Raw genomic sequence first — 55531 nt, forward strand, 5'->3', positions numbered from 1 at the left:
AAGGCGCCGCCGCAAAGAAAAATGGCGCGCGGCAGGCATCGGCCTCCCGCGCCTTTTTTCATGCTTCGATCAGGGCAGCAGTTCCCGCACCACCTCGGCCGGACGGCACAGGCGCGCGCCGCGCTCGGTGACCACGAACGGACGGTTGATCAGGATGGGATGCTCGACCATCGCGTCCAGCAACGCGTCGTCGTCCACGCCCGCGGCGTCCAGGCCCAGTTCCTGGTACAGCGACTCCTTGGTCCGCACGGCCTCGCGCACGGTCAGGCCGGATTGCTGGATCAGGCCGGCCAACGTCTGGCGCGACGGCGGCGTCTTCAGGTATTCGATGACGGTGGGTTCGATGCCCGCGTCGCGCAGGGCCTGCAAGGCGTTGCGCGACGTGCCGCAACGGGGATTGTGATAGATGGTGGCGGACATGATGCAGCGTAGGATCGGTCAGGCATTGAAGGGCCACACGGGCGGGTGCGTGCCCGGCGGTACCGAGGGCCGGTCCCAGCGGGCCGGCGTCTCCGAGAACTGTGCGCTGTGGCGCACGGCCTCGAGCAGGCCGAAGCCCGAGGGCTCGGTATACACCAGATTATCGATCGGCGGCATCGGACACGCCAGCCCGTCCCGCACCCGTCCCAATTGACGCACCCACAGCGCCGTACGGGCCAGCGACACACGCACGTGCCAACTGCCGCCTTCGGTGGCCTGACGGGCCAGCGCGGCCATCGCGCCGAAAGCCATCAGATAGCCCGAGGCGTGGTCCAGCAGTTGCACCGGCAGCGGCTTGGGGCCTTGCTGGCCGGCCGCCTGGGCCTCGGCATGATTGAAGCCCGTGGCCGTCTGCACCAGCGAATCGAAGCCGCGCCGCCCCGCCCAGGGCCCCTGGTGCCCGTAGGCCGACAGCGACACATACACGATGCCGGGACGCAGCCGCGCGGCATCTTCCGGCCCGAAACCCAACGATTGCAGGCCGCCCGGCCGGTAACCCTGCACGAACACGTGCGCACGGCGCAGCAGGTTGGCCAGCGCGATCCGGCCCTCGGCCGTTTCCAGGTCGGCATGCACCGACAGCTTGCCGCGGCTGGTGTCGGCGATGTTCTCGATATTGGGCAGTCCGGGCGAGTTGATCAGCATCACATCCGCGCCATAGGCGGCCAGCGCCCGGCCGCACACGGGGCCGGCGATGATGCGCGTCAGGTCCAGGATGCGCAGGTCCTGCAACGGGCGGCGCAGATCGCCCTGGGCTGGCAAGGGCCGCGGGTCGGCCTCGCCGATGCGCTCGATGCCGATCACCGGCTGCGCCGCGATGGCGTGCGCCTGCGGATGCGCGTCCCAGGAGGCGAAGTCGCGCATGGCGGCCACCAAGATGCCGGCATCGGCGGCCGCCTGCTCGACCTCGAACGAGTTCCATCCGGCCAGGGCGCGCTCGACGTCTTCACGCGAGGTGCCCTCGCCCGTGGGACAGCCCAGCAAGGCCAGGGCCCCGTCGCGATGATGCGCGAAATTGGCGTGGATGCGTACCCAGTTGCCATCGCCGCAACGATACGTGCCGCTGATCTTGTCCCAGATGGAGGGCGTGACGCCGTCGAGCTTGAAATGGCTGCGGCATTCCTGCGCGGCGCGCACCAGGTCGACGCCGACACGCTGGCGGCCCTTGCCGCGCAGATGCCAGACCTCGGCCGCGGCCAGCGCGGCGGCTGCGATGCTGGCCTGCGCCGCGGTGCCCACCGCGAACGAGGAAGGCAACGCCGGTTCGCGCCCGGGCAGATCCACGTAGTCCAGGGCCTGCGCCGGCATCCCGGCCTCTTGCCACAGGCGGTGCAAGGGATGGCCGGCGCCCGCCTCCGGTCCGGAACTGGACGGGCGTCGATCGATGTCGGTCAGTGATCCCATGAGCGCCGTGTCTTCCTGTTCTGATCGCAGCGTGAGTGCTGTGCGTACGATTACAAGACCGCGGCGCGGACTCGTCAAGCCAGCCCGTGCGGGGGGTGTTTCATGGTTTGACGGCCGCCGCCGCGGCGGTGGCGCGCGGCTAAGCAATGTCACATCTGCACCGATGTGTTTACACCGCCGTCAACCCTGTCCGGTTTCGCGCTCCAGGCGCCGCAGGAACACCTGCAATTCCTTGACCACCTGCGCGTCGCCGCGCGCCTGCGCCGTTTGCAAGCCGTCCTGCCAGGCCTGGCGGGCCTCGTCGCGAAGGCCCAGGCCCAGCAGCGCTTTGCCCAGCCATTTCCAGGCCACGGAATAGTTCGCGTCGAGGGCCAGCGCGGCGCGCAGATGCGTCACGGCTTCTTCGTGATTCCCGGCCTCGGCGCAAGCCTTGCCCAGCGTATAGCGCAACATCGGGTTGTCCTGGCCTTTGGCCAACATGCCCCGCAGGCGCTCGATCATCGGATCCATGCGTGTACTCCTTGCAGCCCGCGGACAGACGGCCGCCTGTCCGCATCATATAAGCCTTGCGGGTGGCGTCCAACGGTTCCAGCACGTTTCAAGGGGGTGATTGCAATGGTTTTTTCAGGCAGTCTGAAGACTTGATCGATCCGCCGATCGCAAGGAGCCCTCGTGCAAGCCAAACTCCTGCGCCCCGTCGCGCTCGGATTTTTCTGTCTCGCCCAGGCCTGGGCGCATGCCAGCCTGGCCGCCGGTACGCCGCCCCTGTGGCGACAGGTCGACCGCATCACCTGGGGCGTGACGCCCGCGGAACTGCAGCGCGCGCAGCAGCAAGGCTGGAGTGCCTATCTCGATCGCCAGTTGCATCCCGCCCCGGATGCGGCGCTGCCGCCCGAGGTGCAGGCCCGTATCGACGCCCTCTCCATTTCCCAGGTCGGCGCGGTCGAGGCCCTGCGGGCGCAGACCGAGCGCCGCCGCGAGATACGCGAGTTGCCGCAGGCGCAGCGCGCCGACGCCAACCAGGCGGTGCGCAAGGTCTCCGCCCAGCGCGCCAACGAAGCCAACCAGCGCATGGCCTGGCGCGCGCTGTACTCGCCGAATCAACTGCAGGAGGTGATGACCTGGTTCTGGATGAACCACTTCAGCGTCTACGTCGGCAAGGGCGACGTGGGCGCGCTGCTGGGCGATTACGAAGAGCGCACCATCCGTCCGCATGCGCTGGGCAAATTCAGCGACCTGCTGCGCGCCACGGCCCGCGCGCCGGCCATGCTGCAGTTCCTGGACAACGCCCGCAACGTCAAGGGCAAGATCAACGAGAACTACGCCCGCGAACTGATGGAACTGCACACACTGGGCGTGGATGCCGGCTACACGCAGCAGGACGTCCAGGAACTGGCGCGCGTACTGACCGGGCTGGGCGTCGATCATGGCGAAAAACCCGGTGGCCGGCAGGCGCGCGGCAAGCGCATGCAGGCGACGCAGGACGGCCTGTTCCGTTTCTCTCCCGGCCGCCATGACGACGGCGCCAAGACCCTGCTGGGCCGCACGATACCGCCCGGCGGCATGAACGAGATCGACGGCGTGCTGGATCTGCTGGCCCGCCAGCCCGCCACCGCGCATTTCGTCAGCGGCAAGCTGGCGCGCTATTTCGTGTCGGACAAACCCAGCCGGGCGCTGGTCGAGCGCATGGCGCAGACCTTCCTGAAAAGCGACGGCGACATCGCGCAGGTACTGCGCACGATGTTCGACTCGCCGGAATTCGCGGCCTCGCTGACCGCCGGCAAATTCAAGGATCCCACCCAGTATGTGTACTCGTCGCTGCGCGCGGCCTATGCAGACCAGCCGCCCATCATCAACGTCCGCCCGGCGGTCGCCATGATCAACCGGCTGGGACAGGCGATGGGCCGCCGCATCACGCCGGATGGCTATCCCATGGCCCAATCCGACTGGTCGGGATCGGGCCAGATGACCACGCGTTTCGAGGTCGCGCGCCAGATCGCCACGGGCGGCGCCGGGCTGTACCGCGAATCGCCCGACGCCGCACCGCCCAAGCCCCCCACTCTGCCCAGCCTGCTCGATGCCTATGGCGCGGACGGCCCCTACGCCAGCCTGTCGTCCGCCACGCGAACCGCCATCGGGCAGGCGCCCAACGTGCGCGAAGCGAACACCCTGCTGCTGTCCTCGCCGGAGTTCATGCGCCGCTGACCGCAGCGCAGCTCCCGCCCAGATACGGAGCCCAGATCATGGACCGACGCCGCTTTCTTGCCCATGCCGCCGCCGCCCCCTTGCTGCTGCACGGCGCCAGCCTGTATGCCGCGCCAGCCGCCGATACGCGACTGCTGGTGGTCTTCATGCGAGGCGCCTATGACTGCGCCAACCTGCTGGTGCCCGCCACCAGCGAGTTCTATTACGAATCGCGTCCCAACATCGCCATTCCCAGAGACCAGGCGCTGCCGCTGGCCGATGGCTGGGCGCTGCATCCCGCGCTGGCGGACAGTCTTATGCCGATGTACCAGCGCGGCGAACTGGCCTTCGTGCCGTTCGCCGGCACCGACGACCTCAGCCGCAGCCATTTCGAGACACAGAACAGCATCGAGGTGGGCCGCGCCGCCAGCGCACGCGGCAACTACCGTTCCGGCTTCCTGAACCGCCTGTCCGAGGTGCTGTCGCGCGACAGCCGGCACCCCGCCTCGTTCACCCGCGACGTGCCGCAGATCTTTCGCGGCGAACTCGGCGTGCCCAACATCGACCTGGGCGGCGGCAACCGGAAATCCACGTTGAACGAAGACCGTGCCCGCACGTTGGCGCGGATGTACCAGGGCACCGACCTGGGCCAGTCGGTGGACGAAGGCCTGCAGATCGCCGCTCAGAGCGAGGCCATGCAGAAAGAGATGGCGCAAGCCAATGGCAAGGCGGTCTCCACGCAGACCCTGGCCGCGCAGGCCGAACGCATCGGCGGCTTCATGGCCGACCGCTACAACATCGGCTTCGTCGACGTGGGCGGCTGGGACACGCATGTGGCCCAGGGCGGCGTCAACGGCAACCTGGCCAACAACCTGGGCCGGCTGGGGCAGGCCCTGGCGGCCTATGCGAAGGCCATGGGGCCGGCCTGGAAGAACACCACGGTGGTGGTCATCAGCGAATTCGGACGCACCTTCCGCGAGAACGGCAACCGGGGCACCGACCACGGCCACGGCTCGGTATATTGGGTGCTGGGCGGCACGGTCCGCGGCGGCCGCATCGCGGGCCGGCAGGTCGAGGTCGGGCACGCCACGCTGTTCCAGGACCGCGACTACCCCGTGCTGAACGACTACCGCGCGGTGTTCGGCGGGCTGTTCGGCAAGCTCTACGGACTGAACGCCAGGCAGCTGGACACCGTGTTTCCCGGCACGCGGGCCCAGGACTTGCGGCTGGTCTGAACACGGGCCGCCGCCCTCGCGCGCATTTCAAGGTGGCGTTACACTTCTGGGCGCCAGGCGGCTAGCCGCGGCGTCTTGCCGCCCCAGCCGCCCAAACGGAGGCTGAATGACCACCCTGTTCGATTTCTCCGCGCGCGGCCTCGATGGCCAGGAGCGCCCCCTGTCCGACTTCGATGGCCAAGTCACCCTGGTCGTCAACGTGGCGTCGCAGTGCGGCTTCACGCCGCAGTATTCGGGCCTGGAAGATCTCTATCGCAGCTACCGCGACAAGGGCTTCGCCGTCCTGGGCTTCCCCTGCAATCAGTTCGGCCACCAGGAGCCGGGCGACGACGCCGAGATCCGCAGCTTCTGCGACATGCAGTACGGCGTCACCTTCCCGATGTTCGCCAAGATCGACGTCAACGGGGCGGACGCCCACCCGCTGTATCGCTGGCTGAAGGAACAGAAGCCCGGCCTGCTGGGCACGGAAGGCATCAAATGGAACTTCACGAAGTTCCTGGTGGGCCGCGACGGCCAAGTCATCAAGCGCTATGCGCCGACCGATGCGCCGGCCTCGATCGCCGACGATATCGCGGCCGCCTGCGCCGCCCAGCCCCCCGCCGCCTGAGCGGCTGGCGCGGCGGCGGCAGCACGCCGCGCGTCCGCCGCCGCGGCCTGGGCCGTCAAACCCGCGTGCCGGGCCGGGGCTTGAGCCCCCGCCCGGCGGCAAGCCGCTATCATGGGGACTTGCCGCCCGCACAACGGGCGACGCAACGAGCAAAGGACCATCATGATCGACTTGTACTACTGGACGACCCCCAACGGCCACAAGATCACCCTGTTTCTCGAAGAAGCCGGCGTGCCCTACAAGATCCATCCGGTCAACATCGGCAAGGGCGAGCAATTCCAGCCCGAATTCCTGGCCATCTCGCCCAACAACCGCATTCCCGCCATCGTCGACCAGGAGCCCGCCGGCGGCGGCGCGCCGGTCTCGGTGTTCGAATCCGGCGCCATCCTGCTGTACCTGGCCGAGAAAACCGGCCGGTTCATCCCGCAAGACCTGCGCGGCCGCACCGAGGCCCTGCAATGGCTGTTCTGGCAGATGGGCGGGCTGGGCCCCATGGCCGGCCAGAACCATCACTTCTCGTCGTACGCGCCCGAACCGATTCCCTACGCCATCGAACGCTACGTCAAGGAAACCAACCGGCTGTACGGCGTGCTGGACCACCGTCTGGCCGACCGCGAGTTCGTGGCGGGCGAATACTCCATCGCCGACATGGCGGCCTACCCCTGGATCGTGCCGCACGAGAAGCAAGGCCAGAAGCTGGAAGACTTCCCGCACCTGAAACGCTGGTTCGACGCCATCGCGGCTCGTCCGGCCACCGTGCGCGCCTACCAGAAGGCCAAGGAAATCAACGTCACGCCGTCGGTCAGCGACGAGGCCTCGCGCCGCGTGCTGTTCGGCCAGACCGCCGCCTCGCTGCGCCGCTGAACCGCATGGATCGAGCGGATCCCACTTTCCGGCGCGCCGTCGCCGACGATCTCCCCGCCATCATCGCCCTGCTGGCCGACGACCTGCTGGGCAGTACCCGCGAAGATGCGACCATGCCGCCGCGGCCCTGCTACGTGCAGGCCTTCGAGGCCATCGACCGCGATCCGCTGCACCAGCTCGCCGTGGCCGAGCGCGATGGCCATATCGTGGGCTGCCTGCAGCTCACGTTCATCCCGGGCCTGTCGCGGCAAGGCCTGTGGCGCGCGCAGATCGAAAGCGTGCGCATCGCCGCCAGCGCCCGCGGCACCGGCCTGGGCCGCGTCATGTTCGAATGGGCGATCGCGCAATGCCGCGAGCACGGCTGCGGCGTCGTGCAGCTCACCACCGACAAGCAGCGCACCGATGCGCGGCGCTTCTACGAATCCCTGGGTTTCGTGGCCAGCCACGAAGGCATGAAGCTCAACCTGGATTGAACGGCAAGGAGCCTTCCCCATGCACGGAGAGTACAAAGTCCCCGGCGGCAAGCTGGTCGTGGCCGACGTCGACGTCGTCGACGGCCGCCTGGCCCACGTGTGCATCAGCGGCGATTTCTTCCTCGAACCGCCCGACGCGCTCGAGACCATCAACCGCGGCCTGTCCGGCCTGTCCGCCGACACCGACGAAGCCGGCCTGGCCGAGGCGGTACGCCAGGCCCTGCCCACCGGGGCCGAACTGTTCGGTTTTTCGCCCGAAGCGGTGGCCGTGGTCATCCGCAGGGCCCTGTCATGACATCCATGGACGCTTCCAACACTCCCCCCGCCGCCCCCACCACGGTGCCCCCCCAGCCTGTCCAGGCGCCGCGCCGCACGGCCTGGTCGGACTACGAATGGCAATTGATCCATGAAGGCCCGCAGATGCCGGCCACGCACATGGCGCTGGATGCCGTCATCACCGACGAGGTGGGCGCGGGCCGCCGTCCGCCCACGTTGCGCATCTGGGAATGGTCGGCTCCCGCCGTGGTCATCGGCCGTTTCCAGTCGCTGCGCAACGAGGTCGACATGCAGGCCGCGCACGAGCACGGCATCGCGGTCGTGCGCCGCGTCAGCGGCGGCGGCGCGATGTTCGTCGAGCCTGGCAACACCATCACCTATTCGCTGAGCGTGCCGCAGGCGCTGGTGCATGGCATGAGTTTCCAGGAGTCCTACGAGTTCCTGGACGGCTGGGTGATCCGCGCGCTGCACGACCTGGGCATCAAGGCCTGGTACCAGCCGCTGAACGACATTGCCTCCGAAGCCGGCAAGATCGGCGGCGCCGCCCAGGCGCGCCGCGGCGGCGCGGTGCTGCACCACGTCACCATGTCCTATGACATCGATGCCGAAAAGATGGTGAAGGTGCTGCGCATCGGCCGCGAGAAACTGTCCGACAAGGGCACCACCAGCGCCAAGAAGCGCGTCGATCCGCTGCGCAGCCAGACCGGCCTGGCGCGCCAGACCATCATCGGCCGCATGCTCGACACCTTCTCGGGCATGTGCCTGCTGTCCCCCGGCACCTTGGGCGCGGCCACCCTGGAGGAAGCCGAGCGCCAGGCGCGCGAGAAATTCTCCACCGACGAATGGACCGGCACGGTCCCCTGAGACGCGAGTACGACAATGCTGGACCTACAACGACGCGCGGGCCGTATCGCCCTGATCGCCCTGGCCGCCGCGCTGGTCGCCGCCTGCGGCAGTTCGCCTTCGGACACCATCAGCCTGCCCGCCAAGGGCGCGGCGGCCAGCGAGGGCGACGTGCGCACGGAATCCATCAAGCGCGAACTGACCAAGCCCGGTTGCCGCGGCGAATGCCCACGGATCGTCATCGACAGCGTGGCGTTTCCCGGCATCGCCCCGCTGACCCAGGCGGTGGACCGCGGCCTGGCCGGCATGACGGGCGTGGATGCCAATCTGCAGGGCAATTACCGCACCATCGACGAATACGTGGCGTATTTCTGGCGCACCGCACAACCGCGCGACCGCACGGACCTGCACGCCAAGGTGAGGGATACCGTCGGCGACCTGATCGGGGTCGAACTGACCACCAGCCAATACCTGACGGGCGCCGCCCATCCGATTCCCGCCACGCATTTCCTGAACTGGCAACGCAGCACGGGCAGCGAGCTCACGCTGGCGCAGATGGTCATCCCCGGCCGGGGCGAGCAATATCTGCAGGCGCTGCGCGAAGCCCATGCCGCGTGGCTGAAGCAGAACGAGGACGCGCGCCGCGATCCGGCCGCTTACGACAAGAACTGGCCGTTCCAACCCACCGACAACGTCACGCTGACCCGCCAGGGCATGGTAGTGAAGTACGACGCCTACGCGATCGCGCCCTATTCGTCCGGTCAGCCGGAGCTGACGCTGCCGTACAAGGCGCTGCGCGGCATCCTGAAGCCGGAGTTCATGCCGCCGGGGTCTTGATCGGCTGCGTGGCAGCCCAGCCACCCGGCTTGCCTGTGGCGGGCTGCGGCAGGCACTGCCTGGCCGGCCCTGCCGTCCAGCCCGCGCATGGCCAGCCGCTCGTTGCAGGCCATCGGCCTAACGCCGGCCAGGATGCAAAATGGTCGCCGTCGGGCGACCATTTTTTGCTCGATTCCAGGCAGGCGCCGAAGCGCCCCGCCTGATGCGACCGTCAACCGGTCACGGATACAGGCCGCGCACCTGGCGCGCCTGCAGGATGCGCGTGCACGCCACGATGAACGCCGCCGTGCGCAGCGTGACCTTGTGCTCTTTCGCCATCTGCGACACGCCCGCGTAGGCCTCGCGCATCAGGCGTTCCAGGCGCTGGTTGATCTCTTCCTCGCTCCAGAAGAAGCTGGAGAAGTCCTGCACCCACTCGAAATAGCTGACCGTGACGCCGCCGGCGTTGGCCAGCACGTCGGGCACCACGTACACATTGTTGTCGCGCAGGATGTCGTCGGCCTCGGGCGTGGTCGGGCCGTTGGCGCCCTCGACCACCACCTTGGCGCGCACCTTCGCGGCGTTGCCGGCATTGATCTGGTTCTCCAGCGCGGCGGGGATCAGGAAATCGGTTTCCAGGCCCCAGAACTCGGCGTTGTCCAACGCCTGGCCGCCGCTGAAGCCGCCGACGCCGCCCGTGGCGGCCACATGGGCCAGCAGCTTGTGCACGTCCAGGCCAGCCGGGTTGTAGACCGTGCCGGTGTGGTCCTGCGCGGCCAGCACGGTAGCGCCGGCTTCGTGGAACAGGCGGGCAGCGGTGCCGCCCACGTTGCCGAAGCCCTGCACGATGACGCGGGCCTTGGAGACGTCGATGTTCAGGTCGCGCGCGGCTTCGCAGGCCACCACGAACACGCCGCGGCCGGTGGCCTCGACGCGGCCCAGGCTGCCGCCCAGCGCGATCGGCTTGCCGGTGACCACGCCGGTGGCGGTGGCGCCTTCGTTCATCGAATACGTGTCCATCATCCACGCCATGGTTTGCGCGTTGGTGTTCACGTCGGGGGCGGGAATGTCTTTCGACGGGCCGATGATCACGCCGATCTCGGACGTGTAGCGGCGCGTCATGCGCTCGAGCTCGGATTGCGACAGGTTGCGCGGGTCGACACGGATGCCGCCCTTGGCGCCGCCGTACGGCAGGTTGACGGCCGCGTTCTTGATCGACATCCAGGCCGACAGGGCCATCACTTCGGACAGCGTGACGTCCTGGTGGAAACGCACCCCACCCTTGCCCGGACCGCGCGACGTGTTGTGCTGCACGCGGTAGCCCTCGAAGTGGGCAATGGTCCCGTTGTCCAGCTCGATCGGCACGTCCACGACCAGCGCACGCTTCGGGCGCTTGAGCGTCTCGACCCAACGGCCCAGCGAGCCCAGGTAGGGCGTGACGCGGTCTACCTGTTGCAGGTAGATGCCCCACGGGCCGAGATGGTCGGGATCCAGATACGACGGCAATGCATGGGTGGGAGTTTGAGACATGAGGCTGCTCTCCTGGAGGAATGACGCCATTTTATCCACGAACCCAAATACGTCCCCAATTAATTCATATTTATTTAATTAGGGACGTATTAAATATTGCTGGTCAGACTGAATTCACGCAGTGTCAGGCTATTTTCACTCAATCATAGGACTGCTGGCGTACGCCCGTCACGCCTCGAATCGTCGGCGCGGGCGGCGTTGCGGTGGCGGGCGCGGGCTGCATGGCCGCCGGCGCGGGCGGCGCCTCAGGCAGGGGGGCGGATTGCATCGGGGGCAGGCTGGGCGCCGGCGCAATCGGTTCGCCCTGCCCTTGCGTGGCCCGCAGGTCGCGCTTGCGCTGTTCCGCCCGCGCCACCACCTCTTTGAGATTCTTCGCCAACGCCGGCTCCTTGCGCGCGTCGACCCAGTCGGCGGCATTCTTGCCCTCGAGGTCGCGGGTGGTCACATCCGCGCCGGCGTCCATCAACAGTTGCACCATGGCCTGGTTGCCCGACAGCGCCGCCATCATCAGCGGCGTGGCGCCCTGGGGCGACGGCGCATTGGGCATGGCCTGGTTCTGCAGCATGAGCTTGGCGGCGGCGACCTGGCCCTTCGACGCGGCGTAGTGCAGCGGCGTCCAGCCCAGGCGATTCACATGAGCGCCACGGGCGATCAACGTCCTGGCCCGCTCGGTCTCGCCCAGCAGCGCCAGATACATCAAGGGCGTTTCGCCGGCCGGATTCTCGGCGTTGACGTCGGTGCGGGGATCCGCCGCCAGCAGGTCGAAGACCTTCCACGCCTTGTCGATGACCGCGCGCATGATGGCCGGCTGGCCGTTCTGATAACGTAGATTCGGATCGGCGCCCTGGGCCAGCATGGCGCGCATCTCGTCCACGCGATCGTTGGCAATGGCCGGCCACCAGTTGGCGGAGACCTGCGCGGCCGACACGGGCGCCCCCCCGGCCAGCGCCAGGGCCATGACCAGGGCGGCCGGCGCGATGCGGCTGCCTGAACGTTGAATGAAATTCTTACGCTTGAACATAGCCATATCGCACAATCCTAAAGTAATGCTTTAACTTTATAAGATGAGATATTTTAGATTAGATTATCTCTTTATCTTATTGAAAAGTTTGAAGAAATTTTCCGTAGATGCCTGAGCCACGTCTTCCACCGGAATACCCTTCAACTGGGCGATGCGTTCGGCCACGTGCACCACCTTGGCCGGGTCGTTCAGCTTGCCACGATGCGGCACGGGCGCCAGATAGGGCGAATCCGTCTCGATCAGCAGGCGGTCCAGCGGCATGCGGGTCGCCACGTCATGCACGACCTGGGCATTCTTGAACGTGACGATGCCCGACAGCGAGATATGGAAATTCTGATCCATGGCCTGGCGCGCGATCTCCCAGGTCTCGGTAAAACAGTGCATGACGCCGCCGACTTCCGCCGCCCCCTCTTCCCGCAGCATCCGCACCGTATCGGCGGCCGACGAGCGCGTATGCACGATCAGCGGCAGGCCCGTGGTGCGCGCGGCGCGGATATGGCGGCGGAAACGGTCGCGCTGCCAGTCCAGCGGCTCGGACAGGCGGTAATAGTCCAGGCCCGTCTCGCCGATGGCCACCACTTTGGGGTGCCGGGCCAGGCGCACCAGCTCTTCGGGCTCGGGATCGGGCGTGTCCTCGTAGTCGGGATGCACCCCCACCGACGCCCACAGGTTGCCATGCGGCTCGACCAGTTCCATCAGGCCGGGCCATTCCGGCATGTTCACGCTGACGACCAGGGCGTGGCTGACCCGGTTGGCCTGCATGCGGTCCAGGATGCCGGGCAGGTCCTTCGCCAGTTCGGGAAAATTCAGATGGCAATGCGAATCGACGTACATGGTGGATGGGATGATGGCCGCGGGCGGCGCCTGCGCGCGCCGCGGCATGGACTGAGACAGGCGTATCCGCCAGGAAAGCCGCCGCGAGGGCGGGCTTGTTCGATCAATGCGGCCCCGGGGAACCGGGACATCATGCCTGGCAGGATAGCACCACCCGCTGCAGCGCCGCATGGGCGAACAGCTTGGCATTCAAGGGGTGATTGGCCACCGCGCGCTGGGTGGACAGCCAGTGGGCCGTGTCGGCCACCCGCGCGGGATGCGCCCGTGCGGCCGCTTTGCCCACGGCATCGGCCAGCGAGGGAAAATAACGCGCGGGGGCGCCGCAGCCGGCCAGCATCAGGTCGGCATGCAGACGCTGCAACGCATCGATCCATTCGGGCGTCGGGATTTTTTCCAGCCATTCGGTCAGTGTCCCCACATCCGGCGCCTTGCCCACGGACAAGGGAACGATCAATTGGCCCAGCCAGGCGGGACACGGCAGGTCCTGCTGCTGCGACAGGCGCTGGGCCGCCAGGGGCGCGCCGCCCGCCGCGGCCAGCCACTCGGCCGCCGGCTCCACGCCCTGGTCGCGCAGCCATTGCAGGGCCAGCTCGGGCGCCGGCGCCGGCAACGGCAGGCGCCGGCAGCGAGACACCAGCGTGGGCAGCAGGCGATCGGGCGCATCGGCCACCAGCAGGAACACCGTATTGGGCGGTGGTTCTTCCAGCACCTTCAGCAGCGCATTGGCGGAAATCACGTTCAGCGCCTCGGCCGGATACAACAGCGCCACGCGCCAGCCGCCACGGTGCGTGGCGGTGTTGAACCAGGATTCCAGGCCGCGGATCTGGTCGATGCGGATGTCCTTCGACGGCGCGCGCTTGGCCCCGCCCGTGGCAGGCGTCTCGGTTTCGTCGGATTCGGGCGCGGCATCCGCGCCCTCTTCCAGCGCCACGGCCTCGGGGCGGATGCGTCGCAGGTCTGGGTGATTGCCGGCGGACACCCACGCGCAGGCGTTGCAGCGCCCGCAGGCCAGGCCGTTGTCGGGCGACTCGCACAGCAGGCTGGCCGCGGCAGCCGCCGCGAATTGCAGCTTGCCGATACCGGCCACGCCGTGGATCAGCCAGGCATGGGCGAAACGCTCGCGCTGGCCGAGCCAGCCGTGCGCCTTTTCCATGTGCCAGGGAAGAAATGCCGCCAGACTCATCGAACCCCCCGCATCCGCATGACCATCATTGCGCCGACGCCAGCAACGCCTGCAACTCGGCCGCGAGCTGGGCCCGGACCTCGTCCACGGAACGGCTGCCGTCGATGATGTGCAAACGTTGCGGCTGCGCCTGCGCGCGCGCATGGTAGGCCGCGCGCACGCGCTCGAAGAAGGCGCCGGCCTCGCGCTCGAAGCGGTCGGGGTCGCGGCTGGCCGACAGGCGCTGGCGCGCCACCTCGGGCGGCACGTCGAACAGCCAGGTGCGGTCGGGCTGCAGGCCGGGCTGCATCCATTGTTCGAGCGCGGCGATGCGTTCGGTGCCCAGCTCGCGGCCACCGCCCTGGTAGGCGTAGGTGGCGTCGCTATAGCGGTCGCAGACCACCCACGTGCCGCTGGCCAGCGCGGGCTCGATGACGGTGCGCACGTGTTCGCAACGGCCGGCGAACATCAGCAGCGTCTCGGTTTCCAGGTGCATGGGTTCGTGCAGCACCAGCTCGCGCAGGCGTTCGCCCAGCGGCGTGCCGCCCGGTTCGCGGGTGGCCAGCACGGTGCGGCCCGAGGCGCGGATCGCGTCGACCAGCCAGCCGGCGTGGGTGCTCTTGCCGGCGCCATCGACGCCTTCCAGCGTGATGAAAAGACCGCGGGCCGTCATTCGGCCCTCACGGATTGCGTACGGATGATCGTGCGCGGGAAAATCATTTCTGCCCTTGTCCCAGGATGTAGCGCGAGACGTTGCGGTTGTGCTCGTTCAGGTTGCGCGAGAACTCGCTGGTGCCGTTGCCGCGCGAAACGAAATAGTAGTAGTCATGCGCCTCGGGATGCGTGGCCGCATGCAAGGCGGCGCGGCCCGAGGCGGCGATGGGCGTGGGCGGCAGGCCGGGCCGGGTGTAGGTGTTCCACGGCGTATCGGTCTGCAGGTCGCGCTTGCGGATGCGGCCGTCGTAGGCGGCGCCCATGCCGTAGATGACGGTGGGATCGGTCTGCAGCAGCATGCCGCGGCGCAGGCGGTTGACGAACACGCCGCCGATGCGCGCGCGGTCGGCGCCGTCGCCGGTTTCCTTCTCGATGATCGAGGCCAGGATCAGCGCCTCGTAGGGCGTGGCCAGCGGCAGGTCGGGCGAGCGGTCGGCCCAGAACTTCTGCAGCACCTGCTCGCCCGCCTGGTAGGCGCGGCGCAGGATGTCGAAATCGCTGCTGCCGGGGGTGAACACATAGGTGTCCGGGAAGAACATGCCTTCCGGATGCTCGATTTCGGAGCCCAGGCGCTTCATCAGCGCCTCGTCGCTGACGCCGTCCAGCGTCTGCTTGACGTCGGGATGGTTGCGCAGCGCGTCGCGCATCTGGCGGAAGGTCCAGCCTTCGACGAACGTGATCTGCCGTTGCGACATGTCGCCGCGCGCCATGCGTTCCAGCAGCTTCCAGGGGCTGTCGCCCTGCACGGCCTCGTAGCCGCCGGCCTTGATCAGCTTGTCCTGTTCGGTCAGGCGCGCCATCCAGATGAAGCCGTCTTCCCAGACGGGAATGCCCGCCTGCGCCAGCGTGCGCGCGACCGCGCGCGGGTTGCTGCCGGGCTGCACCACGAAATCGACGCGCTCGGCGGCCAGCGGTACGGGTTCATGCGCCCAGCGCCAGGCCAGGCCCACGACGGCGGCAGCCGCCACGAGCGCCAGCAGCACGAACATCAGAAAGAGGGTGCGGAAACGGATTCTCATGAGTGGGGTGAAGTGTAATGGATAGGCGCGGCGCCCGGCCGCGTTCCGCCCCTGACAAGCGCAAGGACTTGAACCGGCTGGCGGCCGGCACGGCGTATCATGGGAGTTTGCCTGCCAGCCGCGGGCGGCGCTGCCGTCCGCCTACCGCCACCATGCATGCTTTCTACGATTCGATTCCGCTGGGCGCCGAAGGTTCGCCGCTGTGCGCGCCGCTGCCCGGCTTCCGCGTCCTGGCCGCCGCCGGCGACGATGCCCTGCCCTTTCTGCACGGCCAACTGACGCAGGACGTCACCGGCCTGCCCGCCGACGCCGCGCGCCTGGCCGGCTATTGCACCGCCAAAGGCCGCCTGCTGGCCACGCTGGTGATGTGGCGTGCCGCCGAAGGCGCCGAGAACGATGCCCGCCTGTACGCCCTGGTGCGCGCCGATCTGGCCGAGGCCTTGCAGAAGCGCCTGTCCATGTTCGTGCTGCGGGCCAAGGCCAAGCTGTCGTTCGCGGCCCTGCACCCCGCCGGCGTGCAATGCGACGCCGATCAGTTGCCTGCCCTGCAGGCCGCCGCGGGCGGCGAACTGCCGCGCACGGCCTGGCAACGCGTGGAACGGGTCACCGGCACCTGGATCGCCGCGCCCGCGGCCAGCGGCGCCAGCCTGCGCTGGTGGTGGATCGCCAGCGATGCCCAACTGCAACAGGCCGGCGCCCTGGGCCAGTTGCTGGCCCGTGCCGTGCCCGCGCTGTGGCAAGCCGCCGACCTGGCCGCCGGGCTGCCCTGGATCGGCAGCGCCACGCAGGATCTGTTCATTCCGCAAACGGTCAACCTGGAACTGGCCGGCGGCGTCAGCTTCACCAAGGGCTGCTATCCCGGACAGGAAGTGGTGGCGCGCAGCCACTACCGCGGCACGGTCAAGCGGCGCATGGCCTATGGCCAGTTGCAGGGCAGCGCCGGCACGGATCAGTTGGCCGGCCTGGACGTCTACGACGCCACGCAACCTGGCGAACCCTGCGGCCGCGTGGTCGACGCCACCGGGCATGCGGGCGTCTCGCTGCTGTTCGAGACCACCCTGTCGTCGCTGCCGGAGGGCGATCTGCGGCTGGGCGCGCCGGACGGCCCGCGCATCGAGGTGATGCCGCTGCCGTATGCGTTGACGGCAAACGCTTGACCGCGTGATGCACGCGCAGGGCGCGCCGCGTCATCGACACGGTTTCGCCCTGCTTGCCGATCTACACCGCCACCCCGAACAACGCGCCCACCCCGGCGGTCAGTCCAATCGCCAAAGCCCCCAGCACCATGACCCGGATGCTGGCGCGCCCCATCGGCGCGCCGCCGGCCCGTGCCGAAACGGCTCCCAACAGCCCAAGGCAAACCACCGACGCCACGCTGACCGTCCCGATCACGCCCGGCAGCGGCGCCAGTGCGGACACCGCCAGCGGCAACGCCGCCCCCACCGCGAACGACCCCGCCGAAGCCACCGCCGCCTGCACGGGCCGAGCGCGGTTGTGCAAGGAAATGCCCAATTCGTCGCGCGCATGCGCGTCCAGGGCGTCATGCTGCGTCAACTGGCGCGCCACCTGCCCGGCCAGGTCGGGGCTCAGCCCGCGCGCCACGTAGATGCCGATCAATTCGTCCAGTTCCTGCGCCGCATTGCCACGCAACGAGCGCATTTCCATCTGCAGGTCGGCGGCCTCGGTATCGGCCTGGCTGCGCACCGAGACGTACTCGCCGGCCGCCATCGACAGCGATCCGGCCACCAAGGCCGCCAGTCCGGCCGCAAGAATGGCTTCGTGACTAGTCTGCGCGGCCGCCACGCCGGCGATCAGACTGGCGGTGGAGACGATGCCGTCATTGGCGCCCAGCACGGCGGCGCGCAGCCAGCCGATACGGAAGATGCGATGGTGTTCTGCGGTAGGCATCATGGAACGCGCCCGGCAACCCTGCCGATCGGCGCGTGCCGAGTATAAGCCCGCGCTGTCCGTGGTCACACCGCCCGATGCCGCCGCACGTGCCGGCCGGCGGCGCGCATCAACGCCGCGTGACGCGCACCGTGGTCATCAAGCCCACCACGCACAGCGTGGGCTGGCCGTCGCGCCAGGCATGCACCTCGGCCTGGCAGACGGTCAGGCGGCGCCCCGGCTTGAGCACGGTGCCGGTCGCCACGTAATACTCGCCCGAGGCCGGCGCCAGGAAGTTCATCTTGAACTCGGAGGTCAGCACGTCCTCGCCCGGCTCGAACAGGCTGAAGGCGGCATAGCCGCCCGCGCTGTCGGCGATGGTGGTGGAGATGCCCGCGTGCAGGAAGCCGTTCTGCTGCGACAGGTCGGCGCGATGCGCCAGGCGGATCTCGACCTTGCCGGGCGCCGTCACGCGAAGTTCCGCGCCCATCATCGCCATCACGCCCTGGCGGGCGAAGCTGGCCTGCACGCGCGCGGCCAGTTCTTCCGATACCGCCGCGCCGCCGCTCATCCGGGCTTGCGGGTATACAGGCGCACGATGCTGGAGAAGTCCAGCCCGCCGCTGCCGCCCTGGCTGTGCAGCGCATACAGGTTGCGCGCCAGCTCGCCCAGCGGCGTGGCCGCGCGCGCCGACAACGCCGCCTCGGCCGCCAGCCCCAGATCCTTGAGCATCAGGTCCGTGCCGAAGCCGCCCGCATAGTCCTTCGAGGCCGGCGCGTTGGGCATCACCTCGGGCCAGGGGTTGTACAGCTCGGTAGCCCAGTTGCGGCCCGAACTCTTGGCGATGATGTCGGACAGCACCTTGGGATCCAGCCCGTTGGCCACGCCCAGCGCCAGGGCCTCGGAAGTGCCGGCCATCAGGATGCCCAGCAGCATGTTGTTGCAGATCTTGGCCACCTGGCCGGCGCCCGACGGTCCGGCATGGAAGATGTTCTTGCCCATCTGCTCCAGCACGGGCCGGGCCCGCGCCAGCGCCTGGTCGGCGCCGCCCACGATGAAGGTCAGCGTGCCCGCCACCGCGCCGCCCGTGCCGCCGGACACCGGCGCATCCACCATGTCCAGGCCGCGCGCCTGCGCGGCCGCGCCCACCTTGCGCGCCGAATCCGGCGCGATGGTGCTGCAGTCGATGACCAGGGTAGGCGGCTGGATGCGGGCCAGCAGGTCTTCGCCCAGGTACAGGCCCTCGACGTGCTTGCTGGCCGGCAGCATGGTGATGACGATCTCGGCGCCCGCCACCGCCTCGGCGGCCGAGCCCGCGGCGCGCGCGCCGGCGTCGGTCAGCGTGCGCACCGCCGCGGGCACCAGATCGAATACGGTCAGCGCGTGGCCGGCCTTGATCAGGTTCTGCGCCATCGGCGCGCCCATGTTGCCCAGCCCGATGAAAGCGATACTGCTCATGTTGCGTGTCTCCTCGCATTGTCTGGCCCCGTGTCCGCGCCCGGGTCGGGACGGGCGGCCATCAGGGCGCTCGTCCCGCCGAGACGTCGGCGCGGGGTCTTGGGGGTGAATCGTCGCGTGCCGCGGCGGGTCAGGCGCGGCCCAGGTCCTCCAGCGGATGGGGCATGTCCTCCGGCCAGGGTTCCTGGAAGAACTGCTGCACCCAGGCCGCACTGGCCTCGGCCAGCGTGGCCGGGTTCCACTTCGGGGTCTTGTCCTTGTCGATCAGCAACGCGCGGATGCCCTCTTGCAGGTCGCCGTGCGCCGTGCAGACCAGCGCCGCCACGTACTCGATGCGGAACACGTCTTCCAGCGAACGCAGCCGCGTGTGCTGTTGCAGCGCGTAGGCCAGCCGCGCCGAGCCCGGCGAACCGGCCAGCATGGTCTTGGCGGCGCGCGCCAGCCACGGATCGTCGTGGTTCTTCAGTTCGGCCAGCTCTTCGTAGATGGTTTCCAGCTTCATCTCGCCGCAGATGCTGTTGATCAGGAACGAGTGCTGGCGCAACGGGCCGGGTTCGAGCGGCTCGGTGGGCTCGTGCGCCAGCAGCACCTGGCGCAGCAGGCCGTCGTTGATGGAGCGCGGCGCCAGGCCGCCCTGGTTGGGGCCGCCCGCCCAGGGCTGGTGCAGGAGCGCCTCGCAGAACCGCGGCCAGTCGGCCGGATCGAGCCGGAAATCGGCCATGCCCGCGAAGAAGGCGTCCGAGGTGTTCAACTGCGCGCCCGTCAGCGCCAGGAACAGGCCCACGCGGCCGGGCATGCGGTTCAGCATCCAGCTGGCGCCCACGTCGGGAAACAGTCCGATGGAGATCTCGGGCATGGCCACGCGCGCGTCGGAACTGACCACGCGGTGGCTGGCGCCCATCATCAGGCCCACGCCGCCGCCCATGACGATGCCGCGGCCCCAGCACAGCAGGGGCTTGGGATAGCAATGGATCAGGAAGTCCAGCCGGTACTCGTGCTCGAAGAACGTGCGCGCATGGGTATTGGCCCACGCGCCCTGCCCCGCATGCTCGCGCATGCTGCGATACAGGCCGTGCAGGTCGCCGCCCGCGCAGAACGCCTTTTCGCCGGCCCCTTGCAGGATGACCAGCGCCACCGAACTGTCGGCCGCCCAGGCGCGCAACTGCACGTCCAGCATGTCGACCATTTCCAGGGACAACCCGTTGAGGGTCTGCGGCGAATTCAGCGTGGCCACGCCCAGGCGCATGCCGGTATCGGTAAAGCGTTCCTCGAACAGCACGGGTACGTTCATCTTATGTCGACTCCTTTATCCAGCAGTTGTCGGGCCACGATCACACGCATGATCTCGTTGGTGCCCTCAAGTATTTGGTGTACCCGAGTATCGCGCACCAGACGCTCCAGCGGATAGTCACGCAGGTAACCATATCCGCCATGCAGTTGCTGCGCGTCCAGGCAGATCTGGAAGCCCATGTCCGTGGCGAAGCGCTTGGCCATCGCGCAATAGGTGGTGGCATCCGGCGAGCCGCCGTCCAGCTTGCAGGCGGCCAGCCGCACCATCTGGCGCGCCGCCACCAGGTGCGTGGCCATGTCGGCCAGCTTGAACTGCAGCGCCTGGAACTCGGCCAGGCGGCGGCCGAACTGTTTGCGCTCGTCCATGTAGCGGCGCGCCGCGTCCAGCGCACCCTGCGCCGCGCCCACCGAGCAGGTGCCGATGTTGATGCGCCCGCCATCCAGGCCCTTCATGGCGATCTTGAAGCCCTCGCCCTCGGCGCCCAGCAGGTGGCCCGCGGGCACCCGCACGTTCTCGAAGGTGATGGGCCGCGTGGACTGGCTGTTCCAGCCCATCTTCTGTTCCTTGCGGCCGTAGCCGATGCCCGCCGCATCGGCCGGCACGGCGAAGGCGCTGACGCCGCCCGCGCCCGCGCCACCCGTGCGCGCCATGACCACCAGCAGATCGGTATCGCCCCCGCCCGAGATGAAGGCCTTGGCGCCGTTGATGACATAGTCGCCGCCCTCGCGCTCGGCGCGGGTCGACAGCGACCCGGCATCCGACCCCGCGCCGGGTTCGGTCAGGCAGTACGACGCCAGCTTCTGGCCGCTGGCCAGCGCGGGGCCCCATTCGGCGCGCAGCGCCGGCTGGCCCCACTGGCCCACCATCCACGTGGCCATGTTGTGGATGGTGAGAAAGGCGGTGGTGGACGGATCGACGGCGGCCATCTCCTCGAAGACCAGCGTGGCGTCCAGGCGCGGCAGGCCCAGGCCGCCGATCTCTTCGCTGGCATAGATGGCGCAGAAGCCCATCTCGCCGGCGCGCGCAAAGGCCTCGCGCGGGAAGATGCCTTCCGCATCCCAATGCGCGGCGTTGGGCGCAAGCTCGCCCTGGGCATAATCGCGCGCCGCCTGGGCGAAGGCGCGCTGCTCGTCGGTCAGTTCCAGGTCCACGAAGCGTCTCCAGAGATCGTTATGGTCTTATGGGGATGCGACCGTCTCATGAAGGATGCCGGCCGCTGGATATTACGTTAACGTAAACGTCATACCCAGTTCAATCTTACGCCGGAACGTGGCCTGGATTTTGTCCCGCGGGCGACAATTCCCGCCGGGGACCGTCCTACAGCAGTCCGGGCGGACGCTGGCGGGCCTGGCTCGTGCGCCGGTGTTCGACACGGCGGCGGCGCGATTCCTTGGGATCGAAGCGCAGCTCGCGGTAGATCTCGACGCGGTCGCCGTCGGACAGCGGCGCATCGGGCACACAGGCGTGTCCGTAGATGCCCACCCCGTGCCGCCAGGGGTCGATGCCGGGAAATGCCTGGGCGAATCCGCTGGCGGCCAGGGCATCGGCCACCGTGGCGCCGGCGGGCAGGGTCAGGTCGCGCTGCCAGGCGCTGGCCGCCGCGGCATGGCAGACCTGCACGCGCAAGGCGCCGGCATGGGCATCACTCGCCATACTGGGTCTGGGCCCGCTTGGTGAAGGAATCGATGAAGCTGGTGGCGATGCGATTGAATACCGGTCCCACCACCATCTCGAGCGCACGGTTGGAAAACGCGTATTCCAGGGTGAACAACACCTTGCAGGCATCGTCGGCCAGCGGCTGGAACTGCCAATTACCGACCAGGCGCGAGAACGGCCCATCGACCAGTTCCAGGTTGATGCGGTTGGGATAATCGTGGGTGTTGCGCGTGGTGAAACGCTGCTTCAGCCCCGCCAGGCTGATCATGATGGAGGCCTGCATGCCGTGGTCGTCACGCGACTGCACCTCGGCGCCGCCGCACCAGGGCATGAACTCCGGATACTTTTCCACGTCGGCCACCAGGTCGAACATCTGGGCGGCCGAGTAAGGCACGAGGACGGAACGCTGGACTGTGTGCATCGACTATCGCAAATGGCTAGAATGATCGGATTTTACCGGTACAGCGGATCCTGCCCGCCGGAACGATCTCGACACCGGCCCCGGAGCAGGTATCCTCCCCCAATGAGCATCATCGACAATCGCAAGGCCTCGCACGATTACTTCATCGAAGACCGCTACGAGGCCGGCATCGCCCTGCAAGGCTGGGAGGTCAAGGCCATCCGGTCGGGCCGCGTGCAACTGAAGGAAAGCTACGTCATCGTACGCGAAGGCGAAATCTACCTGATGGGCATGCACGTCAGCCCCCTGCCCACCGCCTCCACGCACATCCATCCCGACGCGATGCGCACGCGCAAACTGCTGCTGCACGCGGAAGAAATCAGCAAGCTGATCGGCAAGGTCGAGCAGCGCGGCTACACCCTGGTTCCCCTGAACCTGCACTACAAGAACGGCCGGATCAAGCTCGATTTCGCGCTGGGCCGAGGCAAGAAACTGTACGACAAGCGCGACACCGCCCGCGAGAAAGACTGGCAGCGCGAGAAAGACCGCGTGATGAAGCACGACACGCGCAACAGCCGCCGCGACGACTGACCTCATGGCGGGCCCAGCCCGCCTGCGCCATCCAGGCCAACCCATTCAGGTCTTGTACCCTTCCGGCGGCGCCATCACCAGGCAGTTGCGCCCGGCCGCCTTGGCCGCATACAGCGCCTGATCGGCGCGCAGGCTGGCCGACTCCAGCGGCTCCCCGGGTTCGCATTGCGCCAGCCCCCCGCTTACCGTGCACCTCAGCGTGCGGCCATCGTAGAAGCACGGCGTGTCCCGTATTGCCTGCATCAGCCGCTGGGCCACGTGCTGGGCCTGCCACAGCGGCGTGTCGGGCAGCGCCACCGAGAATTCCTCGCCCCCCAGGCGGCCCACCACGTCCCCTGCGCGCATCACCTCGCCCACCACCCGCGCGAAATGCTGCAGCACCGCGTCGCCCGCGGCGTGGCCGTGCTGGTCGTTGATCTGCTTGAAGTAATCGATGTCCAGCGTCAGCACCGTCAACGTCCGTTCGCCGCGTCCCGCCTGCGCGTGCAGCCGGCCGGTCTCGCGCCACCAGGCCTTGCGCGTCAACAGGCCGGTCAGGAAGTCGGTGTTGGCCTCGCGCTCGCGTTCGCCCAGCATGCGGTCGTGGATCATCATGATCACACCCAGTGTCACGCTGGGGCTCAGCAGCACGCCCAGCGTCAGGAAGGCCACGTTCCAGAACGCCGGCGACATCAGCGTGTCCACGCTTTCCATGCCCAGCACGTATACCGCCGCGCGCACCAGATAGCCGACGGCGGCGATCAGGGTGATCGCGAGCGTGAACAGATAACTGTAGCGCGAGCGCACCGCGGGCAATGCGCGCCAGAGGGCCAACGCGATGCCGCCACTGATGAAGCCATGCAGCAGCGACGCCGCGACGATGCGAACATCGGTAGAGGGCCAGACGTATAGATACAGCCACAGCACGCCCATCAGGGCGGCCACGCCCGTGGCCAGCAGCCGCACCGGCGCGCGCTGGCCCAGGAAGCGGCAGATGCCGTAATAATAGATGCTGTAGCCGGCCGAGATCAGCAGATTGGGCAGCAGGATCGTCAGCCAGCGGATGCTGCCGGGCGCCTGCTGCGCGAAGATGACCAGCGAGCAGATGGTCAGGACGTTGGCCCACACGGCTTCGCGGATGCCCGGCATGCCGCTGCGCGCCAGCGACCCCAGCACCGCCAGGCAGATCAGGCTGGACAGCGCGGTGAGGACAAGCAGGTTGACGGGGGCCAGCATCCAGGCAAGGCAGTCAGGCGGCGGCCCCCAGCAGCGATCAGGCGCCGCGCGTGGACTTGACGATGGTCATGGCCGACGCCACCAGGCCGCCCACGTCCGACAGGTTCGACGGCAGAATCAGCGTATTGCCTTCCTTGGCCACTTCGCCGAAAGCCTCGACGTAGCGCTCGGCCACGCGCAGGTTCAGGGCCTCCATGCCACCGGGCTGGCTCACCGCGTTGCCCACCTGGACGATGGCCTGGGCGGTGGCCTCGGCGATGGCCAGCACCGCGGCGGCCTCGCCCTGGGCCTGGTTGATCTGGGCCTGCTTCTCGCCCTCGGAACGGGCGATGGCCGCCTCGCGCTCGCCGGTGGCGATGTTGATTTGCTCCTGGCGGCGGCCTTCGGACGCCGCGATCAGCGCGCGCTTCTCGCGCTCGGCGGTGATCTGGGCCTGCATGGCCCGCAGGATCTCGTTGGGCGGCGTCAGGTCCTTGATTTCATAGCGCAGCACCTTCACGCCCCAGTTCAGGGCGGCCTCGTCCAGCGAGGCCACGATGGTGCTGTTGATGAACTCGCGCTCTTCGAAGGTGCGGTCCAGTTCGAGCTTGCCGATGACCGAACGCAGCGTGGTCTGCGACAACTGCGTGATGGCCGTGATGTAGTTGGACGAACCGTACGACGCGCGCATCGGATCGGTGACCTGGAAATACAGCACGCCGTCGACCTGCAATTGGGTGTTGTCGCGCGTGATGCAGACCTGGCTGGGCACGTCCAGCGGGATTTCCTTCAGCGAATGCTTGTACGAGATGCGTTCGATGAAGGGGATGACGAAACCGGCGCCCGGCGACAGCACGCGGTCGAACTTGCCCAGCCGCTCGACCACCCACGCATGCTGCTGCGGCACGATCGCGATGGCGCGGATCAGGACCAGCAGCACCAGGAAGACGACGATGATCAGGAAGATGGTGGATGGGTCGAGCGTCATGTAAACCCCTTCTGGAAAGAAAATCAGCGGATTGCGGCCGCCGGAAGACTGCCGGTTGGCCTCAACGCTTGCCCGACAGCACCAGGCGCGTGCCGCGCACTTCGGTGATCACGTGCGTGCCGGGCGCGGCGACCTCACCGGCGGCGAGCTCGGCCTGCCAGTGCGCGCCGCGATACCAGACGCGCGCCGAGCCGGTGGCGGACCATTCCTCGACCTGGACCGCCTGGCCGATGTCGAGATTGACGTTGGCGTTGCGCGAGGCATCGATCTCGCGCTTCTTGAGCACGCCCGTGCCGCGCAGCACGGCCAGGCCCGCCAGCGCGACCACGCCGCAGGTCACCAGTTGCCATTGCAGCGCCATGTCCAGCGCGGCCACGATGCCGGCTGCCGCCAGCCCCAGGGCCACCAGCAACAGATAGAACGTACCGGTCATGACTTCGCCGATGAGCGCGATCGCCGCCAATCCGAACCAAACCCACATCGCAAGGTACTCCGCGCGTGAAAACATAGCGGATTGTACGGATTTCCCACAGAATGCGCCGTTGATATGCGCATTGTCCCCCGAGGTTGCGCATGCGCCCCGGCGCGGGCGCCATGTCGCCTTCCTCTTTCCTGAACCGCTTTTTCAGCCTGTAGCAGCCATGACCGCATCCCTGACCGCCAGCGCCCTGCCCGTCCTCATCCTGCACACCGGAGACCCGAACGACACGCTGCGGGCGCGTCACGGCGGATATGGCGAGCAGTTGCGCGCCGCCGCCGGCCTGGCCCCGGAGCAGGCGGAAATCGTGCCGGTGTTCCGGGACGGGCGGCCGCGAGATCCCTCGGCCTACCGCGCCGCGCTGATCACGGGTTCGCCGGCCATGGTCACCGACCACGAGCCCTGGAGCGAAGAGACCGCGCAGTGGCTGCGCGGCGCGGCGGCCGCCGGCCTGCCCATGTTCGGCGTCTGCTACGGCCACCAGTTGCTGGCCTACGCGCTGGGCGGCGAGGTCGGCGACAACCCCGCCGGCCGCGAAGTGGGCACGCAAGCCATCACGCTGACCGAAGCCGGCCTGAACGACGCCTTGCTGCAGGGCATGCCCGAGAGTTTCCCGGCGCAGACGGTGCACATGCAGACGCTGCTGCGGCTGACCGACGACGCCCAGGTGCTGGCCCGCTCGGCCATGGATCCCCACCAGTTGGTCCGCTGGACGCCCACCTGCTACAGCGCCCAGTTCCATCCCGAATTCGGGCCCGCCTTCATACGCGAACACCTGGCGTACTACGCCGAACCGTATGGCCGGGAAGGCATCGACGCCCAGGCGCGCGCCCAGGCGGTCGGCGACACGCCGCAGGCCGGCACGCTGCTGCGCCGGTTCCTGCAGACGTGCGCGGCCGCCTGAACGCAACGATCGAATCGCAGAACCGGCGCGGCGCGCCTCAGCGCTGCCCGTCGTTCACGCTGACGGCTTCCTTCAGCAGCCCGCCCAGGCGCGAGCAAAGCCTGGCGCGGTCGCGTTTCGACCGGCCCACCGCGCACGTGCAGCGCTTCGTACGCCTGTTGAAGCAATCGGTGCACGAATCCGGGCGCGCGGCCTGACGAGGCGCTCGCCTGGGCGCCCGCTTCAATGTCGCCCAAAGAAAAACCCCGCCGATGACGGCGGGGTTGTCGAAGCCAGGCAAGGCGGCGGATCGGATCCGCCCCCTGCCCTGCTTGCCGGGCGGCTTACTTCGCCGCCAGCTTCTGCCAGGTGTCGACCACGGTGTCGGGGTTCAGCGACATCGACAGGATGCCCTCGTCCTTCAGCCACTGGGCGAAGTCCGGGTGGTCGCTGGGGCCCTGGCCGCAGATGCCGACGTACTTGCCGGCCTTCAGGCACGCCTGGATGGCACGCTGCAGCATGAACTTGACGGCCTCGTCGCGCTCGTCGAAGTCGGCGGCCAGCAGTTCCATGCCCGAGTCGCGGTCCAGGCCCAGGGTGAGCTGGGTCATGTCGTTCGAGCCGATCGAGAAGCCGTCGAAGTACTCCAGGAACTGCTCGGCCAGGATGGCGTTGGACGGCACTTCGCACATCATGATGAGCTTCAGTTCGTTCTCGCCGCGCTTGAGGCCGCGAGCGGCCAGCAGGTCGACCACGCGGGCCGCCTGGCCCAGCGTGCGCACGAACGGCACCATGATCTCGACGTTGGTCAGGCCCATTTCGTCGCGGACCTTCTTCAGCGCTTCGCACTCCATGCGGAAGCACTCGGCGAAGTCTTCGGCGATGTAGCGCGACGCGCCGCGGAAGCCCAGCATGGGGTTCTCTTCCTCGGGCTCGTAGCGCGAACCGCCCACCAGCTTGCGGTACTCGTTCGACTTGAAGTCGGACATTCGCACGATGACCGACTTGGGCCAGAACGCCGAGGCGATCGTGGCGATGCCTTCGGCCAGCTTGTCGACGAAGAAGGCGCGCGGGCTGGCGTAGCCACGGGCAGCCGACTCGACGGCCTTCTTCAGTTCGCTGTCCACGTTCGGGTAGTCCAGGACTGCCTTCGGGTGGATGCCGATGTTGTTGTTGATGATGAATTCCAGGCGGGCCAGGCCCACGCCCGAGTTCGGGATCTGGGCGAAGTCGAACGCCAGTTGCGGGTTCCCCACGTTCATCATGATCTTGATGTCGATGGGCGGCATCTCGCCGCGGCGCACTTCTTCCACTTCGGTCTCGATCAGGCCATCGTAGATGCGGCCTTCGTCGCCTTCGGCGCACGACACGGTGACGTTCTGGCCTTCCTTCAGGACGTCGGTGGCCTCGCCGCAGCCGACCACGGCCGGGATGCCCAATTCACGCGCGATGATGGCCGCGTGGCAGGTACGGCCGCCGCGGTTGGTGACGATGGCGGCGGCGCGCTTCATCACCGGCTCCCAGTTGGGGTCGGTCATGTCGGTGACCAGCACGTCGCCGGGCTGCACCTTGTCCATTTCGGACACGTCGCCCACGATGCGCACGCGGCCGGCGCCGATCTTCTGACCGATGGCGCGGCCGGTGATCAGCACGTCGCCGGTGGCCTTCAGGCGGTAGCGCTGCTGCACGTCGGCGGTGCCTTGCTGCGACTTCACCGTTTCGGGGCGGGCCTGCAGGATGTAGATCTTGCCGTCGACGCCGTCGCGGCCCCACTCGATGTCCATCGGGCGCTTGTAGTGCTGCTCGATGATGACAGCGTAGCGGGCCAGTTCGGTGACTTCCTCGTCGGTCAGCGAGTAGCGGTTGCGCTCGGACACGGGCACGTCGACGGTGCGCACGGCACGGCCTTCGGTGCGCTCGGGGTCGAACTCCATCTTGATCAGCTTCGAGCCGATACGGCGGCTGACGATGGGATAGTTGCCCTTTTCCAGCGCGGGCTTGAAGACGTAGAACTCGTCGGGGTTGACGGCGCCCTGCACCACGGTTTCGCCCAGGCCGTACGACGAAGTGATGAACACCACGTCCTGGAAGCCCGATTCGGTGTCGATGGTGAACATGACGCCGGCGCTGCCCTTGTCGGAGCGCACCATGCGCTGCACGCCGGCCGACAGGGCGACCTCGGCGTGGGCATAGCCCTTGTGCACGCGATACGAGATGGCGCGGTCGTTGTACAGCGACGCGAAGACGTGGCGGATCTTGTCCAGCACGTCGTCGATGCCGACGACGTTCAGGAAGGTTTCCTGCTGGCCGGCGAACGAGGCGTCGGGCAGGTCTTCGGCGGTGGCCGACGAACGCACGGCGAACGAACCCTTGCCGTCGGCATCCAGCGCGGCGAAGGAATCACGGACGGCCTTCTCGAACTCGGGAGAAAGCGGAGCCTCGACGATCCATTGGCGGATCTCGGCGCCGGCCAGGGCCAGTTCGCGGACGTCTTCGGGATTCAGCGTGGACAGGCGCTCGGCGATGCGGGCATCCAGGCCCGACGCCTTGAGGAAGTCGCGGAAAGCCTCGGCGGTGGTGGCGAAGCCGCCCGGCACGCGCACTCCCGCGCCTGCCAGTTGACTGATCATTTCACCAAGCGATGCGTTCTTGCCTCCTACCGAGTCCACATCCGTCATGCGGAGCTGCTCGAACGAAACGACGTACGACATTGAAGTCACCTTTTACAATGGAATGAAAGCGAGTTTGGTCAGGGCAGGATTCACTGCGCTGACCAAACTGGCCTGGACGCCCTTGGGGTGACTTTTAAGGGGCAGATTGTACCCGGTTGCGGCCTACAACTCCCTTGCCTGGTTGGAATCTCTTACACATGAATGACACGACCCCACTTCGCACCGTCTACATCGTTTCGGACAGCACGGGCATCACCGCCGAGACCTTCAGCAATTCGGTGCTGGCGCAGTTCGACCAGGTGCGTTTCCGCCCCGTGCGCGTGCCGTTCATCGACACCCTGGACAAGGCCGACGACGTCGCCGTGCGCATCAACAAGAATGCGCTGGAAACCGGCGTGCCGCCCATCGTCTTCAGCACCCTGGTCAACCCCGACATCCAGGCCCGCGTGCGCCAGGCCAACGGCATCTTCCTCGACCTGTTCGGCACCTTCGTGTCGCACATCGAGCAGGCGCTGAACCTGAAGTCCAGCCACTCGATCGGGCGCTCGCACATGGCCGCCGATTCCGAACGCTATACGCAGCGCATCGACGCCATCAATTTCAGCCTGGCCCACGACGACGGCCAGTTCATCCGCCAGCTCGACGAGGCGGACGTCATCCTGGTGGGCGTGTCGCGCTGCGGCAAGACCCCGACCAGCCTGTACCTGGCCATGCAGTACGCGGTGAAGGCGGCCAATTTCCCGCTGACGCCCGACGACTTCGAGCGCGGCCAGTTGCCCAAGACCATCGCGCCCTACCGCAAGAAGATGTTCGGGCTGACCATCCAGCCCGAGCGCCTGTCGAAGGTGCGCAACGAACGCCGCCCCAACAGCAAGTACGCCGAGCTGGAACAGTGCCGCTACGAAGTGGCCGAGGCCGAACGCATGATGCGCCGCGAAGGCATTTCCTGGCTGTCCACCACCACCAAGTCGATCGAAGAGATCGCCACCACGGTGTTGCAGGAAGTCGGCCTGGATCGTTGAACCTCGGCGACCCCGGGGCAGGCGCCCTGGCATGGGCAGGAGCCCGGCGGCGGATGCCGCACGCCGCCCGCGCGGCCTGGCCCGCCGTCGGCTTCAGAACCCCGTCTGCAGCGGGGCGCGCACCGGTTTGCCCAGGGACAGGTACCCCCTTTCGCCGGGCAGGTAGAAGCCGATGAGCTGGCCTGCCTGGATGACCGGCAAGGCCTCGCCCCGGTAGCCGCCTTCCAGGCTGAACATCTCGTCAACACGCCGGTAGACGTCGCCGCGGGGAATGGCGCCGATCTTCTGCCAGCGCGAACCGGCGGGCAGGTTGACCGTGCCCTTCGGTAACTGCACCTGCACGGGATCCACGAGGCTGACGGGCCGGCGTAGTTCGCTGGCCGGCACGGAGACGTAATGGGCTCCGGCACGGGTGTCGAGTCCACCGCAGCCAACCAGCAGCGCCGAGAGTCCGATGGCGAAAACAAGGGTGCGGGCGTGCGCGGCGTGCAGGGTCATGGAAGCGTTTCCAACTGGCTTGCGAATCATGCCAGTATAGGGGGCAAGGACCGGGCCGGGCGCGAAAAGGCCGCTCTCGGCAACGCCGGCCGCCGCCCCTGTGCGGGGAGCAGGCAGGCCAAGGACAGACCACCGCCCGGCGCAACGAAAGTCCCCGGAAGCTTGCCTAGCCGGCGCGCCTGAAGCGCCGCCGCTGCTCGAACAGGCAGATGGCCGCCGCGGCGCCCACGTTCAGCGACTCGACCGCGCCGGCCTCGTGCGCAATGCGCACCCGCAATGCCGCCGCCGCCAACAGCTCGCCGGCCACTCCCTGGCCCTCATGGCCGAACACCCAGGCGCAGCGCTCGGGCAGGTCCGCGTCGTACAGATCCTGCGAACCGTCCAGGGCCGTGGCGATCAGCGGCACGGACAGCCGCGGCAAAAGGGCCAGGAGATCCACGTGTTCGTGGATCTGCATCGCGAAATGCGCCCCCTGCCCGCTGCGCAGCACCTTCGACGACCAGGCGGCCGCGGTGCCGGTGGCCAGCAGCACACGCGTCACGCCGGCCGCCGCGCAGGTGCGCAGCAGCGTGCCGACGTTGCCCGGGTCCTGGATGCGGTCGAACAGCACGCAGCGCTCGTCGATGCGCTCGGGCAACTGCGGCTCGGGCGGCCGCACCGCGAAGATCACGCCCTGCCCGCTTTCCACGCTGGCGATGTCGCGCAGCACGCGGCTGTCCAGGGCATGGCACCGGGACGCCGGCACCCTGGCGGCCAGCGCGCGCAATTCGGGGCGATCCAGGCGTTCGGCGTCGAAGATCGCCTGCTCGGGCTCCCCGTGATGGTCCAGCCAGGCCTGGCACAGGTGCACGCCGTCCAGCAGCACCCATTCACCGCGCCGGCCCGTCCCCGCGGCCAGCTTGCGCAGCGCCTTGACGACGGGATTGTCGCGCGACGTCAGATGGCGCATGGCTGGAGGTCGAATGCCTTGATGGGCGCAAAGCTGCGGCGATGTTCGGGACATGGGCCGAAGCGGCGCAGCACGTCCATGTGCTGCTTCGTGCCATAGCCCTTGTGGCGGTCGAATCCGTACTCGGGATACAACGCGTGCAGGCGCATCAGGTCGGCGTCGCGCGCCGTCTTGGCCAGGATGGACGCGGCCGAGATGGCCGGCACCGAGGCATCGCCCTTGATGACCGTCTGCACCGCGCATGACAGCCTGGGCGCCTGGTTGCCGTCGATCAGCGCCAGTTGCGGCGCCGTCGCCAGCCCCTGTACCGCCCGCTGCATGGCCAGCAGCGTGGCGCGCAGGATGTTCATCGTGTCGATTTCCTGCACCGTGGCGAAGGCGACGCACCAGGCCAGCGAACCGGCCTTGATCTCTTCGGCCAGGGTTTCGCGGCGCTCCGCGGCCAACACCTTCGAATCGGCCAGGCCGTCGATCAGCCGCGCCGGGTTCAGGATGACCGCCGCGGCATAGACCGCGCCGGCCAGGGGGCCTCGGCCCGCCTCGTCGACGCCGGCGATGACGGTGGGCAGCGGCGCCAGGTCGGCGAAAAGATCAACCTGCGCCATGCGCCACCTCGAGTATGGCCTGCGCCGCCAGAGCCGGCGTATCGCGCAGCAGTTCCTGGTGCAAGGCGGTGAAACGGGCTTCGATGCGCGCGGCCTGGGCGTCGTCCGTCAGGGCCGTCCAGGTGGCGGCCTCGAGCCCCTCCGGCGTCGCGTCGTCCTGCAGCAATTCGGGCACCGCGAAGTCGCGCAACAGCACGTTGGGCAGACCCACCCAGGGCAGATAAGGACGCTGCTGGCCGGACTTCCAGGTCATGATGCGCCGCATCCAGGGCGACAGCACGTAGGAAATGACCATGGGCCGCTTGTACAGCGCCGTCTCCAGCGTGGCAGTGCCGCTGGTCACCAGCACCGCATTGGCCGCCTCCATGGCCGACCACGCGATGGGCTGCGCGGCCTGGCCTTCGGCGAGCGCCTCGGCCATCACGCAACGCAGTCCCGGCACGGGATACTGCGCCAGCAAGGCCTCGAACTCGGCACGGCGCTGTTCATTGACCATGGGCACGATGCATTGCAGCGCCGGATCACGCCGCAGCAGACCCTGCGCCGCCTGCAGGAAGCGCGGTCCCATCAGGCGGATCTCGGACCCTCGGCTGCCCGGCAGGATGGCCAGCACGCGGGCCTGGGGATCGATGCCCAGGCGCTGGCGCGCGGCCAGGCGGTCCGGCTGCATGGGAATGGCGCCCGCCAACGGATGGCCGACGTACGTGACCGGCACGCGCTCCTTGCGGTAGATCTCTTCCTCGAACGGAAACAGCACCAGCATGTGCGAGACCGATTCGCGGATCTTGTGGATACGCTCATAGCGCCAGGCCCAGATGGACGGGCCGACGAAATGCACCGTGGGCGTGCCCGCCTGCTTCAATTGCCGCTCCAGGCGCAGGTTGAAGTCGGGTGCGTCGATGCCGACGAACACCGACGGCGGCTCGGCCAGCCAGCGCTCGCGCACGTTGCGGTACGTGGACAGCAGGCTGGGCAGCCGCTTGAGCGCATCGACGTAGCCGAACACCGTCAGGGCATGCATGGGATGCCAGGTGGCCAGCCCCTGCTGCGCCATGTGCGGACCGCCGATGCCCTGGAAGGCGGCGCCGGGCTCGCGCTGGCGCAGGCCCGCGATGATGCGGCCAGCCAGCAGATCGCCGGAAGGCTCGCCGGCGACCATGCCGATCACCGGTGCGCCCGTGTCGTTGCGTTGCGGGGTCATGCAGTCCCTTCTGCGCCCGCCTTGGGAGCGCCGATGAAGCAAAAGCCGCCATCGCGGCGGCTGGAGAGGTCGAGTCGTGCGCGGCGCGCACGGGGCACCGTCCCCCCGAGGGGAAACGCGCCCCTGGGGAGGATCGTGCCCGTCATGGCCGGATCAGGCCCCGTGTGGAGGCGTCGATGAAGTCGAGCATGACCTGCAGTTGATCGGCCACCTCGGGCTCGCTCTGCTGGCGGGCGCGCAATTCGGCGCAGGCCTGCTCCAGCGTCAAGCCACGGCGGTAGATCGACTTGTAGGCGTCGCGCAGCGCCGAGATGGCAGCCGGCGTGAAACCGCGTCGCTTCAGGCCTTCGACGTTGATGCCCACCGGCCGGCAAGGATTGCCCGCGCTCAGCACGTAGGGGGGCGTGTCCTGCATCAGCGAGCTGTTGCCGCCCGTCATGCTGTGCGCACCGATCTTGCTGAACTGGTGCACGCCCGTCAGGCCGCCCACGATGGCCCAGTCGCCCACGTGCACGTGGCCGCCCAGTTGCACCGAGTTGGCCAGGATGGTGTTGTTGCCGATATGGCAATCGTGCGCGATGTGCACGTACGCCATGATCCAGTTGTCGTTGCCGATGGAGGTCACGCCGCCGTCCTGCACCGTGCCGGTGTTGAACGTGGTGAATTCGCGCACCGTATTGCGGTCGCCGATGACCAGCCGCGTGGGCTCGGCGGCGTATTTCTTGTCCTGCGGCATGCCGCCGATGGAGCAGAAGCGGTAGAAGCGGTTCTCGCGGCCCACCGTGGTCACGCCGTCGAACACGCAATGCGGGCCCAGCTCGGTGTCCGCGCCGATGGTGACGTCGGGCCCGACCACGCAATACGGGCCGATGCGAGCCGTCGGATCGATCCGCGCGGCGGGATCGACCACTGCGGTGGGATGGATGTTTCCGCTCATTTAGTCTTCCAGGCTACGAATGGCGCACATCAGCTTGGCCTCGGCCACAAGTTGACCATCGACCAGTGCGCGTCCCTGATATTTGCAGATGCTGCGGCTCAGGCGTTCGGCCTCGACTTCCAGGCGAAGCTGGTCACCCGGCACCACCGGACGGCGGAAACGCGCCCCATCGACGCCCACCAGGTAGTACGCTGTCTTGGTGCCGTCGCATTTCAGGCCGCCCTCTTCGTCCGAGAACGAGAAGATGGCCGACGCCTGCGCCATCGCCTCGATGATCAGCACGCCCGGCATCACGGGATGGTGCGGGAAATGGCCGGTGAAGAACGGCTCGTTGATCGTGACGTTCTTGATGGCCACGATGGACTTACCCGGCACCATTTCCAGTACCCGGTCGACCAGCAGCATCGGGTAGCGATGCGGCAATCGGTTCATAATCCCCGCGATGTCGAGTTCCATGTCTTTCTCGTTCCTGCTCAGTCAATGAGGGTGACGGCGCATGCACGGCGCGCCCGCGAAACGGCTTCGCGAGACGGCCGGCTACGCCGACGAATCTTTTTCCAACGCGCGGATCCGCTGGCGCAACTGGCCCAGCTGGGAAATCACCGCGGCATTGCGTTGCCATTGGCCATGTTCGGCGTAAGGATACACGCCCGTGTACTGGCCCGGTTTGGCGATGTTCGAGGTGACGGCGGTGCCCCCCGAAATATGTACGTCGTCGGCCAGCGTCAGGTGGCCCGACACCATAGAGGCGCCGCCGATGGTGCAGCGCTGGCCGATGACGGTGGAGCCCGCCACGCCCACGCAGGCCGCGATGGCCGTATGCGCGCCGATGCGCACGTTGTGCGCCACCATGATCTGGTTGTCCAGCTTGACGCCATCGCCGAGCGTGGTGTCTTCCAGCGCGCCGCGGTCGACCGTGGTGTTGGCGCCGATCTCGACGTCGTCGCCGACCCAGACGCCGCCGAGTTGCGATATCTTGGTCCAGGCGCCCTTGTCCAGCGAGGGATCGGGCGCGAAGCCGAAACCGTCGGCCCCCAGCACGGCGCCGCTATGGATGATGGCGCGGGCGCCGACACGCACGCCGTGGTAGAGCGTGACGCGGGCATGCAGCCGGCAATCCGGCCCGAGCTGCGAGCCACGGCCGATGACACATCCCGGTCCGAGCACGGTGCCTCGGCCGATGCGCGCTCCGGACTCGACGACGCATTGCGGGCCGACGCTGACGCCGGCCTCGAGGATCGCATCGGGCGCGACCACGGCGGTGGGATGCACGCCGGCGGCTTCGTCCGGACGGCCAGCGGCCTCGAACCATTGCGCCAGGCGGGCGTACAGCAGGTAGGGGTTGGCGCACACCACCAGCACGTAGGGCAATACGGCGTCTTGCGCGCGCAGCACTTCTACGGCGACGGGCGGGACGATGACCGCCGCGGCCCGGGTGCCTGCCAACTGCGCCTGATAGCGCTTGTTGGACAGGAAACTGATTTCTTCGGGACCGGCGCCCGACAGGGTACCGATGCCACGAATACGGGGAAGATCATTCCCCGCGGCATTGCCTTCTAACTGCCAGTCCAGGCCCTGGGTATCGGCGCGGGCCAACAGGACATCGAGGGTCGGCGCATGAGCGAGGTCCAGCAGAACCGGCATGGCGATGGATCAGCGGCCCAGGCTCTGGATCACCTTGTCGGTGATGTCGACGCGCGGATTGACCGTGACGGCGTCCTGGACGATCAGGTCGTAGTTCTCTTGCTCGGCGATGCGCTTGATGGCGTCGTTGGCCTTGGTCACGATGGACGAGAACTCTTCGTTGCGGCGGCGGTTGAAGTCTTCCTGGAATTCGCGGCGCTTGCGCTGCAGATCCATGTCCAGGTTGGACAGCTCGCGTTGGCGCGACACGCGGTCGGAATCGGACAGGACGGGAGAGTCCTTGTCGAACTTCTCCGCCTGGGCGCGCAGGTTCGTGCTCATGCGCTGGAGCTCGTCGTCGCGGCGCTTGAACTCGCCTTCGATCTTGGTCTGGGCAGCCTTGGCCGGGCCCGACTCGCGCAGGATGCGTTCCGTATTCACGAAGCCGATCTTGGTGCCTTGGGCTTGAGCCTGTGCGGCACCGGCGGCCACGGGTCCCAGCAGCAGCGCACCCGCCAGGGCAACCGCCATGCCAAGTTTGCCGCCGCGAACGGGAGCCAGGGTTTTGAGTGCAAAATCAGACATCATGAAAATCTCACCTTCGAATGAGGTAAAGCAAAGCGAACAAGACGATATTGTGCCATTAAACAACAGCAGCGCCGGGCTGCTGCTGTTTTTCCCGTGTTTTCATGCGTAACCGCGCAATCAGAACCCCGTACCGATCTGGAACTGGAAGCTCTGCTTGTCGTCGCCCGGCTTGGCATTGAGCGGACGCGCATAGGACAGTTGCAGCGGACCCAGCGGCGACTGCCACGACAGGCCCACGCCTGTCGAGTAACGCCAGCCGCAAGGATCCTCGACCATGTCGCCCGCCCTGCCACCCGAGCACCCCACGCCGCTGTTGGACGAGACCTGGCCCGCATCGGCGAACAGGAACCAGCGCAGCGTACGGTCGCGCGAGGCGCCCGGGAACGGCAGGTAAAGCTGCACGTTGCCCACCAGGCGGCGCGAACCGCCCAGGTAGTCGCTGGTCTCGGGATCGCGCGGGCCCAGCGAGGCGCCGTCGTAGCCGCGTACGGTGCCGATGCCGCCGGCGTAGACGTTCTTGATGACCGGATAGTCGTTGCCGCCGTAGGCGCGGCCGTAGTCGGCCATGCCGTTGAACGCCAGCGTGTACGACCGGCCCAGCGGCAGGTAGTACTGCTGCTGCGCGGTCAGCATGTAGTACTTCAGGTCGACCGTGCCGAAATCTCCCTTCAGGCGGGTATAGGAGCCCTTGGTCGGCGCCAGCGCGCTGTCGCGCGTGTCTTTCGACCAGCCCACGTTGAAGATGACGGAGTTGGTCTTCTCGCCGTACTGGTCGACGAAATTCTTGTAGGCCAGCGGCGAGTTGTCGTACAGGCCGATCTGGTTGCGTTCGAGGTTGGCGCCCACGAACACGCGGTCGTATTCCGAGATCGGCACGCCGAAGTTCATGCCCAGGCCCATGGACTTGACGCGGTAGTCGCCGTCGTTGTTGTCCCAGGGCTCGGTGGTGCGGTAGTAGATCGACGTGGTGCGGCTGATGCCGTCCTTCGTGAAGTACGGATCGGTGTGCGACAGCACGGCGGCACGGTTGATCGAGCTGGTGTTCACCTGGAAGGTCAGGTTGGTGCCGCTGCCGAACACGTTGTCTTCGCTGATGCCGGCCGACAGGATCGCCTTTTCGGTCGAGCCGTAGCCCACGCCCAGATTGATCATGCCGGTGGGCTTTTCCTTCACGTCGACGTTGACGTCTACCTGGTCGGGCGAGCCCGGCACCGGGTCGGTCTTGACGTTGACTTCGTTGAAGTAGCCCAGGCGGTCGACACGGTCGCGGGAGACACGGATGTCGCCCGCGTCGTACCAGGCCGACTCCTGCTGGCGCATTTCCCGGCGGATGACCTCGTCGCGGGTGCGCGTGTTGCCGCCGACCTGGATGCGGCGCACGTACACGCGGCGGCTGGGGTCGACGTAGAACGTGACGTCGGCCTCGTGCTTGGCGCGGTCCAGCTGCGGGTTCGGGTTGACGTTGGCGAAGGCGTAGCCCAGGTCGCCCAGATAGTCGGTGATGGCCTTGGCCGAGGCATTGGCCTCGGCGGCCGAGAAGACCGCGCCCGGCTTGACCTGCACCAGGTTGTTGATTTCCTTGTCCAGGCCCAGCAGGTTGCCCGCCAGCTTGACGTTGCGGACCTTGTAGGGCTCGCCCTCGTGCACGGTGATGGTGACGAAGATATCCTTGCGGTCCGGCGAAATGGTGACCTGCGGCGGCTCGACCGAGAATTCCAGGTAGCCCTGGTCGAGGTAGAACGAGCGCAGGCGCTCGACGTCGCCCTCGAGCTTCTCGCGGGAGTACTTGTCGGTGTTCGTGTACCAGGTGAGCCAGCCGGGCGTGGTCAGGTCGAACAGGTCGGTCAGGTCGCTTTCCGAGAAGGCCTTGTTGCCCACCACGCGGATCTCGCGGATGCGGGCCACGTCGCCTTCGAACACGTCGAAGCTGACGCCGACGCGGTTGCGCGGCAGCGGCGTGACGGTGGAGGTGACCTCGACACCGTACTTGCCCTTGCCCAGGTACTGTTCCTTCAGTTCGTACTCGGCGCGTTCGAGCATCGACTGGTCGAAGATGCGGCCTTCGCCGAAACCGACCTGGTTCAGCGAGGTGGTGATCGCCTTGCTGTCGAACTCGCGCATGCCCGAGAAGGTGATCGAGGCGATCGTCGGGCGCTCCTGGACCGCGATCACGACGACGTTGTTGTCGGTGCGGATCTGCACGTCGCTGAAGAAGCCGGTGCCGTACAGGCGCCGCACGGCTTCGGTGGCCTCTTCCTCGGTGAAGCGCTCGCCTACCTTGACGGGCAGGTAGCCGAAGACGGTGCCGGCATCGATACGCTGGATGCCTTCGACGCGGATGTCACGGACCACGAAGGGGTTGAACGCCTGGGCAATCGACGGAACCAGCAACGCGGCGGCAAGCAGGGTCGGAGCGAACACCTTGCTTATCGGCCGCAGGCCACCCGCCGTCAAACCCCGTTTCGTCCAGCCCTGTTCAAACTGAATCTTCCGGCGAAAAGACATCCTTGCGTATCCTTGGTAGAGCAAATAAGGCCCCCACGCGCCACCTGCGGCTCAGGCGCCCGGAAAGCATTTCCAGTCGCCGTTCGCCGATAAGCGGCCCCGCGGCAAAGCCGTGGATTTTATTCGATTCGCGACTAGGTGAACAGGCGCGAGAAATCGTTGAACAAAGCCAGCCCCATCAGGCAGGCCAGCAATCCTATGCCGGCTCGTTGCCCCAGATCGATCCAGCGATCGGAGAGCGGACGGCCCCGCACGAATTCGACGAGATAGTACAGCAGATGGCCACCATCCAGCATAGGAATGGGCAAGAGGTTCAGCACGCCCAGACTGATGCTGATCAGGGCCATGTAGGCGATATAGGCAGCCAGGCCGATACGGGCCGTCTGCCCGGCGTAGTCGGCGATGGTGACCGGGCCGCTGACGTTGCGCCACGAGACCTCGCCCATGACCATGCGGCCCATCATGCGCAGCGACAGCAAGGCGGTGTCCCAGGTGCGCTGCGCGCCGCGCCAGACGCTTTCCAGCACGCCATAGCGCACCGTGACCATGGGCAGGTCGCCGCCCACCTGCACGCCGATGCGGCCGATGGTGCGGCCCTCGACGGCCTCGGCCTTGGGGGTCAGGGTCAGCGACAGCGGCGCGCCGTCGCGCACCACGGCCAGCGCCAGCGGCTGGTCGGGATGCTGCTGGATCTGTTCGATCAACTGCCCGGCGTCCGGATCGCGCAGATCGCCGGCGCCGACGATGCGGTCGCCCGCACGCAGGCCGGCGGCCTCGCCGGCGCTGCCGGCGAACACCTCGACCACCACCGGCTTGGGCCGGGCCAGGCCCAGGCCCGTCTTGGCCAGCGGATCATGGGCGGGGTCCATGTCGCCGCCGGCGATCTGCAACGTGTGCTGTTGCGCGGCGCCGGCGGCGGTGCGCACGTCCAGCACGGCCTGGCCGCCCGAGGACAGCACGTCCAGCAGGTGCCAGCGCGCGTCGTTCCAGGACTCGACATGCTTGCCATCGACCGCCTGGATGCGGTCGCCGGCCTGCACGCCCGCCTGGGCGGCGGCGGTGCCGGCGGCGGGCTGCGCCAGGATCGGCGCGGGCTCTTGGGTGCCGACGATGTTCAGGCAGGCATACAGGAAGACCGCCAACGCGAGGTTGAAGACCGGGCCGGCCGCCACGATGGCGAACCGCCGGCCGACAGGCTGGGCATTGAAGGTCTGCTTCACTTCGGCGGCCGGCGCGCCCACCGGGGCGTCGTCCTGCATCTTGACGTAGCCGCCCAGCGGAATGGCGGAAACGGCCCATTCGGTGCCATTGCGGTCGATGCGGCGCAACAGTACCTTGCCGAAGCCGATGGAGAAGCGCAGGACCCGCACGCCGCACAGCCGCGCCACCCAGTAGTGGCCCAATTCGTGGAAGGTGATGAGAACGCCCAGCGCGATGGCGAAGGCAAGCAGCGTGAAAAGCATGGTCGGGCTTCCGAAGAGGTGTCCGAGACCGAGGATTCGAAACCGGCGGGCCGGGTACCTGTTATAGGCTCCTTACACCACGCCCAGGTTCCCCGCGTAGGCGCGGATGTCGGCATCCAGGGCGAGCACGTCGCCCAAGCTGGCGAGGGTAACAGATGATCGACCCGCCTGCCACTCGAGGGCCGCCTGGATCACCCTGGGGATCCAGGTGTACCGCAAACGTCCCTCCAGGAAGGCCTGCACCGCCACCTCGTTGGCCGCGTTCAGCGCGACGCTGGCCGCCTGGCCGGCGCGCAGCGCCTCGAAGGACAGGCGCAGGCACGGGAAACGGTCGAAATCGGGCGCCTCGAAGTCCAGCCGGCCCAGCCGGGCCAGGTCCAGCCCCCCTACTCCGCTGGCAATGCGCTCGGGAAAGCCCAGCGCGTAGGCAATAGGGGTACGCATATCGGGCTGGCCCAATTGCGCCAGCACCGAACCGTCTTCGTACTCGACCATCGAGTGGATGACGCTTTGCGGATGCACCACCACTTCGATGCGTTCGGGCGGCATGGCGAACAGCCAGTGCGCCTCGATGACTTCGAGACCTTTGTTCAGCATGGTGGCCGAATCGACCGAGATCTTGCGGCCCATGCTCCAGTTGGGATGGGCGCAGGCCTGTTCAGGCGTGACGGATTCCAGGTCGGCCGGATCGGCGCGGCGGAACGGACCGCCGGAGGCCGTCAGCAGCAGGCGCCGCACACCGGCCGCGGGCTCGGTCGGCGCGCTGGCGCGGGCGCCGTGCGGCAGGCATTGGAAAATCGCGTTGTGCTCGCTGTCGATGGGCAGCAATTCGGCGCCGCTGGCGCGCACCGCGTTCATGAACAACGGGCCGGCAGCCACCAGGGCCTCTTTGTTGGCCAGCAGCACGCGTTTGCCGGCCTGGGCCGCGGCCAGCGCGGACGGCAGGCCGGCGGCGCCCACGATGGCCGCCATCACGGTATCGCACCGGCTGTCGGCCGCGGTATCGGCCAGCGCCTGGGCGCCCACCCGGACCTCGGGCCGCTGCCCTGCCGATCCGTTCCAGGCCGCCAGGAAGCGCGCGCGCGCGGCATCGTCGGGCACCACCACCACGGCGGCGCGGCTGGCGGCGGCCTGCTCGGCCAACTGCTCCATGCGGCTGTGCGCCGACAGCGCGTAGACCGACATCCGCTCGGGATGACGGGCGATCACATCCAGGGTACTGACCCCGATCGAACCGGTCGAGCCGAGCACGACCACGCGTTGCATTGCGTTCACTGATACCTCTTCGGCCCGCGACGGAGCGGGTCTCAAGACATGACACCGGACAGCAGCAGCGCGACCGGCATGACGGGAATGATCGCGTCGATGCGGTCGTAGACGCCGCCGTGGCCCGGCAATAGCGAGCTGGAATCCTTGCGGCCGGCCCGGCGCTTGAGCAGGGACTCGAACAGATCGCCCAGGATGGCGATCACGCCCAGCAACGCGGCCAGCGGAATGGCGCCCCAGACGGTCCAGCGTTCGACCAGCAAGGCGCCGAAGGTGCCCTGCCACAACGCGGACAGCAGGATCCAGATGATGGCGCCCGCAACGCCGGCGACGGCGCCCTCGATGGTCTTGCCAGGACTGACGCGCGGCGCCAATTTGTGCCTGCCCAGCGCTCGGCCCGCAAAATAGGCGGCGATGTCGGCCACCCAGACCAGCGCCAGCAGCGAGACGACGAACAGGCCGCCGTAGGCCAGGTACATCAGCGCCAGCACGGCCCAGCCGGTGAGCAGCGCCACGGGCGCGAACAGCGACCAGCCCATGTTGCCCGCTGGCGCGTCGGCGCGCCCCTTGATGACGGCGCTGGAAGCGAACACCAGCCACACCAGCGCCGATGCCGGGGCAAGAACAGCCGAGACGAAGCGCTGCAAGGGCAAGGCGAGATCGCCGCCCTGCACCCACAGGCCCGCGGTGCCCAGCATGATGACGAACAGCATGATGCCGGTGGCCGGCCCCGTGGCGCGCGGCAGTTCCGGGGGTAGCGTCAGGCGCAGCCACTCCCAGGCCGCGCACGCCGTGGCCAGGGCCAGCAGCGACAGGAACCACATGGGCTGATCGGAAGCGAGCGCGCCGGCCAGGATGGCCAGCAGCACGATGGCGGTCAGGATGCGCTGGCCTAGCATGGGCGGGCTCCTTTCAGCGCGGGGCGTCGCCGCGCACCTGGGCGCTGGTGCGGCCGAAACGGCGCTCGCGCGTGCGATACCACTCGAAGGCCGCTTCCAGTGCGTCAGCACCGAAATCGGGCCAGTACAAGTCGGTGAAGTACAGCTCGGTATAGGCGAGCTGCCAGATGAGGAAATTGGAGATGCGCTGCTCGCCGCCGGTGCGGACGAACAGGTCGGGCTCGGGCGCCCAGGACATCGACAGATGCGAAGCCAGTTCGGCCTCTTCGATGCGCTGCGGATCGGCCGCCAGTTCGGGACGGGCGGCCAGCATGGCGCGGGTGGCCTGCAGCACATCCCAACGCCCACCATAGTTGGCGGCGATGGAAAGATTCAGGCGGTCGTTGTGCGCGGTGCGGGCCTGCGCGGCATCGATCAGGTCGCGCAGGCGCGGCTCGAAGGGGGACAGATCGCCCACCACACGCAGCCGCACGCCCTGCTCCTGCAGCTTGTCGACCTCGCGCTCCAGCGCCTGGACGAACAGGCGCATCAGCAGCGACACTTCGTCGGCCGGACGCCGCCAGTTCTCGGAACTGAAGGCGAACAGCGTCAGGTAACGCACCCCGGCGCGCCCGCAGGCCTCGACCACGCGGCGCACCGCCTGCACGCCCTTGGCGTGGCCGGCCGTGCGGGGCAGGTGGCGGCGCGTCGCCCACCGGCCGTTGCCATCCATGATGATGGCGACGTGCTCGGGAATCGCACCGGTCTCGGGAACCGCCTGGGTGGAGCTGATGGCCATGTGACGGACAGGCTCAGACCGTCATGATCTCGGCTTCTTTCTGGGCGACCATCTTGTCGATGTCGGCCACGAAGCGGTCGGTCAGCTTTTGCACGTCGTCCTGGCCGCGGCGCTCGTCGTCCTCGGAGATGGCCTTGTCCTTGACCAGCTTCTTCAGGGTTTCGTTGGCTTCACGGCGCAGGTTGCGCACGGCGACCTTGGCGTCCTCGCCTTCGCTCTTGACCACCTTGGTCAGGTCGCGGCGGCGTTCCTCGGTCAGCGCGGGCATCGGCACGCGGATGTTGTCACCCAGTGCAACCGGATTCAGGCCCAGGTCGGATTCACGGATGGCCTTCTCGATCGGGCCGGCCATGTGCTTCTCGTACGGCTGCACGCTGATGGTGCGGGCATCGACCAGGTTGACGTTGGCCACCTGGCCCACGGGCACCGGCGAGCCGTAGTATTCGACATGGACGTGGTCCAGGATGCCGGTGTGCGCGCGGCCGGTACGGATCTTGGCCAGGTTCGTCTTCAGGGTCTCCAGGGACTTGGTCATCCTGGATTCTGCGGACTTGCGGGTATCTGCGACGCTCATGGTCTTTTTCCTTGCTTTCTTGGACTTAGACGTGGACCAGGGTGCCTTCGTCCTCGCCACCGATGGCGCGCTTGAGCGCCCCCGATTTATTGATCGAAAACACCTTGATGGGCAGTTTCTGGTCACGGCACAGCGCGAACGCGGTGGCATCCATGACTTCGAGACGACGCACGATGGCCTCGTCGAAACTGATGCGCGAATAGCGGGTGGCGGTGGGATCCTTGTTGGGATCCGCACTGTAGATGCCGTCCACCTTGGTGGCCTTGAGCACGATCTCGGCGCCGATTTCGGCGCCGCGCAGCGCCGCGGCCGTGTCGGTGGTGAAGAAAGGGTTGCCCGTGCCGGCGGCGAAAATCACCACCCTGCCTTCTTCGAGGTAGCGCAGGGCCTTGGGACGGATATAGGGTTCGACGACCTGGTCGATGTTCAGGGCCGATTGCACGCGGGTGTCGACACCGCGGTGCTTCAAGGCGTCCTGCAGCGCCAGGGCGTTCATGATGGTGGCCATCATGCCCATGTAGTCGGCGGTGGCGCGGTCCATGCCCTGCGCACCGGGCGCGACGCCACGGAAGATGTTGCCCCCACCGATGACGATGGCCAATTCGACGCCGGAGGCTGCTACCTCGGCAATCTCTTCGGTCATGCGGATGATGGTGCTGCGATTGATGCCGAATGCATCCTCGCCCATCAGCGCTTCGCCAGAAAGTTTGAGAAGAACCCGTTTGTATGATCTGCTGCTCATAGGCGATATCCCGAAGAACGATCCGACGAAAGTGTATGACAAGAAACGGGCCGGGCCCGGCAACCGCGCTGGCGGTCCCTGGGCACCGGCCCGTGGCAGCCTTAGCGGGCGGCTGCGGCGGCGGCGACTTCAGCGGCGAAGTCGGTCGTCTTCTTTTCGATGCCCTCGCCCACCACGTACAGCACGAATTGGCTGATGGTAGCGCTCTTTTCCTTGAGCATCTGTTCAACGCTCAGCTTGTCGTTCTTGACGAACGGCTGGGACAGCAGCGTGACTTCCTTCAGGAACTTCTGGACCGAACCTTCGACCATCTTGGCGACGATGTCGGCCGGCTTGCCGGATTCGGCGGCCTTCTGCTCGGCGACCGAACGCTCGGTGGCGATGTCTTCGGCGGCGACGCCATTGGCATCCAGGGCCTTGGGCTTGGTGGCGGCGATGTGCATGGCCAGGTCCTTGCCCACTTCCTCGGCGCCGGCGTATTCGACCAGCACGCCGATGCGGCCGCCATGCACGTAGCTGGCCAGCGCGTTCGGGGTCTCGATGCGCTCGAAGCGGCGGATCGAGATGTTTTCGCCGATCTTGCCGATCAGGGCGGTGCGGGTCGTGTCGACGGTGCCTTCACCGAACGGCAGGGCCGACAGCGCGGCCACGTCGGCCGGGTTCTGCGTGGCGACCAGCTCGGCCAGCTTGTTGACGAAAGCGACGAAGTCGTCGTTCTTGGCGACGAAGTCGGTTTCGCAGTTCACTTCCAGCACGGCGCCCTGCTTGGCGTCGGCGCTGATGAACAGGCCGATCAGGCCCTCGGCGGTGACGCGGGAGGCCGCCTTGCTGGCCTTGTTACCCAGCTTGACGCGCAGCAATTCCTCGGCGCGAGCCAGGTCGCCTTCGGCTTCCGTCAGGGCCTTCTTGCACTCCATCATGGGGGCGTCGGTCTTTTCGCGCAGCTCTTTGACCAGCGCGGCGGTAATTTCAGCCATGGTTTGCTCCAAATTTCGCTAAGACATGCCCCGGAAAGGACCGGGGCAAGGATATGGATGTTACGAGGCGGACGGCCCCGCCGGCATTGCGGCGGGCGGGCGCATTCCGTGCGCCGCGGCGTGGCGGCCGGACGGCGGGCGGGTCACCCCGCCCCATCCTAGCTGCCGGACATGACAGGCGAATTAGGCCTGGTTGTCCTGGACTTCGACGAACTCTTCCTGGCCTTCGCCCAGCTCTTCGACCAGACCGTTGATGTTCTGTTCGCGGCCTTCCAGCACGGCGTCGGCGATGCCCTTGGCGTACAGCGCGATGGCCTTGGCCGAGTCGTCGTTGCCGGGGATGATGTAGTCGATGCCGTCGGGCGAGTGGTTGGTGTCAACCACGGCGACCACCGGGATGCCCAGCACGCGGGCTTCGGCGACGGCAATCTTGTGGTAGCCGACGTCGATGATGAACAGGGCGTCGGGCAGGCCGTTCATGTCCTTGATGCCGCCGATCGACTTGTTCAGCTTGTCCAGCTCGCGTTCGAACAGCAGGCCTTCCTTCTTGATCATGCGCTCGGCGCCGCCTTCGGCGACGACGGCTTCCATGTCCTTCAGGCGCTTGATCGAGGTCTTGACCGTCTTGAAGTTGGTCAGCATGCCGCCGAGCCAGCGGGCGTCGACGTAGGGCATGCCGCAACGGGCGGCTTCGGCGGCGACCAGCTCGCGGGCAGCGCGCTTCGTGCCGACGAACAGGATGTTGCCGCCGCGGGCAGCCAGCTGCTTCACGAACTTGGTGGCTTCCTGGTACTTCTCGACCGTCTTTTCCAGGTTGACGATGTGAATCTTGTTACGATGGCCGAAGATGTAGGGAGCCATCTTCGGGTTCCAGTAACGGGTCTGGTGGCCGAAGTGGACGCCGGCTTCGAGCATTTCACGCATGAGGGACATATCAAAATCTCCAAGGGTTGGGTCTTGCGCCTATGCCAGTACCAGCGGGATGAACCCAGGCAGCTCCAAAATTGAGCCTTGTCGCCCTTCTCTACCCACCGGACCCTTTGCGGCACGACGCGCGATTTTCCGTACATTTCGGGTAAAACCTCGGCAAGGACAGTGTATTGAACCGCCCCTAAACCGCCCCTAGCAAGCAGGTGTGTTTTTACCCATCCGCCAAGTGTGTTTTACCCATCCGTTCCCCGAAATTTCGGGAAAGCCTATAATTCTACTATCTTTCCAAGCAACTGCTCAAGTCGCAGCGCACACAAGCCCTGCGAGGCGAGCCGAACAAGAGATACATGGGACTCGCAACCGATCCGGCCGACCTGGCCAAAATGCGCGCCGCCTGCCAGGACGCCGCCAAGATCCTCGACTTCATCACCCCCTACGTCAAGCCGGGTGTCACCACGGGCGAGCTCGACCGCATCTGCCTGCAATACCTGACGGAAGAACTGAAGGTGAAGTCCGCCACGGTGGGCTATGCGCCGCCGGGCTACCCGCCCTTCCCCGGCGCCATCTGTACGTCCGTCAACCACCAGATCTGCCACGGCATCCCGGGCGACAAGGTGCTGAAGAACGGCGACTCGCTGAACATCGACGTCACCATCATCAAGGATGGCTGGTTCGGCGACACCAGCCGCATGTACCATGTGGGCGAGCCATCGATCCTGTCGCGCCGCCTGGCCGACATCACCTTCGAATGCATGTGGAAGGGCATCCAGCAGGTGCGCAACGGCGCCACGCTGGGCGACGTGGGCTCCGCCATCCAGAAGCACGCCGAATCGCATGGTTTTTCAGTGGTGCGCGAATTCTGCGGCCACGGCATCGGCCGCCGCTTCCACGAAGATCCGCAGGTGCTGCATTACGGCAAGCCCGGCACGGGCGTGCGCCTGACCACCGGCATGCTGTTCACCATCGAGCCGATGATCAACGCCGGCCGCCGCGAGATCCGCCAACTGTCCGATGGCTGGACCGTGGTCACGCGCGACCACAGCCTGTCCGCCCAATGGGAGCACGCGGTGTGCGTCACCGAGACCGGCTACGAGGTCCTGACCGTGTCGCCCGGCATGCCGCCCCCGCCGGCCTTCATCACCGAGCCCGTCACCATTCCGGCGCTCTGACCCCGCAGCAACCCGCAGGCCGCCCGCATGAACCCCATAGACCTCACCCCGATCAAGACGCGCATGCAGGCGGCCCGCGCGGCGGCCATCACCGAATTCCGCGAGCATCGCCGCCCTGATCCGCTGCTGGCCGAACTGCGCCGCATCGTCGACCAGGCGCTGCGCGAGCTGGTGCGGCTATGTCCGCTGCCGGCGGGCGCCACCCTGGCGGCCGTGGGCGGCTATGGGCGGGGCGAACTGTACCCGCACTCCGACGTCGACCTGCTGATCCTGCTGCCGCAGGCGCCCGCGCCCCAGGACGAAGGCGCCATCGAGCAGTTGGTGGCCTCGCTCTGGGACCTGGGCCTCGAGCCCGGCCACAGCGTGCGCACCATCGAGGACTGCGAGCAAGAGGCCCAGGCCGACATCACCGTCGAGACCGCCCTGCTCGAATCCCGCTGGCTGGCCGGCAGCCGCTCGCTGATGAAGCGCTTCGAGCAGGCCATGCACGACCGGCTCGACGCCCGCGCCTTCTTCCAGGCCAAGCGGGTCGAGATGCAGCAGCGCCACGCGCGCCACCGCGACTCGCCCTATTCGCTCGAACCCAATTGCAAGGAGTCCCCCGGCGGCCTGCGCGATCTGCAGGTCATCATGTGGATGGCGCGCGCGGCGGATTTCGGCGGCACCTGGCGCGAGGTCTCGCAGGCGGGCCTGCTGACCCCCACCGAGGCGCGCGACCTGCGCCGCGCCGAACAGGCGTTCAAGCGCCTGCGCATCGAGCTGCACCTGCTGACCGGCCGCCGCGAGGACCGCGTGCTGTTCGACCTGCAGTCCGGCCTGGCCGAGGTCTACGGCATCCAGGCCACGGCCACGCGGCGCGCCAGCGAACTGCTGATGCAGCGCTATTACTGGGCCGCGCGCCTGGTGACGCAACTCAACGTGATCCTCGTGCAGAACATCGAAGAGCGCCTGTTCCCGCGCCCCGACGACGACGCGCGCCAGATCGACGAGGATTTCCGCAACCTGCACGACCGGCTGGACATCGTCCGCGACGATTGCTTCGAGCGCAATCCCACCCTGCTGCTGCGCGCCTTCCTGGTGATGCAGCAGCAACCGGAACTCAACGGCATGTCGGCGCGCACGATGCGTGCCATCTGGCACTCGCGCCACCGCATCGATGCGCAATTCCGCCGCAATCCGGTCAACCGCAAGCTGTTCCTGCAGATCCTGCAGCAGCCGCGCGGCATCGTGCACGAATTGCGCCGGATGACGATGCTGAACATCCTGCCGCGCTACCTGCCGGTGTTCCGCCGCATCGTCGGGCAGATGCAGCACGATCTGTTCCACGTCTACACCGTTGACCAGCACACGCTGGCCGTGGTGCGCAACGTGCGCCGCTTCACCATGCCCGAGCACGCGCAGGAATATCCTTTCGCCAGCCAACTGATCGCCAGCCTGGACGACCATTGGGTGCTGTACGTGGCCGCGCTGTTCCACGACATCGCCAAGGGCCGGGGCGGCGACCATTCCGAGCTGGGCGCGCGCGAGGTGCGACGCTTCGCGCACGACCACGGCATGGATCCGAAAGACGCCGAATTGGCCGAGTTCCTGGTACGCCAGCACCTGCTGATGTCCGCCGTGGCGCAGAAACGCGATCTGAGCGACCCCGCCGTGGTGCAGGAGTTCGCCGCCCAGGTCGGCGACGAACGCCACCTGACCGCGCTGTACCTGCTGACGGTCGCCGACATCCGCGGCACCAGCCCCAAGGTCTGGAACGCCTGGAAGGGCAAGCTGCTGGAAGACCTGTATCGCCTGACGCTGGCGGCCCTGGGCGGCGCGCATCCCGACGCCCACACCGTGCTGTCGCAACGCAAGGAAGAAGCCGCCAGCCTGACCCGGCTGGCCGGCCTGCGCGACGATGCGCGCGAGGCGTTCTGGCGCCAGCTGGACGTGGCCTATTTCCTGCGCCACGACGCCTCGGAGATCGCCTGGCACACCCGCCACCTGTATTACCAGGTGGCGCCTGACCGCCCCGTGGTGCGCGCCCGCCCCACCGAACAGGGCGAAGGCCTGCAGATCATGGTCTACACGCCCGACGTGCCCGACCTGTTCGTCAACACCTGCGCCTATTTCGACGCCAAGTCGCTCAGCATCCAGGATGCCCGCGTGCACACCACGCGGCACGGCTGGGCGCTGGATAGCTACATCGTGCTGCCGCCCGAGGGCCAGTCCGACCTGCGCACCCTGGCGCCGCTGGTCGAACACGAACTGGCCGAACGGCTCAGCCTGTCGCGCGACGTGGCGGCGCAACTGCCGCCCGTGCGCCATTACCGGTCGCGCCAGTCCCGCCTGTCCAAGCTGTTCCCGGTCATGCCGCAAGCCGAGCTCGATCCGGACGAAGGCAGCCGCTCGTGGCGCCTGTCGGTCATCGCCACCGATCGCCCGGGCCTGTTGCACGCCCTGGGGCGCGTGTTCGCCGACAACGGCGTCAGCCTGATCATGGCCAAGATCATGACGCTGGGCGACCGCGTGGAGGACGTGTTCATCATCTCGGGCTCCGCGCTGGAACGGCCGCGCACGCAGATGCAGTTCGAACGCGCGGTGCTGCGCGCCCTGGCGGGCGACGAGGCGCCGCAGCAGGCGGCGGCCTGATCGCGGCGCGCCGGCCTGCCCTGAAGCGGCCGGCTCCGCATGAAATGCCCCGCGCGCGGGCCTTACGCCAGGCGTCATGCGGCCACGGGACGCCTGGCTGCCGGCCACGCGGTGGCGGCGTCCCATTCCCGCATAAAATCGCGGTTTCCTACCCTAGCGGGGCCCGCCGGCATGCCGTACAACGAATACCTGCTCGTCTTCGGCCGCAGTTTTCTCTTCGCGCTGGCCACCTTGCTGCCGTTCCTGAACCCGCCCGCCGTCGCGCCCATCTTCTGGGCGCTGACCGAAGGCGCGTCGGCGCAAACCCGCGCCAGCCTGTCCAAGCGCGTGGCCATCAACGTCATGCTGATGATGACCGTCGCCATGGTGGCGGGCAACCTGCTGCTGAGTTTCTTCGGCATCTCGCTGGCCATCGTGCGCGTGGGCGGCGGCATCCTGGTCATCCACAGCGCCTGGCGGCTGGTGAACTCACCCGACGCCGACACCAGCCGGGTCGCCCGCATGGCCGAATCCTTCACCCCCGAAATGGCGCGCTCGCGGGCCTTCTATCCCCTGACGTTCCCCATCAGTTGCGGCCCCGGCACCATCGCGGCCGCCATCACGGTGGGCGCTTCGCTGCGCGACCAGCATCCGCTGCTCAGCGCGGTGCGCCTGGCCGGCTCGCTGCCGGGCCTGGTGGTGGTGTCGCTGGCGCTGTACGGCTGCCTGCGCTTCGCCGCGCAGATCCTGCATCGCCTGGGCGAGAACGGCACCGCGGTATTCATGCGCCTGTCCGCGTTCATCCTGCTGTGCCTGGGCGTGCAGATCTTCTGGGACGGCTCGCGCGAACTGCTGCTGGAATTGATGCGCCAGGGTATGCAACCAATTGCCGCGCCGCCAGCCTAAGGGTGGCCGGCCTCGCCTGGCGCGCGGGCCGAGCCACGCCAACCCCGGGCCTGCGCCCGAACTTCCTTCAACCCCTACACGCCTTTCCGCCATGCCCTCCTCCCGCCAGCGCCTGTTGCTTCTGATCAGCTTCCTGAGCTTCGCCTCCCTCGGCATCGCGCTCATCTCGCAGCACGTCTACGACTATCCCCCATGCGCGTGGTGCGTGTTCCAGCGCCTGATCTACCTGGTGATCGGCATCGTCGCCCTGCTGGGCGCGGCAGGCGGGGCCGTGGCGGCCCGCATCGCCGGCGTGCTGACGGCGATCCTGGCGGCCGGGGGCATCGTGGCCGCGTGGTACCAGTACACGGTGGCCGCCAAGATGCTGTCATGCGACCAGACGTTCGCCGACCGCTTCATGGTGTCCACCGGCCTGGATGGCGCGGTGCCGTGGCTTTTCGGAATATTCGCCACCTGCATGGACGCCTCGGTGGAAGTGCTGGGCGTGGAATACGCCATCTGGAGCCTGATGATGTTCGCCATCGTGCTGCTGGTGTCGCTGGTGGCAGTGTTGCGCAGCGGCAACCGGGCATGAGCCGGCCGCACCGGACCGGCCCACGCCTCGCCCCTTGAATGCAGATCGGGCGGCCATGCGCCGCCCGATTGGCAATTCCCAGGCCTGGCGCCTGGTGAATGCCCTGCCGCCACGCGCCGGGTGACGGCGGATGGCGGCTGGCCGTGGGCCTTACTGGTCGTTGGCCGCGTAGCCCATGTTGAACTGCAGGCCGCCGCTGCGCTCTTCGTCGCCCGAACTGCCCTCGCGCGACTGGCTCAGGCGAGCCAGGTACTCGGCGGTGATGTCGCCGGTGACGTACTGGCCATCGAAACACGAGGCCTCGAAGCGCGACAGGGCGGGATTGATGTCGCGCACCGCCTGCTGCATGTCTTCCAGGTCCTGGTAGACCAGCGAATCGGCGCCGATGGCGCGCGCGATCTCCTCGTCGCTACGGCCCGTGGCGATCAGCTCCTGCTGCGTCGGCATGTCGATGCCGTACACGTTGGGATAACGCACCGGAGGCGCGGCCGAGGCGAAATACACCTTGTTGGCGCCGGCGGCGCGGGCCATTTCGACGATTTCGCGGCTGGTGGTGCCGCGCACGATCGAATCGTCGACCAGCAGCACATTCTTGCCCTTGAACTCTTCGCCGATGGTGTTGAGCTTCTGGCGCACCGACTTACGCCTGACCGCCTGGCCCGGCATGATGAACGTGCGGCCCACGTAGCGGTTCTTGATCAGGCCCTCGCGGTAATCCAGGTTCAGGCGGGCGGCCAACTGCATGGCGGCCGGACGCGACGAATCGGGAATCGGCATGACCACGTCGATGTCGCCCAGGCGCATGTTGCGCGCCAGCTTGTCGGCCAGGTATTCCCCCATGCGCAGGCGCGCGCTGTACACCGACACGCCGTCGATCAGCGAATCGGGTCGGGCGAAGTACACGTATTCGAAGATGCAGGGCACCAGTTGCGGATTGTCGGCGCACTGGCGGCTGACCAGGCGGCCATCCAGATCGATGAACACGGCCTCGCCGGGCTCGACGTCACGCACGAAGCTGAAGCCGCTGCCCTCCAGGGCGACGGATTCGGAGGCGACCATCCATTCGACGCCCTCTTCGGTTTCCTGGCGGCCGATACACAGCGGGCGGATGCCGAAGGGGTCGCGGAAGGCCAGCAGGCCGTAGCCGGAAATCTGGGCCACCACGGCGTAGGCGCCGCGCACGCGCTTGTGCAGGGCGGCGACCGCGCGGAACATCGCATCGTCGTCCAGCGACACGCCGTTGGCGGCCGACTGCAGCTCGTGGGCCAGCACGTTCAGCAGGACTTCGGAGTCGGAATTGGTGTTGATGTGACGGCGGTCGACACGATAGAGCGACTCGCGCAGCTCGCGCCAGTTGGTCAGGTTGCCGTTGTGGGCGAACATGATGCCGAACGGCGCATTCACGTAGAAGGGCTGGGCCTCTTCCTCGCTGGCGCTGGAGCCCGCCGTGGGGTAGCGCACCTGCCCCACCCCCGTGGTGCCAGGAAGCGCGCGCATGTTCCGGGTGCGGAACACGTCGCGCACCAGGCCGTGGGCCTTGAACATGTTGAAGGTATTGCCGCTGGACGTTGCGATGCCCGCGGCGTCCTGGCCACGGTGCTGCAACAGCAACAGGCTGTCATAGAGCAGCTGGTTGACCGGCCCGCGCCCGATGACCCCGACGATTCCACACATGGTAGTTCCTGTTAAATAAAGCGAATATCAGTACGGCAGGTATTCCGCCAGCGTAGGCGGCAGCCATGACTTGATATGTTTGACGGCCTCGACCGCCGAATGCGAAAACATGGCCCCTTCCCACCAAGGCTCCTTGGGAAGCGGCGTGTAACCCGCCGCGGCGACCAGGACCACGATGATCAGCAGGCCGCGCGCCAATCCGAACATGGCGCCCAATCCGTGGTCCGCCGGGCCCAGCCCGGTGGTGCGGATCAGCGCCGACAACGTCATGTTGACCAACCCCACGCCCAGCAGCACCACGATGAAGACCACCGCATAGGACACCGCCATGCGCAGCAAGGTGGTTTCGATGTAGGGCTCGAGCCAACCGTAGACCGTGGGGCCCCACCAGATCGCCGCGGCGAATGCCGCGAGATAGGCGATCAGCGACAGCAACTCTTTCAGCAGGCCCCGGACCAGCCCCAGCACGCCGGAGACCGCCAGAATGGCCAGGACGACGAAATCGAATCCCGTCACTGCGCGGCAATGAAACCGTTGTCGTAGCCCAGCGTGCGCAGGCGCGCCTGGGCCGCCTGGGCCGCCTCGCGCGACGGGAACGGCCCGACACGCAGGCGGTACTGCTGCTTGCCGTTGATGCTGGCCTGCTCGACGAATGCGTTGGTGATGCCCGCCTGGTGCAATTGCGTACGGCGCGACTGGGCGTCGGCCTGCGCGCCATACGAGGCGATCTGCAATACGAAATTGCCTGCCTGGGCCGGTTTGGCGGCAGGCGTCTGCTGCGAGGCGGCGGGTGCCGAACGGCCTTCGAGCAGCGCCAGGGCGCGCGCGCCGTCGTCGGTGCGCGTGCTGTTCGCGGGCGGCTTGGCAGGCGTTTCGGGCTTGGCGGCCTCGGGCTTGGGCTCGGCCGGCTTCGTCTCGACCGGCTTGGGCGGCGTGACGGGATGCGCGGGCGACACGGGCACGGTATTGTTGGCGATCTGGCCCGGCACGGGCGGCGTCGGCGCCTGCGGCGGGGCGGCAGGCGGCGTGGCGGGCTGGCTTGGCGCCTGCGCCGCCTGGCCCTGGGCGGCTGTTGCCGGGTCGGCGGGTGCTGCGCCATTGGCGGCGGGCGCCTGGCCCTGCTGCGCCTGCGGCTCGGTGACCTGCGGCTGGAACGGCGTGTCGCGGTCGGGAATGCGGATGGGAATGTCGTCGGCGACCGGCACGGGCTCGGAATCGAGCACCATGGGCAGCACGATGACGGCGGCCAATACCAGCACCACGGCGCCCGCCAGGCGGCGCCGGGCTCGACCGCGCAACTCGGCGGCCTGGGCCTCGCTGGAGACGGATGGACGCGGCCGTGACGAACCCGTGTCAGCGGCGGAATCTTTGCGTGTGAACAATCCCATTCGAGATCAACCCCTGGCGGCCGGATAAGGCATCCAGCCTGTCTGCGCCCAGTTCAGCGCCCTATCCACGACGGCCCAGCGCCTGCAAGACGGCGGCCACGGTCAGGAAGGACCCGAACACGAGAATTCTATCACCCTCACCCGCGGCGGCCCGCGCCGCGGCATAGGCCGCCGCAGGGTCGTCGAAGGCCTGCACCGAGGGGCCCTCGGCCCCGGCCGGCGCCGCCGGCAGGGCCGCCTGGACCCGATCGGCCAGCGCCTGCGGCGCCAACCCGCGCGGCCCCGGAAGGCCCGCGCAATACCAATGATCGATACGCGTGCCGATTTTCGCCAGGACACCGGCGATGTCCTTGTCGGACAGCATGCCGAACACGGCGTGCGTATAGGGATGGAACCCCATGTTGTCCAGGTTCTGCGCCAGGACGGCGGCCGCGTGCGGATTGTGCGCCACGTCCAGGATCACCAGCGGCTGGCCCGGCAGGATCTGGAAGCGGCCCGGCAGCGACGCCTGCAGCAGGCCGATGCGCACGGCCTGCTGCGGAACCGGCAGGCGGTCGCGCACCGATTCCAGCGCGGCCAGCGCGGCCGAGGCGTTCAGCAACTGGTTGGCGCCGCGCAGCGCCGGGTAGGCCAGCGCGGCGCGGCGCTGCTCACGGCCGCCGTACGCCCATTGCTGGCGATCGCCCGAATAAT

General features: G+C 67.6%; 59 protein-coding genes (2 of these 59 running past the window's edge). 18 read left to right on the plus strand and 41 right to left on the minus strand.

The window, feature by feature from the left end:
- A protein-coding gene (locus tag A7W11_RS04695) for a peroxiredoxin (RefSeq protein WP_066409113.1) crosses the window boundary here: on the plus strand, position 1 shows a 1-nt sliver of it. Its footprint begins 542 nt before the window's first position; only 1 of the gene's 543 nt is visible here; the start codon falls outside the window, past its left edge; the stop codon is cut by the window's left edge — 1 of its three bases falls inside, at position 1.
- Between the two features lie 68 nt (positions 2-69).
- On the opposite strand, the gene arsC is transcribed toward A7W11_RS04695, so the two are convergent.
- The 3 genes from arsC to A7W11_RS04710 all read right to left on the minus strand — a co-directional run bounded on the left by arsC (position 70) and on the right by A7W11_RS04710 (position 2394).
- Positions 70-420: an arsenate reductase (glutaredoxin) gene (arsC, locus tag A7W11_RS04700; protein WP_066409116.1), complete on the minus strand. Its 351-nt coding sequence runs from the start codon at positions 418-420 to the stop codon at positions 70-72.
- 18 nt (positions 421-438) lie between these two features.
- The gene (locus A7W11_RS04705) at positions 439-1884 is read right to left on the minus strand and encodes a CoA transferase (RefSeq protein ID WP_066409123.1); all 1446 of its coding nucleotides are present in this window, start codon (positions 1882-1884) and stop codon (positions 439-441) included.
- 180 nt (positions 1885-2064) lie between these two features.
- Positions 2065-2394, minus strand: a complete 330-nt coding sequence (locus tag A7W11_RS04710) for a tetratricopeptide repeat protein (protein WP_082887093.1) — start codon at positions 2392-2394, stop codon at positions 2065-2067.
- A gap of 162 nt (positions 2395-2556) precedes the next feature.
- Between A7W11_RS04710 and A7W11_RS04715 the strand changes: the two genes are divergently transcribed.
- From A7W11_RS04715 to A7W11_RS04750, 8 genes are all read left to right on the plus strand, one after another.
- Entirely contained in the window at positions 2557-4089 is a 1533-nt protein-coding gene (locus A7W11_RS04715) for a DUF1800 domain-containing protein (RefSeq protein ID WP_066409127.1), read from the plus strand.
- Positions 4090-4127: 38 nt separating this feature from the next.
- Positions 4128-5303 carry a DUF1501 domain-containing protein gene (locus tag A7W11_RS04720; RefSeq protein WP_066409130.1) on the plus strand — a complete coding sequence of 392 codons (1176 nt, stop codon included), beginning with the start codon at positions 4128-4130 and terminating at the stop codon, positions 5301-5303.
- A gap of 106 nt (positions 5304-5409) precedes the next feature.
- Positions 5410-5910 carry a glutathione peroxidase gene (locus tag A7W11_RS04725; RefSeq protein WP_066409135.1) on the plus strand — a complete coding sequence of 167 codons (501 nt, stop codon included), beginning with the start codon at positions 5410-5412 and terminating at the stop codon, positions 5908-5910.
- Between the two features lie 162 nt (positions 5911-6072).
- Complete coding sequence (locus tag A7W11_RS04730) at positions 6073-6774, plus strand: glutathione binding-like protein (protein WP_066409137.1); 702 nt, start codon at positions 6073-6075, stop codon at positions 6772-6774.
- A gap of 5 nt (positions 6775-6779) precedes the next feature.
- The gene (locus tag A7W11_RS04735) at positions 6780-7247 is read left to right on the plus strand and encodes a GNAT family N-acetyltransferase (protein ID WP_066409146.1); all 468 of its coding nucleotides are present in this window, start codon (positions 6780-6782) and stop codon (positions 7245-7247) included.
- A 19-nt stretch (positions 7248-7266) separates the two neighbouring features.
- Entirely contained in the window at positions 7267-7542 is a 276-nt protein-coding gene (locus A7W11_RS04740; protein ID WP_066409161.1) for a biotin--protein ligase, read from the plus strand.
- Positions 7543-7667: 125 nt separating this feature from the next.
- On the plus strand, positions 7668-8387 hold the full coding sequence (locus A7W11_RS04745; protein WP_066409470.1) for a lipoate--protein ligase family protein: 720 nt from the start codon (positions 7668-7670) through the stop codon (positions 8385-8387).
- Between the two features lie 15 nt (positions 8388-8402).
- Positions 8403-9203, plus strand: coding sequence for an RsiV family protein (locus A7W11_RS04750; RefSeq protein WP_066409164.1), 801 nt, complete (start codon positions 8403-8405; stop codon positions 9201-9203).
- 219 nt (positions 9204-9422) lie between these two features.
- Here the strand turns inward: A7W11_RS04750 and A7W11_RS04755 are convergent, their stop codons facing one another.
- From A7W11_RS04755 to mltG, 6 genes are all read right to left on the minus strand, one after another.
- Positions 9423-10712 (minus strand): Glu/Leu/Phe/Val family dehydrogenase, encoded by a 1290-nt coding sequence (locus A7W11_RS04755; protein ID WP_066409168.1) that lies wholly within the window; start codon positions 10710-10712, stop codon positions 9423-9425.
- A 139-nt stretch (positions 10713-10851) separates the two neighbouring features.
- Positions 10852-11733, minus strand: coding sequence for an ankyrin repeat domain-containing protein (locus A7W11_RS04760; RefSeq protein WP_066409171.1), 882 nt, complete (start codon positions 11731-11733; stop codon positions 10852-10854).
- A gap of 63 nt (positions 11734-11796) precedes the next feature.
- Positions 11797-12567, minus strand: a complete 771-nt coding sequence (locus tag A7W11_RS04765) for a TatD family hydrolase (protein ID WP_066409472.1) — start codon at positions 12565-12567, stop codon at positions 11797-11799.
- Positions 12568-12697: 130 nt separating this feature from the next.
- Entirely contained in the window at positions 12698-13750 is a 1053-nt protein-coding gene (gene holB, locus A7W11_RS04770) for a DNA polymerase III subunit delta' (protein WP_066409177.1), read from the minus strand.
- A gap of 25 nt (positions 13751-13775) precedes the next feature.
- The gene (gene tmk / locus A7W11_RS04775) at positions 13776-14402 is read right to left on the minus strand and encodes a dTMP kinase (RefSeq protein ID WP_066409180.1); all 627 of its coding nucleotides are present in this window, start codon (positions 14400-14402) and stop codon (positions 13776-13778) included.
- Positions 14403-14445: 43 nt separating this feature from the next.
- The gene (mltG, locus tag A7W11_RS04780) at positions 14446-15462 is read right to left on the minus strand and encodes an endolytic transglycosylase MltG (RefSeq protein ID WP_066409184.1); all 1017 of its coding nucleotides are present in this window, start codon (positions 15460-15462) and stop codon (positions 14446-14448) included.
- A 152-nt stretch (positions 15463-15614) separates the two neighbouring features.
- Here mltG and ygfZ point away from each other — a divergent pair, with 152 nt between their 5' ends.
- Positions 15615-16619 carry a CAF17-like 4Fe-4S cluster assembly/insertion protein YgfZ gene (ygfZ, locus tag A7W11_RS04785; protein ID WP_066409474.1) on the plus strand — a complete coding sequence of 335 codons (1005 nt, stop codon included), beginning with the start codon at positions 15615-15617 and terminating at the stop codon, positions 16617-16619.
- Positions 16620-16680: 61 nt separating this feature from the next.
- Here ygfZ and A7W11_RS04790 read toward each other — a convergent pair whose 3' ends face one another.
- From A7W11_RS04790 to A7W11_RS04820, 7 genes are all read right to left on the minus strand, one after another.
- Positions 16681-17370 (minus strand): VIT1/CCC1 transporter family protein, encoded by a 690-nt coding sequence (locus A7W11_RS04790; RefSeq protein ID WP_066409476.1) that lies wholly within the window; start codon positions 17368-17370, stop codon positions 16681-16683.
- A gap of 109 nt (positions 17371-17479) precedes the next feature.
- Positions 17480-17920: a PaaI family thioesterase gene (locus tag A7W11_RS04795; protein ID WP_066409187.1), complete on the minus strand. Its 441-nt coding sequence runs from the start codon at positions 17918-17920 to the stop codon at positions 17480-17482.
- Positions 17917-18807: a 3-hydroxyisobutyrate dehydrogenase gene (gene mmsB, locus A7W11_RS04800; protein WP_066409192.1), complete on the minus strand. Its 891-nt coding sequence runs from the start codon at positions 18805-18807 to the stop codon at positions 17917-17919. Before mmsB ends, A7W11_RS04795 begins: the two co-directional genes overlap by 4 nt.
- A 130-nt stretch (positions 18808-18937) precedes the next feature.
- Positions 18938-20098: an enoyl-CoA hydratase/isomerase family protein gene (locus A7W11_RS04805; protein ID WP_066409196.1), complete on the minus strand. Its 1161-nt coding sequence runs from the start codon at positions 20096-20098 to the stop codon at positions 18938-18940.
- Complete coding sequence (locus A7W11_RS04810) at positions 20095-21249, minus strand: acyl-CoA dehydrogenase family protein (protein ID WP_066409199.1); 1155 nt, start codon at positions 21247-21249, stop codon at positions 20095-20097. The genes A7W11_RS04805 and A7W11_RS04810 overlap by 4 nt, the downstream gene beginning before the upstream one ends.
- A gap of 166 nt (positions 21250-21415) precedes the next feature.
- Positions 21416-21751, minus strand: coding sequence for an RnfH family protein (locus A7W11_RS04815; RefSeq protein WP_066409204.1), 336 nt, complete (start codon positions 21749-21751; stop codon positions 21416-21418).
- On the minus strand, positions 21741-22175 hold the full coding sequence (locus A7W11_RS04820) for a type II toxin-antitoxin system RatA family toxin (protein ID WP_066409209.1): 435 nt from the start codon (positions 22173-22175) through the stop codon (positions 21741-21743). Before A7W11_RS04820 ends, A7W11_RS04815 begins: the two co-directional genes overlap by 11 nt.
- Before the next feature lie 102 nt (positions 22176-22277).
- Here A7W11_RS04820 and smpB point away from each other — a divergent pair, with 102 nt between their 5' ends.
- Positions 22278-22745 (plus strand): SsrA-binding protein SmpB, encoded by a 468-nt coding sequence (gene smpB, locus A7W11_RS04825; protein WP_066129429.1) that lies wholly within the window; start codon positions 22278-22280, stop codon positions 22743-22745.
- A gap of 45 nt (positions 22746-22790) precedes the next feature.
- Here the strand turns inward: smpB and A7W11_RS04830 are convergent, their stop codons facing one another.
- The 3 genes from A7W11_RS04830 to A7W11_RS04840 form a co-directional block, all read right to left on the minus strand.
- Positions 22791-23960 carry a GGDEF domain-containing protein gene (locus A7W11_RS04830; protein WP_066409212.1) on the minus strand — a complete coding sequence of 390 codons (1170 nt, stop codon included), beginning with the start codon at positions 23958-23960 and terminating at the stop codon, positions 22791-22793.
- 37 nt (positions 23961-23997) lie between these two features.
- Positions 23998-24927 (minus strand): SPFH domain-containing protein, encoded by a 930-nt coding sequence (locus A7W11_RS04835; RefSeq protein WP_066409215.1) that lies wholly within the window; start codon positions 24925-24927, stop codon positions 23998-24000.
- 61 nt (positions 24928-24988) lie between these two features.
- Positions 24989-25408, minus strand: a complete 420-nt coding sequence (locus A7W11_RS04840; protein WP_066409217.1) for an NfeD family protein — start codon at positions 25406-25408, stop codon at positions 24989-24991.
- Between the two features lie 160 nt (positions 25409-25568).
- Between A7W11_RS04840 and A7W11_RS04845 the strand changes: the two genes are divergently transcribed.
- The gene (locus A7W11_RS04845) at positions 25569-26309 is read left to right on the plus strand and encodes a glutamine amidotransferase (protein WP_066409220.1); all 741 of its coding nucleotides are present in this window, start codon (positions 25569-25571) and stop codon (positions 26307-26309) included.
- Positions 26294-26506: a hypothetical protein gene (locus tag A7W11_RS04850; RefSeq protein ID WP_066409224.1), complete on the plus strand. Its 213-nt coding sequence runs from the start codon at positions 26294-26296 to the stop codon at positions 26504-26506. The genes A7W11_RS04845 and A7W11_RS04850 overlap by 16 nt, the downstream gene beginning before the upstream one ends.
- A 126-nt stretch (positions 26507-26632) precedes the next feature.
- Here the strand turns inward: A7W11_RS04850 and ppsA are convergent, their stop codons facing one another.
- Positions 26633-28999, minus strand: coding sequence for a phosphoenolpyruvate synthase (gene ppsA, locus A7W11_RS04855; RefSeq protein ID WP_066409227.1), 2367 nt, complete (start codon positions 28997-28999; stop codon positions 26633-26635).
- 158 nt (positions 29000-29157) lie between these two features.
- Here ppsA and ppsR point away from each other — a divergent pair, with 158 nt between their 5' ends.
- Positions 29158-29982, plus strand: a complete 825-nt coding sequence (gene ppsR, locus A7W11_RS04860) for a posphoenolpyruvate synthetase regulatory kinase/phosphorylase PpsR (protein WP_066409230.1) — start codon at positions 29158-29160, stop codon at positions 29980-29982.
- 93 nt (positions 29983-30075) lie between these two features.
- On the opposite strand, the gene A7W11_RS04865 is transcribed toward ppsR, so the two are convergent.
- The 17 genes from A7W11_RS04865 to rpsB form a co-directional block, all read right to left on the minus strand.
- Positions 30076-30480 (minus strand): hypothetical protein, encoded by a 405-nt coding sequence (locus A7W11_RS04865; RefSeq protein WP_066409233.1) that lies wholly within the window; start codon positions 30478-30480, stop codon positions 30076-30078.
- 166 nt (positions 30481-30646) lie between these two features.
- Positions 30647-31429, minus strand: a complete 783-nt coding sequence (locus tag A7W11_RS04870) for a TrmH family RNA methyltransferase (RefSeq protein ID WP_066409236.1) — start codon at positions 31427-31429, stop codon at positions 30647-30649.
- Positions 31417-32034 carry a ribonuclease HII gene (gene rnhB, locus A7W11_RS04875; RefSeq protein ID WP_066409238.1) on the minus strand — a complete coding sequence of 206 codons (618 nt, stop codon included), beginning with the start codon at positions 32032-32034 and terminating at the stop codon, positions 31417-31419. Before rnhB ends, A7W11_RS04870 begins: the two co-directional genes overlap by 13 nt.
- A complete protein-coding gene (lpxB, locus tag A7W11_RS04880) occupies positions 32021-33235 on the minus strand; it encodes a lipid-A-disaccharide synthase (RefSeq protein WP_066409239.1) in 1215 nt (404 codons plus the stop codon). The genes rnhB and lpxB overlap by 14 nt, the downstream gene beginning before the upstream one ends.
- Positions 33236-33377: 142 nt before the next feature.
- On the minus strand, positions 33378-34172 hold the full coding sequence (lpxA, locus tag A7W11_RS04885; RefSeq protein ID WP_066409242.1) for an acyl-ACP--UDP-N-acetylglucosamine O-acyltransferase: 795 nt from the start codon (positions 34170-34172) through the stop codon (positions 33378-33380).
- On the minus strand, positions 34173-34628 hold the full coding sequence (gene fabZ / locus A7W11_RS04890; protein WP_066409245.1) for a 3-hydroxyacyl-ACP dehydratase FabZ: 456 nt from the start codon (positions 34626-34628) through the stop codon (positions 34173-34175).
- Positions 34629-34709: 81 nt separating this feature from the next.
- On the minus strand, positions 34710-35816 hold the full coding sequence (gene lpxD, locus A7W11_RS04895; RefSeq protein ID WP_066409254.1) for a UDP-3-O-(3-hydroxymyristoyl)glucosamine N-acyltransferase: 1107 nt from the start codon (positions 35814-35816) through the stop codon (positions 34710-34712).
- A 9-nt stretch (positions 35817-35825) separates the two neighbouring features.
- The gene (locus A7W11_RS04900) at positions 35826-36383 is read right to left on the minus strand and encodes an OmpH/Skp family outer membrane protein (protein ID WP_066409261.1); all 558 of its coding nucleotides are present in this window, start codon (positions 36381-36383) and stop codon (positions 35826-35828) included.
- Positions 36384-36500: 117 nt separating this feature from the next.
- Positions 36501-38888 (minus strand): outer membrane protein assembly factor BamA, encoded by a 2388-nt coding sequence (bamA, locus tag A7W11_RS04905; RefSeq protein WP_082887096.1) that lies wholly within the window; start codon positions 38886-38888, stop codon positions 36501-36503.
- Between the two features lie 134 nt (positions 38889-39022).
- On the minus strand, positions 39023-40351 hold the full coding sequence (gene rseP, locus A7W11_RS04910; protein WP_066409264.1) for an RIP metalloprotease RseP: 1329 nt from the start codon (positions 40349-40351) through the stop codon (positions 39023-39025).
- 72 nt (positions 40352-40423) lie between these two features.
- Entirely contained in the window at positions 40424-41626 is a 1203-nt protein-coding gene (locus A7W11_RS04915) for a 1-deoxy-D-xylulose-5-phosphate reductoisomerase (protein WP_156522994.1), read from the minus strand.
- Positions 41627-41658: 32 nt separating this feature from the next.
- Positions 41659-42516, minus strand: a complete 858-nt coding sequence (locus tag A7W11_RS04920; protein ID WP_066409278.1) for a phosphatidate cytidylyltransferase — start codon at positions 42514-42516, stop codon at positions 41659-41661.
- Positions 42517-42529: 13 nt separating this feature from the next.
- Positions 42530-43294, minus strand: a complete 765-nt coding sequence (gene uppS, locus A7W11_RS04925; RefSeq protein WP_066409281.1) for a polyprenyl diphosphate synthase — start codon at positions 43292-43294, stop codon at positions 42530-42532.
- Between the two features lie 13 nt (positions 43295-43307).
- Entirely contained in the window at positions 43308-43868 is a 561-nt protein-coding gene (frr, locus tag A7W11_RS04930; protein ID WP_066409285.1) for a ribosome recycling factor, read from the minus strand.
- Positions 43869-43893: 25 nt separating this feature from the next.
- Positions 43894-44610 (minus strand): UMP kinase, encoded by a 717-nt coding sequence (gene pyrH / locus A7W11_RS04935; RefSeq protein WP_066409287.1) that lies wholly within the window; start codon positions 44608-44610, stop codon positions 43894-43896.
- 101 nt (positions 44611-44711) lie between these two features.
- A complete protein-coding gene (tsf, locus tag A7W11_RS04940; protein ID WP_066409290.1) occupies positions 44712-45587 on the minus strand; it encodes a translation elongation factor Ts in 876 nt (291 codons plus the stop codon).
- A gap of 183 nt (positions 45588-45770) precedes the next feature.
- Complete coding sequence (gene rpsB, locus A7W11_RS04945) at positions 45771-46520, minus strand: 30S ribosomal protein S2 (RefSeq protein WP_066409300.1); 750 nt, start codon at positions 46518-46520, stop codon at positions 45771-45773.
- 344 nt (positions 46521-46864) lie between these two features.
- Between rpsB and map the strand changes: the two genes are divergently transcribed.
- The 4 genes from map to A7W11_RS04965 all read left to right on the plus strand — a co-directional run bounded on the left by map (position 46865) and on the right by A7W11_RS04965 (position 51776).
- A complete protein-coding gene (map, locus tag A7W11_RS04950) occupies positions 46865-47686 on the plus strand; it encodes a type I methionyl aminopeptidase (protein WP_066409302.1) in 822 nt (273 codons plus the stop codon).
- A gap of 27 nt (positions 47687-47713) precedes the next feature.
- Complete coding sequence (locus tag A7W11_RS04955; protein WP_066409304.1) at positions 47714-50317, plus strand: [protein-PII] uridylyltransferase; 2604 nt, start codon at positions 47714-47716, stop codon at positions 50315-50317.
- Between the two features lie 171 nt (positions 50318-50488).
- Entirely contained in the window at positions 50489-51202 is a 714-nt protein-coding gene (locus tag A7W11_RS04960; RefSeq protein WP_066409306.1) for a MarC family protein, read from the plus strand.
- Between the two features lie 91 nt (positions 51203-51293).
- Positions 51294-51776: a disulfide bond formation protein B gene (locus tag A7W11_RS04965; protein WP_066409315.1), complete on the plus strand. Its 483-nt coding sequence runs from the start codon at positions 51294-51296 to the stop codon at positions 51774-51776.
- A gap of 150 nt (positions 51777-51926) precedes the next feature.
- Here A7W11_RS04965 and purF read toward each other — a convergent pair whose 3' ends face one another.
- The 4 genes from purF to folC all read right to left on the minus strand — a co-directional run.
- The gene (purF, locus tag A7W11_RS04970) at positions 51927-53450 is read right to left on the minus strand and encodes an amidophosphoribosyltransferase (protein ID WP_066409316.1); all 1524 of its coding nucleotides are present in this window, start codon (positions 53448-53450) and stop codon (positions 51927-51929) included.
- 27 nt (positions 53451-53477) lie between these two features.
- Positions 53478-53966, minus strand: coding sequence for a CvpA family protein (locus A7W11_RS04975; RefSeq protein ID WP_066129508.1), 489 nt, complete (start codon positions 53964-53966; stop codon positions 53478-53480).
- The gene (locus A7W11_RS04980) at positions 53963-54838 is read right to left on the minus strand and encodes an SPOR domain-containing protein (RefSeq protein ID WP_066409321.1); all 876 of its coding nucleotides are present in this window, start codon (positions 54836-54838) and stop codon (positions 53963-53965) included. The genes A7W11_RS04975 and A7W11_RS04980 overlap by 4 nt, the downstream gene beginning before the upstream one ends.
- 61 nt (positions 54839-54899) lie before the next feature.
- Positions 54900-55531, minus strand: partial view of a bifunctional tetrahydrofolate synthase/dihydrofolate synthase gene (gene folC, locus A7W11_RS04985; protein WP_066409328.1) — the 3' end only. 676 nt of this gene lie beyond the right edge of the window; 632 of the gene's 1308 nt are visible here — the last part of the coding sequence; its start codon lies off the right edge, out of view — the gene reads right to left on this strand; its stop codon occupies positions 54900-54902.

Origin of the sequence: Bordetella ansorpii, from assembly GCF_900078315.1 — a bacterium.
GTDB classification, from domain to species: Bacteria; Pseudomonadota; Gammaproteobacteria; order Burkholderiales; family Burkholderiaceae_B; genus Bordetella; species Bordetella ansorpii.

Bases quoted from the DNA above. Each gene is read 5' to 3' on its own strand.
- arsC (WP_066409116.1), bottom strand. From the start codon at position 420: ATGTCCGCCACCATCTATCACAATCCCCGTTGCGGCACGTCGCGCAAC.
- A7W11_RS04705 (WP_066409123.1), bottom strand. From the start codon at position 1,884: ATGGGATCACTGACCGACATCGATCGACGCCCGTCCAGTTCCGGACCG.
- A7W11_RS04710 (WP_082887093.1), bottom strand. From the start codon at position 2,394: ATGGATCCGATGATCGAGCGCCTGCGGGGCATGTTGGCCAAAGGCCAG.
- A7W11_RS04720 (WP_066409130.1), top strand. From the start codon at position 4,128: ATGGACCGACGCCGCTTTCTTGCCCATGCCGCCGCCGCCCCCTTGCTG.
- A7W11_RS04725 (WP_066409135.1), top strand. From the start codon at position 5,410: ATGACCACCCTGTTCGATTTCTCCGCGCGCGGCCTCGATGGCCAGGAG.
- A7W11_RS04730 (WP_066409137.1), top strand. From the start codon at position 6,073: ATGATCGACTTGTACTACTGGACGACCCCCAACGGCCACAAGATCACC.
- A7W11_RS04735 (WP_066409146.1), top strand. From the start codon at position 6,780: ATGGATCGAGCGGATCCCACTTTCCGGCGCGCCGTCGCCGACGATCTC.
- A7W11_RS04740 (WP_066409161.1), top strand. From the start codon at position 7,267: ATGCACGGAGAGTACAAAGTCCCCGGCGGCAAGCTGGTCGTGGCCGAC.
- A7W11_RS04745 (WP_066409470.1), top strand. From the start codon at position 7,668: ATGCCGGCCACGCACATGGCGCTGGATGCCGTCATCACCGACGAGGTG.
- A7W11_RS04750 (WP_066409164.1), top strand. From the start codon at position 8,403: ATGCTGGACCTACAACGACGCGCGGGCCGTATCGCCCTGATCGCCCTG.
- A7W11_RS04755 (WP_066409168.1), bottom strand. From the start codon at position 10,712: ATGTCTCAAACTCCCACCCATGCATTGCCGTCGTATCTGGATCCCGAC.
- A7W11_RS04760 (WP_066409171.1), bottom strand. From the start codon at position 11,733: ATGTTCAAGCGTAAGAATTTCATTCAACGTTCAGGCAGCCGCATCGCG.
- A7W11_RS04765 (WP_066409472.1), bottom strand. From the start codon at position 12,567: ATGTACGTCGATTCGCATTGCCATCTGAATTTTCCCGAACTGGCGAAG.
- holB (WP_066409177.1), bottom strand. From the start codon at position 13,750: ATGAGTCTGGCGGCATTTCTTCCCTGGCACATGGAAAAGGCGCACGGC.
- tmk (WP_066409180.1), bottom strand. From the start codon at position 14,402: ATGACGGCCCGCGGTCTTTTCATCACGCTGGAAGGCGTCGATGGCGCC.
- mltG (WP_066409184.1), bottom strand. From the start codon at position 15,462: ATGAGAATCCGTTTCCGCACCCTCTTTCTGATGTTCGTGCTGCTGGCG.
- ygfZ (WP_066409474.1), top strand. From the start codon at position 15,615: ATGCATGCTTTCTACGATTCGATTCCGCTGGGCGCCGAAGGTTCGCCG.
- A7W11_RS04790 (WP_066409476.1), bottom strand. From the start codon at position 17,370: ATGCCTACCGCAGAACACCATCGCATCTTCCGTATCGGCTGGCTGCGC.
- A7W11_RS04795 (WP_066409187.1), bottom strand. From the start codon at position 17,920: ATGAGCGGCGGCGCGGCGGTATCGGAAGAACTGGCCGCGCGCGTGCAG.
- mmsB (WP_066409192.1), bottom strand. From the start codon at position 18,807: ATGAGCAGTATCGCTTTCATCGGGCTGGGCAACATGGGCGCGCCGATG.
- A7W11_RS04805 (WP_066409196.1), bottom strand. From the start codon at position 20,098: ATGAACGTACCCGTGCTGTTCGAGGAACGCTTTACCGATACCGGCATG.
- A7W11_RS04815 (WP_066409204.1), bottom strand. From the start codon at position 21,751: ATGGCGAGTGATGCCCATGCCGGCGCCTTGCGCGTGCAGGTCTGCCAT.
- A7W11_RS04820 (WP_066409209.1), bottom strand. From the start codon at position 22,175: ATGCACACAGTCCAGCGTTCCGTCCTCGTGCCTTACTCGGCCGCCCAG.
- smpB (WP_066129429.1), top strand. From the start codon at position 22,278: ATGAGCATCATCGACAATCGCAAGGCCTCGCACGATTACTTCATCGAA.
- A7W11_RS04830 (WP_066409212.1), bottom strand. From the start codon at position 23,960: ATGCTGGCCCCCGTCAACCTGCTTGTCCTCACCGCGCTGTCCAGCCTG.
- A7W11_RS04835 (WP_066409215.1), bottom strand. From the start codon at position 24,927: ATGACGCTCGACCCATCCACCATCTTCCTGATCATCGTCGTCTTCCTG.
- A7W11_RS04840 (WP_066409217.1), bottom strand. From the start codon at position 25,408: ATGTGGGTTTGGTTCGGATTGGCGGCGATCGCGCTCATCGGCGAAGTC.
- A7W11_RS04845 (WP_066409220.1), top strand. From the start codon at position 25,569: ATGACCGCATCCCTGACCGCCAGCGCCCTGCCCGTCCTCATCCTGCAC.
- ppsA (WP_066409227.1), bottom strand. From the start codon at position 28,999: ATGTCGTACGTCGTTTCGTTCGAGCAGCTCCGCATGACGGATGTGGAC.
- ppsR (WP_066409230.1), top strand. From the start codon at position 29,158: ATGAATGACACGACCCCACTTCGCACCGTCTACATCGTTTCGGACAGC.
- A7W11_RS04865 (WP_066409233.1), bottom strand. From the start codon at position 30,480: ATGACCCTGCACGCCGCGCACGCCCGCACCCTTGTTTTCGCCATCGGA.
- A7W11_RS04870 (WP_066409236.1), bottom strand. From the start codon at position 31,429: ATGCGCCATCTGACGTCGCGCGACAATCCCGTCGTCAAGGCGCTGCGC.
- rnhB (WP_066409238.1), bottom strand. From the start codon at position 32,034: ATGGCGCAGGTTGATCTTTTCGCCGACCTGGCGCCGCTGCCCACCGTC.
- lpxB (WP_066409239.1), bottom strand. From the start codon at position 33,235: ATGACCCCGCAACGCAACGACACGGGCGCACCGGTGATCGGCATGGTC.
- lpxA (WP_066409242.1), bottom strand. From the start codon at position 34,172: ATGAGCGGAAACATCCATCCCACCGCAGTGGTCGATCCCGCCGCGCGG.
- fabZ (WP_066409245.1), bottom strand. From the start codon at position 34,628: ATGGAACTCGACATCGCGGGGATTATGAACCGATTGCCGCATCGCTAC.
- lpxD (WP_066409254.1), bottom strand. From the start codon at position 35,816: ATGCCGGTTCTGCTGGACCTCGCTCATGCGCCGACCCTCGATGTCCTG.
- A7W11_RS04900 (WP_066409261.1), bottom strand. From the start codon at position 36,383: ATGATGTCTGATTTTGCACTCAAAACCCTGGCTCCCGTTCGCGGCGGC.
- bamA (WP_082887096.1), bottom strand. From the start codon at position 38,888: ATGTCTTTTCGCCGGAAGATTCAGTTTGAACAGGGCTGGACGAAACGG.
- rseP (WP_066409264.1), bottom strand. From the start codon at position 40,351: ATGCTTTTCACGCTGCTTGCCTTCGCCATCGCGCTGGGCGTTCTCATC.
- A7W11_RS04920 (WP_066409278.1), bottom strand. From the start codon at position 42,516: ATGCTAGGCCAGCGCATCCTGACCGCCATCGTGCTGCTGGCCATCCTG.
- uppS (WP_066409281.1), bottom strand. From the start codon at position 43,294: ATGGCCATCAGCTCCACCCAGGCGGTTCCCGAGACCGGTGCGATTCCC.
- frr (WP_066409285.1), bottom strand. From the start codon at position 43,868: ATGAGCGTCGCAGATACCCGCAAGTCCGCAGAATCCAGGATGACCAAG.
- pyrH (WP_066409287.1), bottom strand. From the start codon at position 44,610: ATGAGCAGCAGATCATACAAACGGGTTCTTCTCAAACTTTCTGGCGAA.
- tsf (WP_066409290.1), bottom strand. From the start codon at position 45,587: ATGGCTGAAATTACCGCCGCGCTGGTCAAAGAGCTGCGCGAAAAGACC.
- rpsB (WP_066409300.1), bottom strand. From the start codon at position 46,520: ATGTCCCTCATGCGTGAAATGCTCGAAGCCGGCGTCCACTTCGGCCAC.
- map (WP_066409302.1), top strand. From the start codon at position 46,865: ATGGGACTCGCAACCGATCCGGCCGACCTGGCCAAAATGCGCGCCGCC.
- A7W11_RS04955 (WP_066409304.1), top strand. From the start codon at position 47,714: ATGAACCCCATAGACCTCACCCCGATCAAGACGCGCATGCAGGCGGCC.
- A7W11_RS04960 (WP_066409306.1), top strand. From the start codon at position 50,489: ATGCCGTACAACGAATACCTGCTCGTCTTCGGCCGCAGTTTTCTCTTC.
- A7W11_RS04965 (WP_066409315.1), top strand. From the start codon at position 51,294: ATGCCCTCCTCCCGCCAGCGCCTGTTGCTTCTGATCAGCTTCCTGAGC.
- purF (WP_066409316.1), bottom strand. From the start codon at position 53,450: ATGTGTGGAATCGTCGGGGTCATCGGGCGCGGGCCGGTCAACCAGCTG.
- A7W11_RS04980 (WP_066409321.1), bottom strand. From the start codon at position 54,838: ATGGGATTGTTCACACGCAAAGATTCCGCCGCTGACACGGGTTCGTCA.